We start from the raw sequence: 55287 nt of genomic DNA, 5'->3' as shown, positions 1-55287 counted from the left end.
GACCCGGCCCGCGGCGACGCCATCACCGTGGCCAGCATGGCCTTCGACACCACGGCCGCCGACCAGGCCGCCGCGGAGCTCGAGGCCGCGCAGGAGGCCGAGAAGCAGGCCCAGCTGTGGTCGATGGTCAAGACCGGCGGGATCGCGCTCGGCATCGCGCTGCTGGTGCTGGTGGTCTGGCTGCGCTCGCGTCGTCGCGGCGAGGACGAGGACGACGAGTACGAGGAGCTCGACCTCCCGGACGACGTCATGGCCGAGCTCGACCGGATCCGCATCGAGAGCACCCGGGAGGTGGCGGTCGACAACGCCGCCGCCGAGCTGGAGGCCGCCGAGCGGGCGCGGGTCCGCGGCGAGATCGCCGAGATGGTGAGCGAGAAGCCCGACGAGGTCGCGGCGATGCTGCGCGGCTGGCTGACCGAGGCGAAGTGACGGGCGTGGGAAGGGACGGGGGACGGTCATGACCATCGCCAGCGTCGAGCAGATGGTGGGGCTGCCGGCGGCGCCCGCCCCGGCGCCGACCGCGGTGCTGCCCGCGGTGCGGCGCCCGGAGATGCCGGGCCTCCGCAAGGCCGCGGTCTTCATCGCGCAGCTCTCCCGCGAGGAGGCCGGCGCGCTGCTGGCCAAGCTGCGGCCCCGCGAGGTGGAGCTGATCACCCGCGAGCTGATGAAGCTGGGCTCGGTGGAGCCGGAGGACGTCGACGGCGTCCTGGAGGAGTTCCACCACCTGATGACCGCGCAGCGGTTCGTCGGCCGCGGCGGCGTCGAGTTCGCGCGCGAGATCCTCGCGGCCGGCCTCGGGGAGGACAAGGCCGACGGCATCCTCTCCCGGCTCAACGTCGTCTTCACCGAGGTGCCGTTCGCCTCGCTGCGCAACGCCGACGTGCGGCAGCTGGTCACCTTCCTCAAGGACGAGCACCCGCAGGTCATCGCGCTGGTGCTGGCCCACCTGACGCCCGCGCAGTCGGCCGAGGTGCTCTCCGGCTTCAGCCCGGAGCAGCAGGCGCTCGTCGCCCACCGCATCGCCACGATGGACCGCACCACGCCGGAGATGGTCCGGCTGGTCGAGGAGGAGCTGGGCCGGCGGATGGGCTCGCTGCTGGCCCACCAGGACATGAGCACCGTCGGCGGCGTCGAGACGCTGGTGGAGATCATCAACCGCTCGCCGCGGCCCACCGAGCGGTCGATCCTCGAGTGGCTGGACACCTCCGACCCCGAGCTGGCCGAGCAGGTGCGCGCGCAGATGTTCGTCTTCGAGGACATCGTCACCATCGACGACCGTTCGCTGCAGCTCGTGCTGCGCGAGGTGGAGGCCAACGACCTGGCCACGGCGCTCAAGGGCGTCCGCCCGGACGTGCGGGACAAGGTGGTGCGGAACCTCTCCGAGCGCGCCGCGGAGAACCTCGCCGAGGAGATCGAGCTGCTCGGCCCGGTGCGCACCCGGACCGTCGAGGAGGCCCAGGCCAAGGTGGTCGGCGTCATCCGGACGCTCGAGGAGCAGGGTGTGCTGACGATCTCGCGGGGCGGCGACGATGACTTCGTCGCCTGACGTGACCTCGTCGCCCGACGTGACCTCCGCACCCGACGCGGGGCCGAAGCGGGACTCCGCGCTGCTGCGGGGCGAGTCGGCCCGGCGGGCCACCCCGTGGGTCCGCGCCGTCCCGCCGCCCCGGGGGGCGCCGGCGGAGGCCACCGCGCCGCCCGCGACCGCACCGCCGGGGGCCGCACCGCCGGCGGCCGCGTCGGTGAGGACGGCGCCGCCGGCCACCGCGCCGGTGAGCGCGCCGCCGGGCCGCGGGGAGCGGCGGGCGGAGGACCGGCGCCAGCACGTGCGCCGGGCGGCCGACCAGCCGGTGCCGGTCAACCGCCCGTCCCTCCGCCTGGGCGACGTCTACGCCGAGGAGCTGGCCCGGCTGCGCGGGCACGCGCAGCGCGAGGGCTGGGCCGCCGGGCACGCGGAGGGCCTGACCGCCGCCGCCGAGTTGGTGGCCGAGACCGAGCGCGCGGCCGCCGAGCGGCTCGCGGAGGTGCAGGCCCGCTGGGAGCGCCGCCTGGTCTCGGCCACCGCGGCGCTCGGGGCGGCGGTCACCCAGCTGGAGCAGGCCGCGCTGCCGGTCGCCGAGGACGTCCGCGACTCGGTGATCGAGGTGGTGCTGACCCTGCTGGAGGACCTGCTCGGCCGGGAGCTCGCCCTCGCCGGCTCCCCGGGGCTCGACGCGGTGCGGCGGGCGCTGACTCTCCTGCCCGCCGACGCGCCGGCGGTCGTCCGGCTGCACCCCGACGACCTGGCCGAGGTGCCGGCCGAGGCGCTGGCGGGGCTGCCGAGCACGGTCGTCGTCCTCGGCGACCCGGCGGTCGAGCGGGCCGGTGCGGTGGCCCAGTCGGGGCCCTCGCGGGTCGACGCCCAGCTGTCCGCGGCGCTGCAGCGGGTGCGGGCGGTGCTGGCCCCGTGAGCGTCGGGCTGCTCGACCGCGCCCGGGCCGCCGCCCGGCCGGAGCTCACCGGCGCCGTCGTCGGCGCCATGGGCCTGACGCTCACCGTCGAGGGCATCCCCGCGGCCGTGGGCGACCTCGTCGAGGTCGACCCCGGCCCCCAGGGGCTGCTCGCCGAGGTCGTCGCCGTCTCCCGCGAGCGGCTGACCTGCATGCCCCTCGGCGAGCTCTCCGGCGTGCACTCCGGCGCGCGGGTCCGGGCGACCGGCCGACCGCTGCAGGTGCCGGTCGGCGACGCGCTGCTCGGCCGGGTGCTCGACGGCCTCGGCCGCCCCGTGGACGGCGGCACCCCGCTCGGCCCGGGGGTGGAGTTCGTCGACCTGGCCAGCGAGACACCGCACGTGCTCTCGCGCAGCCGGGTGCAGGAGCCGCTGACCACCGGCGTGCGCGCCCTGGACACGCTGGTCCCCTGCGGCAAGGGGCAGCGGCTGGGCATCTTCGCCGGCTCCGGGGTGGGCAAGTCGACGCTGCTGGCCCAGATCACCCGCGGGACGGACGCCGACGTGCGGGTGATCGGCCTGATCGGCGAGCGGGGCCGCGAGGTCCGCGAGTTCCTCGAGGAGAACCTCGGCCCCGAGGGCATGGCGCGCACCGTCGTCGTCGTGGCCACCTCCGACGAGCCGCCGCTGGTGCGGCTGCGGGCCGCCTTCGTGGCCACCCGCATCGCCGAGGGCTTCCGCGACCAGGGCCGCGACGTGCTGCTGATGATGGACTCGATCACCCGCACCGCCATGGCGCAGCGGGAGGTGGGGCTCTCGGCCGGGGAGCCGCCGGCCACCCGCGGCTACCCGCCGAGCGTCTTCGCGATGCTGCCCCGGCTGCTGGAGAAGGCCGGCACCGCCGCCACCGGGTCGATCACCGGCCTCTACACCGTGCTGGTGGACGGCGACGACCACAACGAGCCGATCGCCGACACCGCGCGCTCGATCCTCGACGGCCACGTCGTCCTCACCCGCCGGCTGGCCACCGCGGGGCACTTCCCGGCGATCGACGTCCTGGAGTCGATCTCCCGGGTGGCCTCGGCCGTGGTGCCGCCGGCGCAGATGGCCGACGCCCGCGAGCTGCGCCGGCTGATGGGCGCCCTGCGGGACGTGCGCGAGCTGGTCGAGATCGGCGCCTACCAGGCCGGCAGCGACCCCCTCGTCGACCGCGCCCGCCAGCTCGCCCCGGCCGTCGAGGCGTTCCTGCAGCAGCCGACCGGCGACCTCACCACGCCCGACGAGGCGTGGGCGTGGCTCGGCCGGGTCGTCCGGTCGACGTGACCCGCCGCCCCGCCTTCCGCCTCCAGCCGGTGCTCGAGCTGCGCCGCCGCGAGGAGCGGACGGCCGCCCTCGCCGCGGCCGAGGCCGCCCGCACCGCCGCCGAGGCCGGCCGGCGGGCCGCGGCGGCCGAGGCGGCGGCCGCCGGGGCGCTACCCACCGGTCCCCTGCCGGCCGGTGCGTTCCAGGCCGCCCTGCTGCGCGCCCGGCTGGCCACGGAGGACGCCGCGGCCGCCCGCGCCCTGGCGACCGCCTCGGCCGAGCAGGCCGAGCTGGTGGCCGCGGCCTGGACGGCGGCCGCCCAGCGCACCAAGGGGCTGGAACGGCTGCGGGAACGGCACGTGCAGGCGGTTCGGGTGGCCGAGCAGGCTGCCGAGGAGAGAGCCGTGGACGACCTCGTCACCGGCCGCGCCGGCCGCCCCGCGACCGCCGGGGAGGTGCCGTGGACGGGGTGACCGCGGTGCAGACCCGCATCAGCGAGATCCAGAGCCGGTTCACCGCGCTGCGCCCGACCACCTCGGCGGCCTGGGCCTCGGCCGCGGCCACCGCCGGGCTCGGCGCCGCCGCCCCGGCCCCCTCGACCGCCGCGGCCGCCGGCGCGGCCTCGGAAGCCGCCGTGGTGACCGAGGCACGCCGGTACCTCGGCGTCCCCTACCGGTGGGGCGGCACCGACCCGGCCACCGGCCTGGACTGCTCGGGCTTCACCCAGCTGGTCTACGGCAACCTGGGCATCTCGCTGCCCCGCACCTCCTCCCAGCAGGCCACCGCCGGGACCGCGGTCGCCTCGCTGGACCGGGCCCGCCCCGGTGACCTGGTCTTCTTCGACAACTCGAGGTCCCGGCCGGGGGTCGACCACGTCGGCATCTACCTCGGCGACGGGAAGATGATCGCCGCGCCGCAGGCGGGCGAGGCGGTCAAGGTCCAGTCGGTCGGCAACCCCACGGTGATCCGCCGGGTGCTGCCGGTGGAGGCGCCGACCGCCGCGGCGTCAGGCGGGTCCGGCGCGCTGGCCGGCGTCCCCTACGCCGACCTGTTCACCCGCGCCGGCGCCCGGCACGGCGTCGACCCCGCCCTGCTGGCCGCGGTCGCCGCGCAGGAGTCCGGGTTCGACCCGACCGCGGTCTCCCCCGCCGGGGCCCGCGGCCTCATGCAGTTCATGCCCGCCACCGCCCGCTCGATGGGCGTGGACCCCGCCGACCCGGCGTCCTCGGTGGACGGCGCGGCCCGCTACCTCGCCCAGCTCACCGACCGGTTCGGCTCCACCGAGCTCGCCCTGGCCGCCTACAACGCCGGACCGGGCACGGTCAGCCGGCACGGAGGCATCCCCCCGTACCCCGAGACGCAGGCCTACGTCCGCGCCGTGACCAGCAAGGCGGCCAGCTACCGATGAGCGCCCCCCTGACCGTCGTCCCCGCCCCCCGGGCGGGGGGCTCCGCGGCCGCACCCCGCTCCTCCGGAGCGTCGGGGCGCGACGACTTCGCCGCGGCTCTCGACGACGCCGTCGCCGGCCGGGGACGGCGGCCCGAGCGGCCCGACCGCCCCGACCGGCCCGACCGACCCGACCGACCGGAGCGGCCCGACCGCGCGGACCGGCCCGAGCGTCCCGACGGCGCCGACCGCCCGCCCGCCCGGCGCACGGCCACCGGGGACGCGACCCGGGACACCGCGACCGGTGGTGCCACGCCCGGGGACGCCACGCCCGGGGACGCCACGCCCGGGGACGCCACGCCCGGGGACGCCACGCCCGGGGACGCCACGCCCGGGGACGCCCCGCCCGGTCCCGGCGCAGCCGCGGGCGTCGCGACCGACGTCCCTCCGGGGACCGCGCCGGCCGGCCCGCCGCACGGCGTGCCGCCGGCGCTGTGGGCGCTGGTCACCGGTGCTGCCCTGCCCGGTCACGCGGCCGGGGACCGGCCCGCCGGCGACCCCGCCGCCGGCGCCGGGCCCGCGGGCCCCGCCGTGCCGGTCCCGCCCGCCACCGACCCGGCCGGCGGTGCGCCGGGCGGCCCGCCCGCGACCGGTGCGGCACCGCCGCCCGGGACCGCGCCCGGTGCCACCGCCGTCCCCCCGGCGCCCGGTGCGGCGCCGGCCGGCGCTCCGGCCGCCGCGGGCGCCGGGCCGGTGCCCGCCACCGGCGGTGCCCTGCCCCCCGGGGTCGAGCTGGCGGTCGTCGACGGCAGCGCCCCGCAGGCCACGGCCGCCGGCACCGCCGCGGCACCCGACGGATCGGCCCCGGCCCCGGTGCCGGTCGCCGGGGCGGTGACGGCCGGGGCCGCGCCCGCGACCGCCCCCGTGGGCGGCCCGGCGAACCCCGGCCCCTCCGCCCCGGTGGCCGGCCAGGTGGCCACGCACGTCGCCGTGCTGCGGCACGGGCCCGACGGCACCCACACGATGACCGTCGTCCTCACGCCCGAGCACCTGGGCCCCGTCGAGGTCCGCGTGACCCTGACCGACGGCGTGGTCGACCTGGCGATGCGCAGCGCGACCGAGGCCGGGCGCCAGGCCCTCCAGGACGCCCTCCCCGAGCTCCGCCGCGACCTGCAGACCGCCGGCCTGACCTGTTCGGGCGCCAGCGTCGACCGCGACGCCGGCGGCGGCTGGGGCGCCGCCGGCCAGCATGCGCCCGGCCAGCAGGCGCCCGACCAGCAGGCGCCCGGTCACCAGGGCGGTGGCCGGCACCGCCCCGACGCGGGAGAGCCGCCGTGGTCCGCCGGTCCCCGTCCCCAGCCCCTGCCCCGCGGGGCCGCCGGCCCCGCCGCGACCCGCCTCGACGTCCTGGCCTGAGAGGAGCCCGCGATGACCAGCCCCGTGAGCAGCGCCGGCCACGCCTACACCCCGGCGACCACCGAGGTGGACCGGCCCGACCAGATGGGCAAGGACACCTTCCTCAAGCTCCTGGTCGCCCAGCTGCGCTACCAGGACCCCACCAAGCCGGCCGACAGCAGCCAGATGATGAGCCAGACCGCGGTCTTCAGCCAGGTCGAGAAGCTCGAGCAGCTGGCGACGCAGAACGCCGCACTGCTGGCGCTGCAGCGCACCACCAGCGCCGGCGCGATGGTCGGCCGCACGGTCACCTGGACCGACAGCACCGGCGCCGCCGTGACCGGCACGGTCAGCTCCGTCCGCCTCGGCAGCACCGCCGCGGAGGCCACGGCCGTGGTCGACGGGAGGACCGTCGAGCTCAGCCGGATAACCGAGATCACCTCTTGAACCCCCTGACTACTTAGCGAGGAGTCCTCCCATGCTCCGTTCCATGTTCTCGGCCATCTCCGGTCTGCGCGCCCACCAGACGAAGATGGACGTCACCGGCAACAACATCGCCAACGTCAACACGGTCGGCTACAAGTCGCAGTCGACGGTCTTCGAGGACACGCTCTCGCAGATGATGCGGGCCGGTGGCGCCCCGACCGAGGCGCGCGGCGGCACGAACCCGGCCCAGGTCGGGCTCGGCGTCAAGCTCGGTGGCATCTCCACCAACTGGACGCAGGGCGCCACCCAGACGACCGGGCGCTCCACCGACTTCATGGTCGAGGGCGACGGCTTCTTCGTCGTCCAGGCCGGCACCCAGCAGCTGTTCACCCGCGCCGGCTCGTTCAGCTTCGACTCGGCCGGCAACCTGGTGACCGCCAGCGGCGCCGTCCTGCAGGGCTGGTCCGCCGACGCGAACGGCGTGGTCAACCCCAACGGCCCGATCGGCGACCTCGCCATCCCCTACGGCCAGGGCACCGCGCCGCGGCGCACCGGCAACGGCACGGTGGAGGGCAACCTGTCGGCCTCGGCACCGGTCGGGACCGCGGTCGAGACCGCCATCACGATGTTCGACGACCTCGGCCGCGAGGTCCCGGTGACCTACGCCTACAGCAAGACCGCGGACAACACCTGGGGCCTGACGGTGACCGCCCGCGGGGCCACCGTGCACTCGTCGTCGGTGACCTTCGACGCGGTCACCGGCGCCCTGTCCTCCGCCAGCCCGGTCACGCTGGCGGGCATCCCCGGGCTGACCGGCGCGGTCAGCGTGGACCTCTCCACCATCACGCAGTACGGCAGCCCGACCAACGTCAGCGCCGACAGCCAGGACGGCTACAGCGCCGGGTCGCTCGAGTCCTTCAGCCTCGGCAGCGACGGCACCGTCACCGGCATGTTCTCCAACGGCGAGCGCAAGGTCCTCGGCCAGCTGGCCCTCGCCGCCTTCGACAACCCCAGCGGCCTCGAGAAGGCCGGCAGCAGCATGTTCCGCGCCGCCAACAACTCCGGCCTGCCCGACATCGGCCAGGCCGGCGCCGGCGGCCGGGGCACCCTCAACGCCGGCGCGCTGGAGATGAGCAACGTCGACCTGGCCGAGGAGTTCACCGGCCTGATCGTGGCCCAGCGCGGCTTCCAGGCCAACAGCCGGGTGATCACCAGCTCCGACGAGATCCTCCAGGACCTGGTCAACCTCAAGCGCTAGGAGGACCTCCCTCCTCCCCGCCACTCGTAGAAGGACCCCGTCCCTCTCACCCCTCGCGAGCTCGGGGCGAGCCTCCGGACGGGGCCGGACCCTGCAGGGGGCCGCCCCGGCAGCTCACGGCGGCGGCCCGGTCACCCGGTGGTGGCCGGGCCGCCGCCGTCCAGCGCGTGCCCGAACCCCTCACCCGCCGGGGTGAGGGACGGCGTTCGGCTCAAGCGGCACCGCCGCGGGGCCGATGAGAACTGCAGCAGAGGTGGCGCGCCGACCGCGCACCGCCGGACCCCTCCCCCCGCAAGCCAGAGGACCCCTCGTGATCCGTGTGACGCGCCTGAACGGAGAGCGGTTCGCGCTCAACCCCGACCTCGTCGAGCGGGTGGAGGGTCACCCCGACACCGTGGTCTTCCTCGTCGACGGCACCAAGTACGTCGTCCGCGAGACCGTCGAGGAGGTCCTCCTCGAGATCCGCGAGTACCGGGCCTCCATCCTCGCCACCGCCTACGAGATGGACCGCGGGACCTACCGCTCCCCGGTGCCGCCGGCGGACGCCGACGGGGCCTCCGTCGTGCCCTTCCCGGCCCGCGAGGAGCGCTGACCCGTGGACCCGGCCACCCTCATCGGCTTCGTCGTCTCGATGGTCGCCCTCCTGGCCTTCATGGTCCTCGAGGGCGCCGACCCGACCTCGCTGATCTTCATCCCGGCGATCGTCCTCGTCCTGGTCGCCACCTTCGGAGCCGCGATGGCCCACCAGACGATGGACGACCTCAAGAAGATGCCCGCCTGGTTCAAGATGGCCCTGATGCCGGCCAAGGTGCCGCCGGCCACCGACCAGATCCAGATCCTGGTGCGACTCGCCGAGAAGGCCCGCAAGGAGGGCCTGCTGGCCCTCGAGGCGCAGGTGAAGACCATCGAGGACCCGTTCCTCAAGCGCGGGCTGCAGATGGGCATCGACGGCACCGACCCCGAGGAGCTGCGCGCCGTCCTGGAGAGCGAGATCTCGGCCAAGAAGGCCGAGGACAAGGTCGCCGCCAAGTTCATGACCGCGATGGGCGGCTACGCCCCGACCATCGGCATCGTCGGCTGCATCGTCGGGCTCATGAACGTGATGGCCAACCTCAGCAACCCGGAGTCGCTGGGGCCCATGATCGCCGCCGCGTTCATCGCCACCCTGTGGGGCGTCATGGCCGCCAACTTCTGGTTCCTGCCGATGGGCGCCAAGATCCTGCGGGTCAGCGAGCTGCAGGCCGCGCAGATGGAGCTGCTCGTCGAGGGCATCACCGAGATCCAGGCCGGCACCAGCCCGCGCGCCGTCCGCCTCAAGCTCACCTCCCTCATCCCGCCCAGTGAGGTCGCCAAGGAGGCCGCATGAGCTCCGGCGGCCAGGGCGGCCGTCGCCGTGGCAGGAAGCACGAGGAGGAGGAGCACGAGAACCACGAGCGGTGGCTGGTGTCCTACGCCGACATGGTCACGCTGCTGCTGGTGACCTTCGTGGTGCTCTACGCGATGAGCCAGGTGGACAAGGAGAAGTTCGCCGCCCTGGCCAGCGGCCTGTCCGAGACCTTCGGCGCCCCGGTCAGCGCGCTGGTGAGCAGCAGCAGCCGGGAGGAGCCCGCCGTCCTCGACGGGCTGCCGGCGCCGGCCGACATCGCCCTCGGGATCGCCCCGGACTCCCGGCCCACCCAGGAGCAGGTCGACGCGGCCGCGGCCGAGGCGGCCCTCGCCGAGGCCCGCCAGGTCGCCGCCGAGGCCCGCGACGAGTACGCCGCCCTGGTCGCCGCACGGGACCGCATCGAGGCCGCGCTGGCCGCGGCCGGCTACGCGGGCACCGCCCGCTACGAGATCGACGAGCGCGGCCTGGTGGTGCACATCGTCTCCGACCCGGTGCTCTTCGACGCCGAGCGCGCCGACCTCAAGGCCGACGGGCGGGCGATCCTCAGCGCGGTCGCCCCCACCCTGGCCGCGCTGCCCAACCAGCTCGCGGTGGAGGGCCACGCCAACCACCTGACGGTCACGCCGGGCGGGCCCTACCCGTCGAACTGGGAGCTCTCCGGCGCCCGGGCCTCGACCGTCGTGCGGTACCTGGCCGGCGACGGCCTGGCCGAGGACCGCATGTCGGCCGTCGGCCACTCGTCCACCCGCCCGCTCGTGCCCGAGACCGACCCGGGCGCGATCACCGTCAACCGGCGCGTCGACGTCGTCGTGCTCTCCACCGCCTCCGCGGAGGCCAACGACCTGCTCCCGGGCCTCGCCGCCGGGCAGCCCGCCGCCGAGAACCCCTGAGGAGGGACCCATGGCCGAGAAGACCAAGGACAAGGACAAGAAGGCCGCGCCCGAGGAGGGCGAGGAGAGCGGGGGTGGCAGGAAGAAGCTGCTGGTCATCGCGCTGGTCGTCGTCCTGGCGCTGGGCGGGGCCGGGTACTTCCTCCTCTTCGCCGGCAGCGGGGAGGCCGCGGCCGAGGAACCGGTGGCCGGCGAGGTGCTCCCCCTCGACCCGGTGGCGGTGAACCTGGCCGGCGGCGGCTACCTGAAGGTCGGCATCGCGCTGCAGCTGACCGAGGCCGCGGCCGGCGGGGGCCACGGCGGCAGCAGCGTGGACGGGTCCGAGGCGCTGGACCTGGTGATCGCCACCTTCTCCCAGGCCCAGCCGGCCGACGTCATCGGCTCGCGCGAGGCGCTCAAGGAGGCCCTCGAGCAGCGCATCGTGGAGGCCTACACCGAGGACGGCCACGCGATGGTCATGGGCATCTACCTCACGGAGTACGTGACCCAGTGACGCCGGCCGGGTCCTCGGCCCGCCGGCGCCCGCGTCGGGCGAGCGAGGCGGGCCGGACGACGTCCGCACCCGGGAGTCCCAGCGGTCCCACGCTCCCCACCCACCCCGGCTGACCGGCGGCGCCCCGCGCCGCCGGTCAGCCCGTGCCGGGACCGTGCCGATGAGGGGTGCGTGACCCGCCCCGATCCCGGACCCGCCCCCGCCGGGCCGGACCCGTCGCCGCAGGTCCCGGCACCTCCTCCGAGCGCGACCGGCCCCGGCACCCCCTCCCCCACCGCTCCGGGCCGCCGGCGCCGCGGTGAGCCGCGCGTCTACGACTTCCGCCGCCCGACCAAGCTCTCCCGCGAGCACGTCCGCGTCCTGCAGATCGCCCTGGAGGGGTTCGCCCGCCAGGCCACCACCGTGCTCACGACCCTCCTGCGCACCGGCGCCCGCATGGAGCTCGTCGGCATCGAGCAGCACTCCTACGACGACCACCTGGCCACGCTGCCCGAGACCTGCTTCCTCGCCACCTTCTCGATGGAGCCGCTGGGCGGCAAGGGGCTGCTGGTCTACTCGCTGGACACGGCGATGGCGATGGTCGACCACATGCTCGGCGGGTCCGGTGGCGCCGAGCAGCCCGAGCGGCCGATGACGGTCATGGAGACCGCCATCACCCGGCACATGCTCGACCGGCTGCTGCACGACCTCGGGACGGCGTTCTCGCACGTCACCGAGCTCCAGCCGGCGCTCGAGGACATCGAGTACGACCCGCAGCTCGCCCAGGCCGCGGGCGGCTCGGACACCGTCGTGGTCACGACGCTGGCGCTCTCGGTCGGCAGCCGCACCAGCGAGGCCACCCTCGTGCTGCCGTTCTCGTCCTTCGCCACCGCGCTGACGAACGCGGCCTCGCCCCAGCTGTCGGAATCCGCCCAGGCCGTCCGCCGGCGCGCCCAGCAGGCCCTGGCCGAGCGGCTCGGGATGGTCCCGGTGGACGTCGGCGTCCGGTTCACCCCGCTCGAGGTCTCCTCCGAGGACCTGCTGTCCCTCGACGTGGGTGACGTGCTGCTCCTGCGGCACCCGCAGGACGCACCGCTCGAGGTCACCACCAACGACGTGACGTTCGCCCACGCCATCGCCAGCAACCACCGGCGCCGGCTCGCCGCCGCCATCGTCCCGACCCCGTCCAGCGCCCAGCACCCAGCCGAGAAGGACACCGCATGACCGCCAGCCTGGAGCACACGCAGGCCTCCGAGACCGTCATCGCGGTCGTGGCCGCCGCCGCCCGCGCCGCGGCCGACCTGGTGCCCGCCTCGGTCGCGCTGACCCCCGGCGCCCCGGTGCGCGACCCGGACGCCGTCCCCTCGCCCGCCGGTGCTTCCGCCGCGGTGACCGCCCGGCTGTCGGGCGAGGTGACCGGGGACGTCGTCCTCGTCGTTTCCCCGCAGCTGGTCGAGGCGCTGGCCAACTCCCCGGTCGGGCCGATGGAGCTCGCCCCGGCGCTGCGCCCCGCCCTCGAGGCGGCCGCCGCCACGCTGGGCCGGGTGCGCATCGACTCCGAGCGCACCGAGGACCCGGTCGCGGCCCTGGACGGTCTCCGCGACAAGGGCATGCTCGTCGCCGTCCCGCTGCTGGCCCGTGACCAGGTCGAGGCGACCCTCGCCCTGCAGGTCACCCTGCCGGCCCCGCGCGCCCCGCGCGGCAGCCTGGACCTCCTGCGGCACGTCGCCATGGAGGTCACCGTGGAGATCGGCCGCACCCGGATGACCGTCGGGGAGCTGCTCTCCCTGCACCCCGGCGAGGTCGTCGAGCTGGACCGGGCCGCCAGCGCCCCCGCGGACCTCCTGGTCAACGGCACCCTCATCGCCCGCGGCGAGGTGGTCGTCGTCGACGAGGACTTCGGGCTGCGGATCAGCGAGATCGTCACCGACGCCGCCGGCGAGCGCGGGACGGCGCCGGCATGACCTGGATGGTGATCCGGCTCGTCCTGTCCCTGGCCCTCATCGGCGCGGTGCTCTGGTTCGCCGCCCGGCTGGCCCGCCAGCGCGGGCTCGGGCAGGGCAACGGGCTCATCGAGGTCGTCGCCCGCCAGCGCATGGGCCGGACGAGCTCGCTGTCGGTGGTCCGCGTCGCCGGTCGGGTGCTGGTCGTCGGCTCCACCGAGGAGCAGGTCAGCCTGCTGGCCGAGGTGGACGGCGACCTGGTCGAGGAGGAGCTGGCCGAGCGGCGGGCCGCGCTCGCCCGGCCGGCGTCGGCCGGCCCCGGCGTGCTGGCCGGGTCCGTGCTGGACCGCGGCAGCTGGACGGCGGTCGTCCAGCAGCTGCGCGACCGGACGGTGCGCCGCTGATGACCTCCTCCCCCGCCGCCGCGCGCGGCGCACCCGTCGCCCGGCGGCTGGGGGTGCTCCTGCTGCTGCTGGCCGCGGTCGGCGCGCTGCTGCTCCTGCTCGCCGGCCCGGCCTCGGCGGCCCCGACCGCGCCGACGGCCCCCACCGAACCGACCGCACCCGTGGCACCGGCGGTCGAGGGCGGGGTGGACATCTCCGTCGGCGGCGGCAGCGCCAGCACCTCGATCACGCTGATCCTCGCGATCACCGTGCTGTCGGTGGCGCCGGCGGTGCTGCTGCTGTGCACCTCGTTCACCAAGATCATCGTCGTGCTGTCGCTCACGCGGAACGCGCTGGGCATGATGCAGTCGCCGCCGAACTCGGTGCTGACCGGCATCGCCCTGTTCCTCACGCTGTTCGTGATGGGCCCGGTGCTCGCCGACGTCAACGAGGTCGCGGTCCAGCCCTACCTCGACGGCCGGGCCACCGTCACCCAGGCGTACGACGCCGGCGTGGTGCCCCTGAAGGCGTTCCTGCTCGGCAACACCCGGGACGACGAGCTGCGGCTCATGGTGGGGCTCTCCGGCGAGGAGGCCCCGGCCGACCGGGAGGCGGTCAGCATGACCACGCTGGTGCCCGCGTTCGTGCTCTCCGAGCTCAAGAGCGCCTTCATCATCGGGCTGGTCGTCTTCATCCCCTTCCTGGTGCTCGACATGCTGGTCAGCGCCGCGCTCATGTCGATGGGCATGATGATGGTCCCGCCGACCATCGTGTCGCTGCCGTTCAAGCTGCTGCTCTTCGTGGTGGTCGACGGCTGGTCGCTGATCACGACCGCGCTGGTGGGGTCGTACGGGTGAGCGACGCCGACGTCACCGAGATCGCGCTGCGCACCATGCTGGTGGCCGCCAAGGTCTCCGCGCCGATCCTGGTCACCGCGCTGCTCGTGGGCTTCCTCATCTCCCTCTTCCAGGCGGCGACGCAGATCCAGGAGCCGACGCTGTCGTTCGTGCCGAAGGTGATCGCGGTGTCGATCGCCCTGCTGGTGACCGGGAACTGGGTGCTGTCCGAGATGGTGTCGTTCACCCAGGGGCTCTTCGACGCGCTGCCCCGGCTGCTCGACCGGACCTGAGCCCATGGACCTCGAGGTCCCGGCGTCCACCCTGCTGGCCCTGCTGCTCGGCACCGCCCGGGCGGCCGGGTTCCTGCTCGTGGCCCCGCCCTTCAACTCCCGGGTGATCCCGGCGCCGGTCAAGGGCGCGTTCGCGCTGGCCCTGGCGGTCGCGCTGCTCGACCGCGTCGCGGCGTCGGTCGGGGAACCGACGGCCGGCGTGCTCGTGGTCGGCGCGGTCACCGAGGTCGCCATCGGCGCCGCGCTGGGCTTCGTGGTGCACGTGCTGTTCGCCGCCGTCCAGTACGCCGGCGACCTCATCGACCTGACCGGCGGCTTCTCGCTGCAGCCGGCCTACGACCCGCTGGCCATGACCACCAGCTCGTCGATCGGCCGGCTGCACCACCTGCTCGCGCTGACCCTGCTGTTCACCAGCGGCGGGCACCTGCTCATCGTGCGCGGGTTCGCCACCTCCTACGAGGGGCTGCCCGTCGGCGGCGGGGTCCCCACCGAGCAGCTGGCCCAGGCGCTGGTCACCGCCTTCTCGATGATGTTCCTGGCGGCCCTGCAGATCGCCGGCCCGATGGTCGCCGTCCTGCTGCTCGCCGACATCGCCCTCGGCCTGCTCAGCAAGGCCGCGCCGGCGCTCAACGTCTTCGCCCTCGGTTTCCCGCTGAAGATCATGCTGACCCTCGCGCTGCTCGGCCTGACCTTCCCGCTGCTGCCCGCCGCGCTCGACGCCCTCGTCGAGGACGCGGTGCGCGCGATGGTGTCCTTCCGGAGCGGCTGATGGCCAAGGACGGTCCGGGCGGTGAGAAGACCGAGAAGCCGACCCCCAAGCGCCTCAAGGAGGCGCGGCGGGACGGCCAGGTCCCGCGGACCCAGGAGCTCGGCACCTGGGCGGGGGTGGCGGCGGCCAGCCTGCTGCTGCCGATGACGGTCCGCGACGCCTACGACGGGGTCGGCCGGCTGTTCGTGCAGATCGGCGGCGTGGCCGCGCACCCCGAGGTCGCCGGGCTCTCGGCGCTGTTCGGCCAGGCGCTGGCCACCTTCGTCTCGGTCGCGCTCCCCCTCGCGCTGGGCATGATGCTGGTCGGGACGCTCGCGGCGGCCGCGCAGGGCGGGGTCACCGTCAGCGGCAAGCCGATGAAGCCCACGCTGAAGAAGCTCAACCCCTTCCCCGGCTTCAAGCGGATGTTCGGCACCCAGGGGCTGTGGGAGGCGACCAAGGCAATCATCAAGACCGCGGCCCTGGGCACCGTCGTGGTGCTGACCAGCAGCCGGGCCCAGGCCCTGGTCAGCTCGGCCGGCGCGCTGCCGCTGTCGACGGTGGCGGCCACCTTCGCCGACTGCGCCGTGCTGATGTTCCGCGTCGTCGCGGTCACCGGGCTGGTCATCGCGCTGGCCGACTACGTCGTCGTCCGCGTGCGCATGATGAAGGGCCTCAGGATGAGCCGGTACGAGGTACAGCAGGAGCACAAGCAGGCCGAGGGCGACCCGCACGTGAAGGCGCAGCGCCGGTCGCGCGCCCTGGCGATGTCCCGCAACCGGATGATGGCCGAGGTGGCCCAGGCCGACGTCCTGCTGGTCAACCCCACCCACGTCGCCGTGGCGCTGCGGTACGACCCGGAGCGGGGCGCCCCCCGGGTGGTCGCCAAGGGGGCGGACGAGATCGCCGCGAAGCTGCGCGAGCGGGCGGCCGAGGCGCGGGTGCCGATGGTCCAGGACGTCCCCCTGGCCCGGGCGCTGCACGTCTCGTGCGACCTCGGCCAGGAGGTGCCGCCGCAGCTGTTCACCGCGGTCGCCCGGGTGCTCGCCTTCGTCATGCAGCTGTCCGCGCGGGGCGTGCGCGGGGGGCTGCACCGGCCCGGGTTCGAGGCGCCGGACGTCGACGACCTGCCGCGGGCGGGGGCGCCCCGCCGGTGACGGGGCGCGCGGGACGCCCGTGACGGGTGGGGCGGGCGGCACCGGCCGCGGTGCCCGGGTTGAGCCGAACTGCCGATGAGTTCGTCCGTGCAGAAGCTGACGAAGGCCGCCGTCCCGGTCGGCGTGGTGGCCATCGTCCTCATGCTGGTCGTGCCGATGCCGGCCGCCGTGATGGACCTGCTGCTCGGCCTGAACATCACCGCGTCGCTGCTGATCCTGCTGGTCGCGATGCAGATCAAGCGGCCGCTGGACTTCGCCGTCTTCCCGTCGCTGCTGCTCGTCGCGACCCTGTTCCGGCTGGCCCTCAACGTCTCGTCGACCCGGCTGGTGCTCACCGACGGCTTCGCCGGCAAGGTCATCGAGGCCTTCGGCCACTTCGTGATCAGCGGCTCGCTGGTCGTCGGTCTGGTGATCTTCGTGATCCTGACCATCGTGCAGTTCGTGGTCATCACCAACGGCGCCGGTCGCGTCGCCGAGGTCGGCGCCCGCTTCACCCTCGACGCCATGCCGGGCAAGCAGATGGCGATCGACGCCGACCTCAACGCCGGGCTGATCAACGAGACCCAGGCGCGCCGGCGGCGCCAGGAGGTGACCGCCGAGGCCGACTTCTACGGGTCGATGGACGGCGCCTCGAAGTTCGTCAAGGGCGACGCCATCGCCGGCATCATCATCACGCTGGTCAACCTGATCGGCGGGTTCGCGATCGGGATCATGCAGCGCGGCATGGCCCCCGCCGACGCGGTGCAGACGTACTCGCTGCTCACCGTGGGCGACGGCCTGGTGTCCATGATCCCGGCCCTGCTGCTGTCGACGGCGACCGGCATCATCGTGACCCGGTCGGCCACCGAGGGTGACATGGGCAGCGACCTGATCGCCCAGCTGGGCCGGTTCAAGCAGCCGCTGCGGATCGCCGGCGGCGGGGCGCTGATGCTGTGCCTCATCCCGGGCCTGCCGGTGCTGCCGTTCCTCCTCGTCGGGGGGCTCTTCTTCCTCCTCGCGGCCCGCATCACCGAGGCGCCCACCGCCGACGAGGACGCCGAGGCGGCCGCGGCCGCGGCCGAGCTGGAGCCCACGCCGGACTCGCCGGAGGAGATCGCCGAGCGGATGCGGGTCGACCCGCTGGAGCTGGAGGTGGCCTTCGACCTGGTGGACCTGGTCGACGCCGCCCGGGGCGGCGACCTGCTCGACCGCGTCAAGGCGCTGCGCCGGAAGGTCGCGATGGACACCGGCCTGGTGATCCCGCTGGTGCGCACCCGCGACAACCTGGACCTGCCGGCGTCCCAGTACGTCATCTGGCTCAACGGCGTCCCCGCCGCCAAGGGCACCTCGCCCGCGGGCACCGTGCTGGCCATCGGTGACTCGCTCGACGCGCTGCCGGGCAAGGCCACCCGGGAGCCGGTGTTCGGGCTGCCCGCCAAGTGGGTGCCGGTGGAGCTGCAGCGGCAGGCGGAGATGTCCGGCGCGACCGTCGTCGACCGCTCCTCGGTCATCACCACCCACCTGGCCGAGGTGGTCCGCCAGAACGCCGCGCAGCTGCTCGGCCGCGAGGACGTCCGCCTGCTGGTCGAGATGGTCAAGCGCAGCCACCCCGTGGTGGTCGAGGAGCTCACCCCGACGCTGCTCACCCTCGGCGAGGTGCAGCGCGTGCTGCACGGGCTGCTGGAGGAGAACGTCTCCATCCGCGACCTGGTGCGCATCTTCGAGGCGCTCTCGGTGCGGGCGAAGGTCTCCACCGACGTCGACGGCCTGGTCGAGGCGGCCCGCGCGGCGCTCGGGTCGGCGATCAGCCACCCGTACGTCACCGCCGACGAGCGGCTGCACGTGCTGACCCTGGAGCCGGCCTTCGAGCAGCGGCTGCTCGAGTCGGTCCGGAACAGCGATGCGGGGCTGGTCCTGGCCCTGGACGCCGGCACCGTCGACGCGCTGGTCACCTCGTGCACCGGGCTGCTGGCCGACGCCGACCGCCTCGGGCTCTCCCCCGTGCTGGTCTGCTCGCCCCAGGTGCGGGCGGCCCTGTCCCGCCTGGTCCGCCAGGTCGTCCCCCGCCTGCCGGTCATCTCCTACGCGGAGGTGTCCCGGACGGCGCAGATCGAGTCCCTGGGAGTGGTGAACGGTGCCTTTGCCATCCGTTGAGGCAGCGACCCGCGACGCCGCCGTCGCCGCCGCGCGCGAGCGGTACGGCTCCTCGGTGCGCATCGTCGGCGTGCGCAAGGTGCGCACCGGCGGGGTGATGGGCTTCTTCACCACCGAGCGGTACGTGGCCGAGGTCGAGGAGCTCCCGGCCACCGCCGTGCCGCGCCGGCCGGCGTCGCGCGCGGAGTCGGCCGCGCGCATCGAGGCCGCGCTGCGGCGGGCACCGGTCCTGCCCGACCCGGTGGACGAGGTCGCCGACCTGCTCGGGGGCGGCACCCCGGGCGGGGCCGAGCCCGACGTCGCGCTGTACTCGCGCCCGGCCCGGCCGCGCGCCGGCCGACCGGCGGCGCCGGCGGCCGGGGAGCGCTCCCCGTGGAGCGCGGCGCCGTCCACCCCCGAGGCACCGGCACGCCCCGCCGCCCCGGCCGCGGCCCGCCCCGCCCCCGAGCCGGCGTCCCCGCGCGCGGCCGCCCGGCGCGGGGACACCCCCGGGGCGCCGTCGCCGTTCACCGCCGCCCTGGCGCAGATGGTGGCCGCCGACCGCGAGGTCCGCGCCGCCGTCGAGGAGGCGGTCGCGACCGCGCACGGCGCCCCGGCGGACGACGCACCCCAGTGGTCGGCGGAGGAGCCGTCCCCCGCGGGGAGCCCGGTCGACCGGCCGGTCCCGGGGGCACCCGAGCGGGACGCGTGCGACGAGCCCGACGCGTGCGACGAGCCCGACGCGTTCGGCGAGCTCGTCCCGGACGAGCAGCCGGCCGGCGCCGGGACGGCGGCCTCCGCCGCGCCGTGGGGCACCCCGGGCGCCCCGGCGACCGACCCGGTGGCCGAGCCGGTGGCCGAGCAGGCCCTCGCCGCCGAGGTCACCGCCGGGCCGGCACTCCCCGAGCCGGCCGGCGGGGCCGCCGGCGCCGACGGCCCCGCCGCCCCGCCGCCGGCCCGGTGGCTGCCGCCGGTCCCCCCGCCGGTCGTGCGCACCCCCCGCACGGTGCCCCCGCCGGCACCCGTGGGGCCGGACCGGGCCGCCGCGTCCGAGGTCACCGGCCCGGTCACCGCCCGCGAGGAGATCGTCGCGGAGGTGCTGCGCGCCGCGCTGGCCCACGACACCTCCGACGCCGCCCTCACCGACCTGCTGCGCGGCGTGCTCACGGGCGCGGCCACGCAGGAGGAGCTGCGGGCCGCCGACCCCGCCGCCGGCGAGGACGGCGTGCCGGCCGTCTGGGTGGACGCCGCGACCGAGTCCGACGAGTGGGAGGTCGACCCGGGGCTCGCGCTCGAGGCGGAGGTCGTGGCCGAGCCGGCCGTCGCGGTGGGGGTGCTCGCCGCGACCGCCAGCGACCCCGCACCCCTGCCGGTGCCCGCGGACGCGACGACGGTCCTGCCGCCCCTGTCGCTGCTGCCGCCGCCCACGCCGGGTGCCGAGCTCGCCGTCCCGCCGCTGCTGTCGCGGCGCCCCCCGGTGCCGCCGGCGGTCCGCCGCCCCGGCCAGCAGGTGGCCCGCCGCACCGAGGCGCGCACCGGCCTGGCCACCGTGACCCGGCTGCCGGTCGACCAGCGCGCGGCCGGGCGGCGCCCCGCCGGCCCGGCCGGTGCCCCGGTGGTGGTGCCCTCGGTGCGGGCCGTCGCGACCCCCGGGGCCGCCCGGGCGGCCGGCCCGGAGGACGCCGTCGTCGGCCGGCTGCTGGCCCTCGGCGTCCCCGAGCGGCTGCTGGGCGCGGACTTCGCCGCCGAGGTCGCCCGCTCGGGCACCTACGCGGCACTGGTGCGGGCCCTCGCCGCCGGCCTGCCGCCGGCGCCCGAGCTGCCCGCCGGCCCCGGCGAGGTGCTGCTGGTCGTGGGCCCCGGCGTCGAGACGCTCGCCGCGGCCCGCTCGCTGGCCGCCGCCCTGCGGCTCGACGGGGACCGGCTGCAGTGGGCCTCGCGGGGGGACCTCGCCGCGCTGGCCCCGCGCAGCAGCCGGATCACCGGCATCGACGCCGCGCTCGAGCGCAAGATCGACGCCGACCGGGCCGGGACCCTCACCGTCGTCGCGGTCGACGCGCCGCTGCGCGGGGGCAGCACCTGGCTGGAGCAGATGCTGGCGGTCTTCTCACCGGCCGGGGTCTGGGCGGTCGTCGAGGCCACCCGCAAGCCCGAGGACGTCGGCCCGTGGCTGGACGGCCTGCCCCGCGTGGACGCGCTGGTCGTGCAGGACACCGACCTGACCGCCGACCCGGCGGCGGTGCTCGGCCGCACCAGCGCGCCCGTGGCCCTCCTCGACGGCACCCGCGCGACGGCGCACCGCTGGGCGTCCCTCCTCTGCGAGCGGCTGGAGGCCGGGCCGGCATGAGCCCGCTGCGGTGGGAGGTGCTGGCCGCCGCCCTCGTGCTGGCGGCCCCGGTCCTGCTGCTCGGGCTGCGCGGCGACCTCACCGCCGACGAGGTCGTCACCCGGTTGCCGTGGTGCCTGGGCGCCGGCTGGCTCGCGGTCACCCTGCTGCGGTGGGCGGCGACCCCGCCCCGGCCGCGCCCGGCCGAGCGCGTCCCCGCCGCCGGCGCGGAGGAGCCGCCCGCCCCGCCGGTGTGACGGCGGGGTGGGCGGCTCCTCCACGGCACCGCGGCTCCGCGGGTCCCGGCAACCGCGGCCCTCAGGTGCCGGCCGGGACCGGCTCCGGCCGGCCCGCCGCCCCGCCGCGGCGGAAGTCGGCGAGGGGGTGCCCCTCGGGCTGCAGCAGCCCGATCAGGTTGCCGAAGGGATCGATCACCGAGGCGGTGACCACCGGGCCGTGCGGCGTGAGCGGCTGGTACTCCCGCGTGCCCATCGACGTCAGGCGCGCCAGGGTGGCGTCGAGGTCGTCGACCCGCCAGTGCATCACGGCCCCGCCCGGCCCGCTGACCGTGCCCGCCGGGGCGACCGCCCGGTCGGCGAGCGCCAGCTCGGCCTGGTCGCCGACGCGGAACTTGGCGTAGGACGTGCGGCCGCCCGGGCCGGGCCGGGTGAAGTACGGCCCCGCCCCCAGCAGCTCGGTGTACCAGTCCGCGGCCGCGGGCACGTCGTCGGCCCAGTAGATGAGCGTGGCGAACCCCCGGAGGCTCACGACGAGCTGCCCGCGTGCGCCGGGGCGCCGTCGGCGGCCGGGGCGGGGGCCGGGACCTGGGCGGCCTCGTCCTCGGGCGACCAGTCCGGGGCCTGCCAGCGGTGGAACACGCGGGCCACCGAGTCCTTGGGGCTCTGCCAGGTCTCCGGCCGGTACGGGCCGAGGTACGGGCTGAGCGCCTGCATGACCTTGGCGAAGGCCGGCGCCGGCCGGTTGCCCTCGTGCTCGGCGCGGACCGCCGCGGCCTTCTCCCTGTCCTGCTCCAGCAGGTGCACGAACACGTCCTCCATGGAGAACAGCCAGCGGCCGGTGACCCCGGTCTCGACGGGCAGGTCCCCGGCGTCGGACTCGGCGAAGACGCGGGCGATGTCCTCCTCGGAGCCGGGCTTCATGCGCTGCACGATCACCGTCAGCTCGCGGTCCTCGGGCACGTCGCCCTCGGGCACCCACTGGTAGAACGGCTTGGCCACCGAGTGCGAGGGGTTCTCCCAGTAGCTCGGGTACGGCGTCACGTACGGGGCGATCTGCTCGGCGATGGCCTGGAACGCCGGCAGCCCGCGGCGCTGCCCGGAGACCGCCGGGTCCTCCTTGCGCTCGATCACGTGGATGTAGAGGTCCTCGAGCGAGCACAGGTACCGGCCGATGACGCCGAGGTCCTGCGGGCGGGTGGTCTCGTCGTAGTAGGCGAAGACGGGACCGACCTTGTCCTCGCTGCCGGGGACCATGTGGCAGACGATCACGTTGCGGAACGGGCGGAAGGTCATGGCAGGGCCTCTTCTCTCCTCATCGGGGGGTGGGGGTGAAGCGCAGCGGTAGCTCGAGCAGGCCGCGGAAGGCCGACGCGGCCGGCAGCCACTGCAGGTCCTCGACCGGGACGTCGAGGCGCAGGTCGGGCAGTCGCACGAGGATCCGGCGCAGCGCCGTCGTCGCCTCGAGCCGGGCGAGGGCGGTGCCCAGGCACTTGTGGATGCCGTGCCCGAAGGACATGTGGTGCGTGGGCCCCCGGGACAGGTCGAGGGCGTCGGCGTCCGGGACGAACTCCGGGTCGTGGTTGGCCGCGCTGAGCACGATCGTGACGATCGAGCCGGCGGGGACGGTCACGCCGCCGATCTCGAGGTCCTCGGTGGCGAACCGGAAGCTCGACACCGGCACCGAGCCGTCGAAGCGCAGCAGCTCCTCCACGGCGTCGGGCAGCAGGCCGGGGTCGTCGAGCAGCCGCTGCAGCTCCTCCGGGTGGGTCAGCAGCGCCACCACGGCGTTGCCGAGGAAGTCCGAGGTCGTCTGGTAGCCGGCGAACAGCAGCAGGAAGCAGGTGGAGACGAGCTCGGCCTCCGAGAGCCGGCCGTCCCCGTCGCGCGCGGCGATCAGCGCGCTCACCAGGTCCTCCCCCGGCTCGCGGCGCTTGCTCGCCACCAGGCCGGAGAAGTAGGCGTGCAGCCGCTCCTGGGCCTGCCCGATCGCCGCCCGGTCCTCCTGGGGGCTGCGCCCGCCGGTGCCGACGGTCCGGATGACCTGGGTGCCGGCGAGGATCTCCTCGTGGTCCTCCGCGGGGATGCCGAGCAGGTCCCCGATGACCGCCAGCGGCAGGCGCAGGGCGAACTCGTCGACGAACTCGGTGCGCCCGTGCGGCGCCATCCGGTCCAGCAGCTCCTCGACGATCTCCTCGATCCGGGGGCGCATGGCCTCGATCCGCCGCGGGGTGAACGCCTGCGTCACCAGCCGCCGCAGCCGGGTGTGCTCCGGCGGGTCGGAGTTGAGCATGTTCGTGTTGATCTGCCGGGCCTTCTCCCCGAACACCGCGAGGTAGGTGTCCCCGGCGCGCCAGAGGTCCTTGGACAGCCGCGGGTCCGACAGCGCCTGCCGCGCGTCGTCGTAGCGGGTCACCAGGAACGAGTCGAACCGCGGCGTCCGCACCCGGACGACCGGCCGCTCGGCGCGCAGCCGCGCGTAGACCGGGTAGGGGTCGGCGCGGAACGCGGGGGTGTAGATCTCCTGCCCGGGGACGATGTCCTCCGGCGGCTCGGCGGCCACCGGCGGCTGGGCGGTCTGGGTCATCGGTCTCTCCTGGGGGTGGGGCGGCGGGGGGTCACAGGGCGAACACGCGTGCCAGGTGGTCGCGCAGGGCGGTCTCGGCAACCGGTCGCGCGCGGAACCCGACGTGCCCGTCGGGCCGGACGAGGTAGGCCGCCGTCCGGGCACCGGCCAGGCCGTAGGCCGCCTCGAACGTCCGCCGGGCGTCGCGCACCACGGGCAGGTCGACCAGCGCGAGCACGCCGGTCCCGGGGGCCGCGACGAGGTAGGCGTCCACCTCCCCGCGGGTCTGCTGCCGGATCCCGACCGCGAGCTTCTCCAGGTCCAGCAGCTCCTCCTCGCCGGCGTCCGGGCCGGCGTGCAGGAGCAGGGTGGAGCGCGGGCCGCGGGTGAGGTCGAACAGCCGCAGGTCGTGCGCCACGCCGAAGCGCCGCAGCCCGTGCACGTCCGGCGCCCGGTGCCCGGGCTCCGGCCCGGCCGGGAAGGCCTCGCCACCGGGTGCCTCGCCGACCAGCGGGCTGCCGGCGTAGTTCATGGTCATCTGCATCTCGAGCAGGAACTGGGCCTTCTCGTCCTCCATGTCCATCTCGTCGGTGAACGCGATGGCCACGGCCCGGTCGACGATCATCTTCCCGGCGGGACGCCGCTCGGCCTCGTAGCTGTCCAGCAGCCCGGGGGCGGCCAGCCCGCGGACGGTCAGGGCGAGCTTCCAGCCGAGGTTCCAGGCGTCCTGGATCCCGGTGTTCATGCCCTGCCCGCCGGCGGGCGGGTGCAGGTGCGCGGCGTCCCCGGCGACGAAGACCCGGCCCTCCCGGTACCGGTCGACGATGCCGTGCTTGATGCGGAAGATCGACGACCAGCGCAGGTTGCTGGCCGTCGTCCCGGGCGGCCCGAGGTCGTCGATCGCCGCCTGCATGTCGGCCAGCGTCGGCGGCTCGTACTCCTGCCAGAAGCCGGGCGGGACGACGCCGGAGCCGACCGCGTCCTGCCACCGCTGCGGGGCCAGGGTCGCGATCCGGTAGCGGTTGCGGCCCTTGAGCGGCACGCAGACGAGCATCCCGGTGAAGTCGTCGCCCTCGATCCGCACGAACCGCACCAGGTGGCCGGCCGGGAGGTCCCAGTCGACGTCGACGTCCCCGAGCATGAACAGCTGCGGGAACATCGACAGCCCGCCCTCGAAGGCCAGCCCCAGCCCGGACCGGACGGCGCTGTGCGCGCCGTCGCAGCCGACCAGGTACTGCACCCGCGTGGTCTCCACCTCGCCCGAGGCGTGCTGCAGCCGCGCGGTGACGCCCTCGTCGTCCTGGGCGAAGGCCACCAGCTCGACCCCGCGCTCGACGACCACGCCGAGGGAGGTCAGGCGGGCCCCGAGGATGCGCTCGGTGTCGTACTGGGGCAGGCCGAGGTGGGCGTAGGGCAGCTCGTCGAGGCCGGCCCAGTCGACCTGGTGGGTCTGCTCGCCGTTGACGAACACCGTCTGGCCGTGCAGCCAGATCCCGGCGTCCATCGCCTCGGTGACGATGCCCTGCTCCTCCCAGATCTCCATCGTCCGGCAGTGGATGCCGATCGCCTTGTCCGCCTGCGTCGAGGCCTGGGGGCGCTTGTCGACGACCCGGACGGCGACGCCGCGACGGGCCAGCTCGATGGCGTGGGTGAGCCCGGCCGGGCCGGCGCCGACGACGAGCACCTCGACCGCCCGCCCGGCGGTGCGGGAGGGCTCGGCCGGGCCCGAGGGGGCCGGCAGCGGTGCGGCCGCGGCGGCGTGCGCGTCGTCCGGCTTCTCCACGAACTCCTGCACCGTCGCGCTGGGCACCGTGCTGACGGGCACCGTGCTGACGGGCACCGTGCTGACGGGCACCGTGCTGACGGGCACCGTGCTGACGGGCACCGTGCTGACGGGCACCGGTTCCGGCGCCGCCCCGGGCCGGGCGGCGGCGGGCGCGGGGACGGCGGCCGGCGGCGGCGTGCCCGGTCGCACGCGCAGCGCGAAGACCCTGCGGTCCGCACCGCGCGCCAGCCAGCGGCCCAGCGGCCCGGCCGACCAGTTCGCCGGCTCCGCCGCCCAGTCGGTGAAGCACTGCTCGGACTCCCACTCGGCGACGACGTGGTAGCGCCGCCCGTCGGGCTCGCGCAGCAGCTCCTCGCGGGCGTGGCCGGGGGCGCTGCGGGCCAGCTGCGCGGCGGCGAGGTAGGCGAGCTCGAAGGCCTCGGCCTCCCAGGGCTCGACGGCGACGGCGGTGTCGATGCGCACGCGGGCCACCTCGACGTCCCCGCCGGGCGGCGGCAGCGGCGGGAAGCCCGCGTCGCCGTCGGGCCGCCGGCGGATCTCGAGCACCTCGCGCCGGAACTCCACCGAGTGCCACCGGGCCAGCGGGGCGCCGGCCGCGATGTGGGAGGGGTCCTCGACCCACCGCTCGAAGTCCGCCTCGGACTCCCACTCGGCGAAGATGTGGTACCGCAGGCCGCCGGCGTCGCGCAGCAGCTCCTCGCGGACGTACCCGGGCGAGTCCCCGATCCGCTGGGTGACCGTCGTGTAGGCGCGCTCGAAGGCCTCCTGCTCGCCGGGCTTGACGCCGGTGGAGAAGTCGATGCGCACCGGCCGGGGCCGCTCGGCCTCCACCGTCGCCAGGACGGTGAAGGTCGAGCGGGCGGCGTCGTCCTGCAGGTCGCGCAGCACCTCGGGGACCTCCGGGGCGACACCGCCCCCGGGCGCGTCCACCGCCGCCCGGTCGGCCCAGTCACCGACGAGGGCGAACCAGCGCGGGTCCTCCTCGTCGCGCATCAGCTGCTGGCGCAGGCTGCCGGGCCGGCGGGCGAGCTCCGCGGCGGCCCGGTGCCAGGCCGCCTCGAACTCGACCTCGCACCCCTCCCGCGCGCGCACCCGCAGCACGGTCCGCGCCCCCGCCGCACCGTCCCGGCCGCTGCCCGGCCCGGTCATGCGCGCCCCTCTCCCGCGCCCTGCCCGCCGGGGACGGTGGCCAGCACCTCGTAGGTGTTGCGGGCCGCGTCCTCGCGCAGGTCCCGCAGCGCGGCGGTCAACGTCTCGCGGGCGCTGCTGCGCCCGAACCCGTCGACCGCCGCCCGGTCGGTCCAGTCCGCCGTGATGAGGAAGGTCCGCGGGTCGTCCACGTCGCGGCCCAGCTCCTGCCGCAGGTTGCCCGGGACCGCGGCGATCTCGGCGGCCGCCGCGCGCCAGGCCGCCTCGAACTGCGCCTCGCAGCCCTCCCGGGCCCGCATCCGCAGGACCGTCCGCACCCCGGTCCCGCCGCCGGTCGCGGTCATGCCGCCTCCTGCTCGCGGTACCGGCGCAGCACGAGGCTGCTGTTGAACCCGCCGAAGCCGCGGGCGAGGACGACGACCACGTCGAGGTCGGCCGTCCGCGTCTCGCGCACCAGGTCCAGGCGGTGCTCGGGGACCGGCTCCTCGACGTTGCCGGTCGGGGGCACCAGGCCGTCGCGCAGCGCCAGCAGCGCGGTGGCCACGTCCAGCGCCGAGCCGCCGGCCATGAGCCGCCCGGTCCACGACGACGGCGCGGTGACCGGGACGCCGTGCGGCCCGAACACCGCCCCGATCGCCGCGGCCTCGAGCGCGTCGAGCTCCGGCGTCCCGGCCGCGTCGGCGACGACCAGGTCCACGTCGTCCGGGGTGAGGCCCGCGTCGGCCAGCGACACCCGGATCGCCCGGGCGTACTGGGTGGCGTCCGGTGCCGGCGCCTCGTGGTGGAAGGCGTCGTGGGTGGCCCCGTAACCGACCACCTCGCCCCACACCCGCTCGACCCCGCGGGCCCGCGCCGCGCCCTCCTCCTCCAGCAGCAGGATGGCCCCGCCCTCGCCGACGACGTGCCCGTTGGCCCGCCGGTCGAACGGCTTGTACGCGTCGTCGGGGTGCCGGGCCGTCGACAGCCGGCCGCTGGTGGTCTGGCACAGCAGCGCGTACGGGCACAGCCCGGCCTCCGTGCCGCCCACCAGGACGGCGGGGGTGCCGCGGCGGACGACCCGGCGGGCCCACCCGATGCTGTCCAGGCCGCCGGCCCCCTCGCTGACCACGACCCCGGAGGGGCCCTTGTAGCCGTCCCGGATCGACACCTGGCCGGTGCTGGCCGCGTAGAACCAGGCGATCGACTGGTAGGCGCCGACGGCCTTCGGCCCGCGCGCCCACAGCCCCTGGATCTCGTGCTGGCTGAACTCGTTGCCCCCGGACCCGGAGGCCAGGAACACCGAGGTGGCGTAGGCGTCCTCCGGGGAGGTGTACCCGGCGTCCGCCGCGGCGAGGGTGGCCGCGGCCAGGGACATCCAGGTCCAGCGGTCGGTCTGCACCATGAGCCGGCCGTCGACGTGCTCCTCCGGCACGAAGTCCAGCACCTGGCCGCCGAGGGTGACGCCGTACAGGTCGGCGTCGAACCCCTCGATCGGCCGGATCCGGGACTCGCCGCGCAGGATCGTGCGCCAGTGCTCCTCGGCGCCGATGCCGGAGGGCGCGATGACGCCCATCCCGGTGACCAGCAGGCGGCTCACGGGGTCCTCCGGGTGGGTCGGGCCAGCACGATGGCGGACTGGAAGCCGCCGAAGCCGCTGCCGACCGAGACGGCGACGTCGACCTTGTGCTCGCGGGCGATCTTGGGCACGTAGTCCAGGTCGCACTCGGGGTCGGGCACCTCGTAGTTGGCGGTGGGCGGCACCACCTGGCGCTGCACCGCCAGCGCCGTGGCGGCGATCTCGATGGAGCCGATCGCGCCGAGCGAGTGCCCGACCATCGACTTGATCGAGCTCATCGCCACCGACTGCGCGGCCGGGCCGAGGCTGCGCTTGACCGCCGCGGTCTCGTGCCGGTCGTTCTGCTTGGTGCCCGAGCCGTGCGCGTTGACGTAGCCCACCTCGTCGGCGTCGGTGCGGCCCTGGTCGAGGGCCTGGCGGATCGCCTCGGCCATCTCCACGCCGTCGGGCCGCAGCCCGGTCATGTGGTAGGCGTTGCAGCGGTTGGCGTAGCCGGTGACCTCGCAGTACACCTCGGCCCCGCGCTCCAGCGCGTGCCCGAGCTCCTCGAGCACCAGCACCGCGGCCCCCTCCCCCATGACGAACCCGTCGCGGCGGGCGTCGAAGGGCTTGGAGGCGTGCTCGGGGTCGGCGTTGTTGCCCGTGGTCGCGCGGATGGTGTCGAAGCAGGCCATCGAGATCGGGGAGATCGGGGCGTCGCTCGCCCCGGCGATCACGACGTCGGCGTCGCCGTCCTCGACCAGCTGGCTGCCGTACCCCACCGCGTCGATGCCCGAGGTGCACCCGGTCGAGACGACGGTGGCCGGGCCGTGGGCGCCGAAGCGCACCGCGAGCTCGGTGGCCCCGCAGCTGGGCACCAGCGCCTGGTGCAGGAAGCGGGAGGCGTAGCGGGGGTCGACCAGCCAGTGCCGGCCGGCGTCGCTGACCGCCACGTACTCGTCCTCCAGCCGCATGGTCGCCCCGACGGCGCTGCCGAGGGTGATGCCGACCCGCTCCGGCTCGGGGGCGTCGGGTGCGCCGCCGACCCCGAACCGCAGCCCGCTGTCGGCGACCGCCTCGTCCGCGGCGACCATCGCCATCTGCACGAACCGGTCGTTGCGGTGGACCTCCTGGGCGGTGAGCCCCAGCTTCCGGCCGTCGAAGTCCACCTCGGCGGCGACCTGGGAGCGGAAGCGGCTCGGGTCGAAGAACGTGATCCGCCGGGTGGCCGTGCGGCCCGCGGTGATCATGTCCCAGAAGCCCTCGCGGCCCATGGAGCCCGGGGCCACCACCCCGATGCCGGTGATGACGACCCGGCGTGCGCCGGCGGTCATCGCACCGCGCCGAGGGACCCCGGCGAGGGCTCGGTGTCGACGTGCCCGAGCTCGGGCCGCGGCGCCAGCGGGCCGAGGCAGAAGACGAAGAAGGCCGTCGTGTCGGTGTCGTTGACGATGCGGTGCCGGACCCCGATGGGCACGTGCACGGCCGACTCGCCGACCAGGCGGCGGCACTCGCCGTCGAGGGTGAGCTTCACGTCGCCGCTCACGCAGTAGAGGAACTCCTCCGAGTACGGGTGCCAGTGCTCGGTGACGATCTCGCCCGGTTCGAGGGTGAGGGTGCCCATGAAGCCGGCGGTGGCGCCCACGCTGGCCGGGGACAGCAGCGTGCGGATGTCACCGCCGCGCCGGCGGTTGGGCGGGGTGTCGCCGCGGTGGACGGTGTGCGTGCACCGGATGACGGACGTCGGGTGCTGGATGGTGGTCATCTCTCTCCTCGGGCAGGGGTGGGGCCGGCGAGGGCGAACGCCGGGCCGGGCAGGGGCAGCGGGGTGTCGGGGCCGGTGGCCAGGTGGACGGGGAGGTCCGGGCGCACCTGCCGGGCGAGCGGGCCGAGGGTGGCCACGGAGCCGACCTCGACGAGGGAGTCGGCGGTCCCGGCCAGGACCTCGACCACCTCCGACCACCGCACGGGTGCGACCAGGTGGCCGCGGAGGGCGGTGGCCAGGCGGGTGGTGTCCCGGGTGGGCACCGGGTCGGTGTCCGGCACGACCGGGACCGCCGGTACCGACCAGGTGAGACCGGCGAGCACCGGGTCGAGCCGGGCCGCCGCGACGGTCACCAGCGGCGAGTGGGCCACCCCGGTCATGGGGACCGGGACCCACTCGAGCCCGGCATCACGCGCCTGGGCGCAGGCGCCGTCGAGCTCCTCTCGGAAGCCGGCCAGCACCACCCGCTCCGGGCCGTCGATCGCCGAGACGACCAGCCGGCCCCCGGGGCCGGCCGCCGCGACCGCGGCCGCGGCGACGTCGGTGGCCCCCGGTCCCACGACCGCGGCGCGGGCCGCGCACGAGGGCCGCGGGGTGAGGGCCACCAGCTCGGCCCGCCAGTGCACGGCCGGCAGGACCTCGGCCAGCCGCAGCGCACCGGCGGCGACGAGGGCGGTGTAGGCGCCCACGCCGTAGCCGGCGACGGCGGCGGGGACCAGGCCCCGTGCGGCCAGGGATCGGGCCGCGGCCACCCCGGTCACGACGACGGCCAGGTGCGCGCGGACGGGGTCGGCGCCCGGGGCGGGGTCGAGCCACCAGTCCGCCACGTCGCGGCCGACCAGGTCGGAGGCCTCGTCGAAGACCTCGCGCGCCGCCGCGTCGTCCAGCCAGGGCAGGACCATGCCGGCCCGTGCCGCGGCCTGGCCCGGGAAGACGAGCGCGGGCCCCGCCCCGGCCGCGGTCACCGCGCCGGTCCCGGTCCCGGGTCGCCGGCCTCACGGGCCGCGGCCTCGACCTTGTCCCGGATGATCCCCATCTGGACCTTCGAGTTGGCGTCGATCCGGCGGGTCATGCCCTCGGTGTCGATCGGCGCCTGGGGCCGCATCCGGAAGTCCTGCACCCAGCGCATCCGGGTGCCGCCGTCCGCCTCGGTGTACTCCCAGCGGATGTCCATGAACTCGAACGGCCCGGGCTCGACCCGGCGGGCCACGACGGTGTGCGTGGCCTCGTCGAGGGTGCGCTCGGAGACCCAGCTCCAGACCGTGCCGTTCTCGTCCGGGTGCATGGCCAGCCGGAAGCGGTAGGTGTCCCCGGTGTGCTCGAGGATCTCGACCGAGGCGTACTCGGTGAACAGCTCCGGCCAGCGCTCGAGGTCGTTGGTCATCCGCCAGACGTGGTCGATGCCGGCGGCGATCAGGATCGAGTTGTCGGTGTGGCCGACGGTGGTGGGTTCGGTGGTGGTCACGTCGCCGTCCCCCGGTCAGGCCATGCCGGCGGTCGGCGCGCCGGCGCCGGCCCGGACGGCGGACACGATCTCGCCGAACGTGCAGGCGTCCGGGTTGTCGTCGGGCACCTCGACGCCGTAGCGGTCCTGCAGCTCGGTCTGCACGGAGAGGAAGGCCAGCGAGTCCAGGCCGACGTCGGCGAACGTGGCGTCGGGGTCGGTGGTGTGCGACTCGGGCGGCAGCCCGGCCTTCTCGGACAGCAGGGCCATGAGGTCGGCGAGGTCGAACGTGGTGGCGGACATGGTGGGATCCCTCTCCTCGGTGGTGGTGTCGGTGCTGGTGGACGTGGGTGCCGGCTGCGGCAGCGGGAGCAGGCCGAGCAGCGTCGACGGCGTGCCGTGCTCGACGGCGGGCAGGGCGGGGGGCGGGTCCTCGGCCAGCGCCGCGGCCCGGGTGAGCAGGTCGGGCAGCCGGCGGTCGAGGAACTGCACGTCGTGGCGGTCGGCGCGCACGTCGCGGTCGCGCAGCAGCGCCCGGTGCAGGGCGACGGTGGTGTGCAGGCCCGGGCCCTCGACGCGCAGCTCGGCCAGCGCCCGGTCCATCCGCCGCACGGCCTGCTCGCGGTCCGGGGCCCAGACGACGAGCTTGCCGAGCAGCGAGTCGTAGTGCGGGCTGACGTCGTCGCCCTGCCGGTAGCCGGTGTCGAACCGGGTCCACGGCCCGTCGGGCACCCGGAGCACCTCGAGCCGGCCGGGCGCCGGGGCGAACCCGCGCTGCGGGTCCTCGGCGTTGATCCGGCACTCGATCGCCGCCCCGCGGACGACGACGTCCTCCTGCCGGAACCGCAGCGGGCGGCCGGCGGCGACCAGCAGCTGCTCGCGCACCAGGTCGATCCCGGTGAGCAGCTCGGTGACCGGGTGCTCGACCTGGATCCGGGCGTTCATCTCCATGAAGTAGGCGCGCCCGGCGTCGTCGACGAGGAACTCCATCGTCCCGGCGCCCTCGTAGCCGACGGCCAGCGCGCCCTGCACCGCCAGCGCGCCGAGCTCGGCCCGCCGCCGGGGGGTGAGGTGCCCGGCCGGGCCCTCCTCCAGCAGCTTCTGGTGGCGGCGCTGCAGCGAGCAGTCCCGCTCGCCCAGGGAGACGCCGTTGCCGTGCCCGTCGCAGAGCACCTGCACCTCGACGTGCCGGGCGCGCGGGAGGAAGCGCTCGACGTAGACGGTGGGGTCCCGGAAGACCGCCCGGGCGACGGCGCGGGTCTCGGCGAACGAGCCGGCGAGGTCCTCGGCGCGGTGCACGACGGTCATCCCGCGCCCGCCCCCGCCCGCGGCGGCCTTGATGATGACCGGGTAGCCGATCGAAGCGGCGATCCCCGCGGCCTCCTCGGCGGTGCGGACCGGCTCGACGACACCGGGCAGCAGCGGCAGGCCGGCCTCGGCCATGAGCCTGCGGGCGGTCGCCTTGTTGCCCATCTGCTGCATGACCGCCGGCGGCGGGCCGACGAAGGTCAGCCCCTCCGCGGCGCAGATCTCGGCGAAGTCGGGGTCCTCGGAGAGGAACCCGTAGCCGGGGTGGACGGCGTCGGCGCCGGTGCGCAGCGCCGCCTCGACGATGTTGGGCACGTGCAGGTAGCTGTGCCGCGGCGCCGAGGGGCCGATGTGCACCGCCTCGTCGGCCATCTGCACGACCGCCGAGGACCGGTCGGAGGTCGAGTGCACGGCGACCACCTCGATGCCCAGCTCCCGGCAGGCACGGGCCACCCGCACCGCGATCTCCCCGCGGTTGGCGATGAGCAGCCGGCTGATCACGCGAGCCGCCCGGGCGGGGTGAGCCGCACGAGCGGCTGGTCGTACTCGACCGACTCGCCGTTGCCGACGCAGACCTCGGCGACCACGCCGGGCGCGTCGCAGACGATCGGGTTCATCAGCTTCATCGCCTCGACGATCCCGAGGGTCTGCCCGGCCTCGACCTCGTCGCCGACGCGGACGAAGGGGTCGGCCCCCGGGGAGGGCGACTCGTAGAAGGTCCCCACGAGCGGGGCCCGCACGGTCACGGTGCCGGGTGCGGCCTCGGCCGCCTCCGGCTCCTCCGCGGCGGGCGCGGCGGCCGCCGGGGCGGCGGTCGCCGTCGCCGCGGGGGCGGCGACCGCCCCGGCCCACTCGACCTCCACCTCGCAGGCGCCGTTGCGGACGGTGAGCCGGCGCAGGTCACCGGGCAGGGTGCGGGCCAGCTCCACCACCTCCCGGCCCAGCGAGCGGGTGGTGTCCTCCTGCTCCGTGGCCACGAGCGGCGCTCCGTTGCGCGCCGCGCGCGGCAGGTCCACCGATGCCACGGTCAGCTCCTCACCAGGGGGATGGGGGCGGCCCACGAACCGGGGCCGCCGGGGTGCACCGGCCGCTCCTGGCCGCCGCCCACGAGGGAGAGCCGGCGGGACCGGGCGGTCAGCAGGGTGTCCGGGTCGAGCCCGTCGAGCTCGGCCAGCTCGCGCAGCAGGGCGGCGCGCAGGGCGTCCGCGGCCGCCACCGGGTCGGCCTGGGCCCCGCCGGCGGGCTCGCGCACCACGCCGGTGGCGATGCCGGACTCGACGAGGTGCGCGGCGCCCAGGCGCATGGCGCGGGCGGCGAGCGGTGCGGCCGCGGCGGTGCGCCACAGGATGGCGGCGCAGCCCTCCGGGCTGATGACCGAGAGGAAGGCGTTCTCCATGACCAGCAGCCGGTCGCTGGTGCAGAGGGCCAGCGCGCCACCGCTGCCGCCCTCGCCGGTCACGACCGAGACGACCGGCACCCGCAGCCGGCTGCTGCGCATGATGATGTCGGCGATGGCGTGCGCCTGGCCGCGCTCCTCGGCCTCGGGGCCGGGGTGCGCGCCGGGGGTGTCGACGAGGGTGACCACCGGCAGCCCGAACGCCTCGGCGTGGTCGAGCAGGCGCATCGCCTTCCGGTAGCCCTCGGGGTGCGGCATGCCGAAGTTGCGGGCCACCCGCTCGCGGACGGTGTGCCCCTTCTGGTGGCCGACCACCACCACCGTCCGCCCGCCGATGGAGGCGACCCCGCCCACCACCGCCGGGTCGTCGGCGAAGGCCCGGTCGCCGTGCAGCTCGACGAAGTCGTCGAAGGCGGTGTGCAGGTAGTCGAGGGTGGTCGGGCGGTCGGTGGCCCGGGCGCCCTGGACGACGTCCCACGGGTCGGTCCCGGTGGGGACGTCGTCCGCCGCGCCGGCCGCCCCGCCGGCCGCCGCGGGTGACCCGCCGGCGGTGTGCAGGGCCAGCAGCCGGACGAGGAGGGGCCGCAGCTCCGCGCGGCTCTCGACGCGGTCGACGAGGCCGTGGCCGAGCAGGAAGTCCGCCGTCTGGAAGCCCGGCGGCAGCTCCGCCCGGATGGTCTCCTGGACGACGCGCGGGCCGGCGAAGCCGACGTGCGCGCCCTGCTCGGCCACGACGACCGAGCCGAGCGTGGCGAAGGACGCCGACACCCCGCCGTAGGTGGGGTCGGTGAGGACGCACACCGACAGCAGCCCGGCCTCGCGCAACCGGGCGAAGGCCTGCGCGGTGCGGGCCATCTGGAACAGCGACAGGACGCCCTCCTGCATCCGCGCCCCGCCGCTGGCGCAGACGGTGACCAGGGGCAGCCCGCGCTCGAGGGCCAGGCCGGCGGCGCCGCTGACCCGCCGGCCCACCTCGACGCCCATGCTGCCGCCGAGGAAGCCGAAGTCCATGACGGCGAGGACGGCCTCGGTGCCGCCGATCGCCGCGGTGCCGACCACCACCGCCTCCTCCTCGGCGGAGCGCGTGGCGGCGTCCCGGAGCCGGCCGCGGTAGTCGCGCAGGTCGGTGAAGGACAGCGGGTCGGCCGGGTGCGGCGCGAAGGACGCCTCGGCGAAGCTGTCCGGGTCGGCGAGCAGGTCGATGCGGGCGCGGGCGGGCAGTCGCAGGTGGTGGTCGCACTCGGGGCAGACCTGCAGGTTGCGGTCCAGGCGCTTGCGGTAGACCAGCCAGCCGCACTGGGGGCAGGCGGTCCACCCGGCGGTCGCCGGGGCCGCGGGCGCCGTCCGCGGGGGCGCGGTCGTGTGGGTCATGGCTCTCCGGTCCTCCTGCCGTCGGCGCGCCGGCTCACCGGGCCTCGGGCGTCCAGTGGTAGAAGCGGCGGGCCATCGCGTCCGCCGGCGAGCGCCAGTTCGGGTCGTAGGCCTCGATGAAGGGCTTGAGCTCGTCGCTCATCTGCCGGAACTCCGGCAGCTTCTGGGCCACCTGCATCGCCTCCGACGACGGCCGGGAGAAGTCGATGAGGTGCACGTAGAGGCCGTGGAACTGGTACAGCGACCGGCGCTGCACACCGATCTCGTGGGGCATCGACGTGGCGTCGTAGCGGGCGAAGACCTCGGCCACGTCCTCGGCCGAGGTGGGCGCCATCTTCGCGATGATCATGGTCTGCTGCACCGGGTCGCTCCTCGTGGGTCCGGGCCGGGGAGCCTCGCCGGCGCCGCGGGGCCCGTGTGGCTCGTGTGACGCCGGAAACGCTAGGGCGGCACGGCGGGCCCCCGAATCGGCCGCGGGACCGGAATCCGGCCGCGCCCCGGGGTGGAGACGCGTGCCCCTCCCCCCCACCTCCGGGATGGGCCACCGGCCCCCACCGGGCGCACCAGGGACCGACGACCCTGCACCCGCGGGACGGGGAGCACGGCACCGCACGGCGGGGGTCGGCCCCCTACCCCGGTATGAAGTCCGGGCGTGGAGGGGAGGCGCCGTGTCCAGGTCGGTGGCCCACGACCGATCCGTCACCTAGCGTCAGCCGTGGGGAGCCGACGGACGCGGACGACCACCAGGGCCGCCCGCGGCAGGCCTGACTCCCACGGGGGTGGACCAGCGGTGCCTGCCGGCGCCGCTGCGGGGGAGCGGAGCTGGCGACATGGGAGGACGGTCGCCCGGTGACGGCCGGGTGGAGGACGCGGACGAGCGGGTCCGCGTGGTGCTCGCCGACGAGGGCGAGGTGTTCCGGTTCGGGCTGCGCACGGTGCTGCGCTCCGGGGGCGACCTGGTCGTGGTGGCGGAGGCGGCCGAGGCGGAGGCCGCCCTGGCCGCCTGCGCGGAGACCGCGCCCGACGTCGTGCTGGTCAGCCACGACCTGCCCGGCGCCGAGGTCGGCGCCGTGGTCGGCGACCTGGCCGCCCTGGGGGTCGCCGTCCTGGTGCTGGGCTCGGTCGGCCCCGGGGGCGACCTGGTGGAGACCCTGCGGCGCGGGGCGAGCGGCTACGTGCTCAAGGACGTCCGGCCGGAGCGCCTCGTCGAGGCGGTGCGCGCCGTCGCCCGGGGCGAGACCGTCCTGGACGCCGCGGCGACCGGGTCGCTGCTGCACCAGCTCGACGATCCGGAGCCCCGCCAGGAGGCGCAGGACGCGTTGACCCCGCGGCAGCAGGCGGTGGCCGCCCTCGTCGCCGAGGGGCTGACCAACTCCGAGATCGCCGACCAGCTCCGGGTCAGCCGCGCCACGGTCAAGGGGCACATCACCGTGGCGCTGCGCCGGCTGGGCCTGCGCGACCGCACCCAGCTGGCCATCCACGTCAACCGCTCCCGCCGCGACGGCGAGCCACCCCGACTGGGATCGGTGACCGGATGACCGGCGGCGGTCCTGTGAACATCCCGGAAATGAGCTGGGAACCTGCTGCGCGTCGAGCGGTCCCGGCCCTAGTCTGCGCCGATCACACTCCCTGCCGGTGCGTCGGACGTGGCAGCACGCCCGGCGCCGCCGCACCGCACCGCCCGTGAACCAGGCGGAGAAGTGGGTGAGCCCGTGAGCCGTGACGACCTCGTCGCCCCGCCCCGAGGGGCGCCGCCGCACCGGGGGACCCCACCGCGGACCGTGGTCCCACCCCGACCCCGCGACGGCAGCCGCCCCGGCGGGCCGCACCCGCCCAACGGCCGGCCGCTGCACGGGCCGGCCGCGTCGCCGCACCCGCCGGGGGTCCGGCCCCCGACCGCGCTGGTCCGGGTGCTGCTCTGCGAGGACCAGGAGGTCTACCGGGTCGGCCTCCAGGTCATCCTCGACGCCCAGCCCGACCTGGCCGTGGTCGCCGAGGCGCCCGATCTGACCGCTGCCCTGGAGGCCGCGACGCAGACCCGCGCGCAGGTGCTCGTCGCCCGGCAGGGGCTCGTCGACCGGGAGTTCCGGCTGCTCCCGCACTTCTGCCGCCAGGACGTCGCCATCCTCGTGCTCGGCGAGGGCGACGCCCCGGACCCCGAGCTGGTCGACGTGCTGCGGGCCGGGGTGCGCGGGTACCTGCCCCGTCGCCTGACCGCGCGGCGGCTGGTCGACGGGGTGCGGGCGCTGGCCCGCCACGAGGCGGCCCTGGACACGGCCGCCGCCGACCGGCTGGTCCGCTACCTGGCCGACGGGTCGGGGTCGCCGCGCCGGCCGGTCCGCGCGCTGGACCAGCTCACCGGCCGGCAGCGCGACGTCGCCGTGCTGGTCGCCGAGGGGCTGAGCAACGAGGAGATCGCGGCACAGCTGTTCGTCAGCCTCCCGACGGTCAAGAGCCACCTGACCGGCGCGCTGCGCCGGCTGGAGATCCGCACCCGCACGCAGCTGGCCATCCTGGTCAACAGGGAGGGGCTCGGCCCCGTGTGAGCCCCCTCCCGGCGCGGCCGTGGCCGCGCCGGGAGGGGACGGGCCTACAGCGGGAGGTCCCCGAGCATCTCGGTGACCAGCGCCGCGATCGGCGAGCGCTCCGAGCGGGTGAGCGTCACGTGGGCGAACAGCGGGTGCCCCTTGAGCTGCTCGACCACCGCGGCGATGCCGTCGTGCCGGCCGACCCGGAGGTTGTCCCGCTGGGCCACGTCGTGGGTGAGGACCACGCGCGACCCCGAGCCGAGCCGCGACAGCACGGTGAGCAGCACGCCGCGCTCGAGCGACTGCGCCTCGTCGACGACCACGAACGAGTCGTGCAGGGAGCGGCCGCGGATGTGGGTCAGCGGCAGCACCTCGATGAGGTCGCGGGAGGCGATCTCCTCCAGCACCTCCGTGGAGACCAGGGCGCCGAGCGTGTCGTAGACCGCCTGGGCCCACGGCGACATCTTCTCCCCCTCGCTGCCGGGCAGGTAGCCGAGCTCCTGGCCCCCGACGGCGTACAGCGGCCGGAAGATGACCACCTTCTTGTGCGCCCGGCGCTCCATCACCGACTCCAGCCCGGCGCACAGCGCCAGCGCCGACTTGCCGGTGCCCGCGCGGCCGCCCAGGGAGATGATGCCGACGTCCGGGTCGAGGAGCAGGTCGAGGGCGACCCGCTGCTCGGCGGAGCGGCCGTGCAGGCCGAACGCCTCCCGGTCCCCGCGGACCAGCCGCACCTGCTTGTCCGGGGTCACCCGGCCCAGCGCCGACCCCCGCGAGGACAGCAGCACCAGGCCGGTGTGCGTCGGCAGCTCGGCCGCGGCCGGGACGAACACCTCGCCGGCGTCGTAGAGCGCGGCGAGCCCGGCGTCCTCCAGGGGCAGCTCGGCCATGCCCGTCCAGCCGGCGTCCACGGCGTCCAGTGCCCGGTACTCGTCGGTCTCCAGGCCCACCGCCGCGGCCTTGACCCGCAGCGGCACGTCCTTGGTGATGAGGCAGACGTCGCGGCCCTCGGCGCGCAGGTTGAGGGCGACCACCATGATCCGGCTGTCGTTGCTGTCGTTGCGGAAACCGGCCGGCAGCACGGAGGGGTCGCTGTGGTTGAGCTCGACGTGCAGGGTGCCGCCCTCCTCCCCCACGGGCACCGGGGCGTCGAGCCGCCCGTGCCGGACCCGCAGGTCGTCGAGCAGCCGCAGCGCCTGCCGGGCGAACCAGCCCAGCTCCGGGTGGTTGCGCTTGTCCTCGAGCTCCCCGATGACGACCAGGGGGAGCACCACGTCGGCGTCCCCGAGTCGCAGCAGCGCGCCCGGGTCGGAGAGCAGGACGGAGGTGTCGAGGACGAACGTGCGGCGAGTGATCACGAATCGGCTCCCGTGGGACGCGCCGGGCGCGCCCCGGCTCGAAGGTGGCCGGGCCCCGGCACAGGGGCCGGGCACCGGCCCCCTGGTCGACGTCGCGCGTCAGCACCCACCGGGCCTCCCGTGGAGGACGACGTGCGGTCGCCCTCCACGCCGGACGGTAGGCCGGGGAGGTGACAGGAGCGTGTCCACGGGGAGGCGTGTCCCCCATCCGGGTCCCCCAGACGCACCAGCCGCCCCACGCCCGGAGGACACCGGGCCCCCGGACCGCCGTCGCGGCGCGGCTCAGCGGTCCCGGCGCGGCCGGGCGGCCACCAGCGCCCACAGCAGCGGGACCAGCAGCACCGGCCACTGCAGGCCGAGGTCGCCGACCCACCACAGCCCGCCGACCAGCAGCACCGCCAGCCAGCCGGCCGTCCACAGGCCCAGGTCGCGGGCCTCCTCCGGGTCCCGGCGCGCCATCCCCGGTCAGGCCGCCCGCAGCTCGGCGGTCACCGCCGCCGGAGTCAGCGGCTCGTCGAGCAGCCGCAGGAAGCGGTCGGCCACCGGCTGCCCCTCGGGGCGGGCGTCCAGCCACGACGAGAGCAGGTCGAAGCCCTCGACGTAGGTGCTCGTGTAGGCCCGCCACAGGGGGTGGGTCAGGAAGCGCAGCTGCTGGCGGGCGCGGTCGGGGCTGACCAGCGACCAGCGCTGGATGTGGGCGGCCACCTCGTCGACGTCGACGCCGCGGTCGTGCAGGAGGACCGCGGCGTCCTGGCGGACCCGGTTCAGCGGCGCGGCCGCGGCCGCCACCCGCTCGGCGAGGTGCCCGTCGAAGCGCAGCCCGAGGTCACCGAGCACCTCGGCGGCCCACGGCCCCCAGCCCCCGCCGATCGCCGCCCGCACCCCCAGGTCCGCCAGGCCCTCGGCCATGAGGCACTCGGGGGTGTTGACCAGGAAGACCGTGTGCTCGACCCGGGCCGCCCGCTCGACCAGCCCGAGCTCCTTGCGGCAGTGCTCGGTGTGGTGCCCCGGGTAGGCCTCGTGCGCGACCAGGTGCGGCAGCTGGGAGAGCCGGTGCGGCAGGTCGGCGTTGATGGCCACCCGGGAGCGGAAGTCGCCCTCGTAGTAGTTGAAGCCCGACCAGGGCTTGTCGGTGACCACCTCGTAGCGCACGACCTCGGCCTCGGGCAGCCCGTAGGCGGCGCGCACCCGGTCGCGCAGCGCGCTGGAGAGGGCGTGCACCGCCTCCGCCAGCCGGGCCGGCGGGCACTCCTCGCGGCGCCGGTGCGCGGCGTAGCGCTCGGCCAGCGGCCCGTCGCCGGGCAGCAGGGCGTCGAGCTCGGCGTGCGCCGCCGCGTACGCGGCCGGGTCCCCGAGGGTGACGTCGACCTGGAAGTAGCTGGACACCTCCTCCAGGAAGCCCACCGGCTCGCCGCTCATCTTCCGGGCGCTGCACTCCAGGCCCGCGAGCTGGCCGCGGAGGAAGCCGGCGCGGTCCTCGGGCAGGGCGGCGGCGTCCAGCTCGCGCAGCAGGGCCCGCGCCCGGTCGCGCAGCCGCTGCGGGGTCGGCACCGGCTCGTCCAGGACCTGCGCGCGCACCCGCGGGTCGCCGGTGTAGGCGTCGACGAAGCCGGGCTCCAGCCGGTCGAAGCGCAGCCCCAGCCGTACGTACTCCAGGGGGACGTCGAGCGCTCCGGCTGCCATGGGCGGTGAGTTTTCCAGCCGCCGGAGCGGCGGCGACGGGGGGCTCAGCCGCCGAAGCGCCGGTGCCGCGCCGCGTAGGCGCGCAGCGCGCGGAGGAAGTCGACCCGCCGGAAGTCCGGCCAGTACACGTCGGTGAAGTGGAACTCCGAGTGCGCGGTCTGCCACAGCAGGAAGCCCGACAGCCGTTGCTCCCCGCTGGTGCGGATCACCAGGTCGGGGTCCGGCTGGCCGCGGGTGTAGAGGTGCTCGGCGATGTGCTCGACGTCCAGGACGCCGACGAGCTCGTCGAGGGTGGTGCCCCGCTCGGCGTGCTCGGCCAGCAGGGAGCGGACGGCGTCGGCGATCTCGCGCCGCCCCCCGTAGCCGACGGCCAGGTTGACGTGCGCCCCCGGCCGCCCGCGGGTGTCCTCCTCCGCCTGCTTGAGGACCGCGACCGTCTCGGCCGGCAGCAGCTCCAGCGCGCCGACCGGTCGCAGCTGCCAGCGCCGGCCCGGCCCGGCCAGGTCCTCGGCGACCCCCTCGATGATGCGCAGCAGCGGGGTCAGCTCGGGCTCGGGGCGGGACAGGTTGTCGGTGGAGAGCAGGAAGAGCGTGACCACCTCGACGCCGGCCTCGTCGCACCAGCCGAGGAAGCCGGCGATCTTGTCGGCCCCGCGGCGGTGCCCGGCGTTGGGGTCCTCCAGGCCGATCGCCCGCGCCCAGCGGCGGTTGCCGTCGACGATGACGCCCACGTGCCGCGGCGTCTCCGCCCCCACCAGCGCCCGGGCCAGGCGGCGCTCGTAGACGGCGGTGAGCGCGTCACGGACCCACCGTCGCACCCCCACGGAGGGTCACCCTAAGACCGCCGCGGACCCGCCGCGCACCGGCTCGCTGACCGGTCCCGATGCCGGGGAGGTCACGGGCCGGCCGGCGGGCGACCCCACCTACCGGTGCGTAACCTCCTGTCATGCGCCCCCTGCCCGAGGACCGCGAGCCCGTCCGGGTCGAGGCGGACAGCGCCGAGCTCGAGGCCCCCCGGCAGCAGGCGGTCACCGCCGTCCTCGCCGAGGGCGAGCGGGTCGAGCGCGCCTGGACCGCCGAGGACTTCGGCGACCGCGACTGGGACCACCCCGACACCCGGCCCCGGATGCGCGGCTGGCTGCACCTGTTCTCGTTCTTCGGGGCGATCGCGGCCGGTGCCGTGCTCGTCCCGCTGGGCTCGGTGCTCGGCGCGCGGGCCGGCATGTCCGTGGCGGTCTACTGCGCGACCATCTGCGGGCTGTTCGGCATCAGCGCGCTCTACCACCGCCGCCGCTGGTCACCCCGCGGGTGGCGGGTCATGAAGCGGCTCGACCACTCGATGATCTTCCTGTTCATCGCGGGCACGTACACCCCGTTCGCGCTGCTGGCCGTCGACCGGCCCACCGGCTACTGGGTGCTCGCCGGGGTGTGGGCCGGCGCGCTGGCCGGCGTGTTCCTCAAGCTGACCTGGCCCACGGCGCCGCGCTGGGTCGGCGTCCCGCTCTACATCGGCCTGGGGTGGGTGGCGGTGTTCATCCTCACCGACATCCTGCACATCGCCGGGGTGACCTCCCTGGTGCTGCTGGCCGTCGGCGGGGTGCTCTACACCCTCGGCGGCGTGGCCTACGCGGTGAAGCGGCCCAACCCCTGGCCGGGCACCTTCGGCTACCACGAGGTCTTCCACGCGATGACCGTCGTCGCGGCGATCTGCCACTACATCGCGGTCTACTTCGCGATGTACAACTCGCCCTTCGTCTGAGGAAGGACCCTCCTGCCCCCCACCGCTCGCACGCTCGCGGCGGGCCCCTGCAGGGGGGCCAGGGCGCTCCTGCACCGGCCACTCCCCCGCCGGGGATGTCCGGGAGGGGGACGACGTGGGGCCGGAGCCGGGGCGTGCACGGCGGCGCACCCGGCCGGTCAGCCGAAGGGCGGCCGCTCGTCGACGCGCAGCGAGGCCCGGCCGGCGGCGCGCCAGAGGCGGGCGACGACGTCGCGGTCCCCGTCGGTGACCAGGTTGCCCATGACCCGCAGCGCGACGGTCATGAGCGCCCGCGAGCGCATGCCCACGGGGCCGGCGGCGGGCAGGAAGCGCGGCACGGTGAGCAGGCCGGCCAGCCGCCGGGCGATGGAGAACGCCTCGCCGTAGTGCCGGCGCAGGGTGGCCGGCCAGGCCGCCGACCAGTCCGCCTCGTCGAACAGGCCGACGACGGTGCGCCCGGTCTCCAGGCCGTAGTCGATGCCCTCGCCGTTGAGCGGGTTGACGCACCCGGCGGCGTCCCCCACCAGCGCCCAGTTGCGCCCGGCGACGCCGGAGACCGCCCCGCCCATCGGCAGCAGCGCGGACGCCGGCGCCTCCACCGGGCCCTCGAGCCGCCAGTCCTCGCGGCGGGCGTCGGCGTAGACCTCCAGCAACGCCTTGAGCGCCACGCCGGCGGGCCGCCGCGCCGTTGCCAGGGTGCCGACGCCGATGTTGACCTGCCCCGACGCCGCCCCGAGCGGGAACACCCAGCCGTAGCCCGACAGCAGCTCCCCCTCGGCGCCGCGCAGCTCGAGGTGCGAGGAGATCCACTCGTCGTCCGCGCGCCCGGAGCGCACGTAGCCGCGGGCCGCGACGCCGTAGGCGGTGCCCCGGTGCCACTCCCGGCCGAGCACCCGGCCCAGCGGGGAGCGGGCGCCGTCGGCCACGACCAGGCGCCGGCAGCCCACGGTCACCGTGTCGTCACCGACCTCGAGCACGACCCCGGTGACCCGGTCGCCGTCCCGCTCGACGTCGACGGCCCGGGCACCGGAGAGCGGGGTGGCCCCGTCGGCCAGGGCCACCTCCCGGATGCGGGCGTCGAGCTCGGTGCGCGGCACGGCGCTGCCGTGGTCGGGGAACGCCCGGCCGCCCGGCCACGGCAGCTCCCACACCCGGCCGAACCCGGCCGCCCGGAGCCCGCGGTTGCGCGCCTGGCCCAGCGCCCAGCCGCCCAGGCCGAGCCGGTCGAGCTCGGCGACCGCGCGAGGGGTCAGCCCGTCGCCGCAGGCCTTGTCCCGGGGGAAGGAGGCGGCGTCGGCCAGGAGGACGTCGTGGCCCGCGCGGGCGGCCCAGGCGGCCGCCGCGGCTCCGGCCGGGCCGGCCCCCACGACCAGGACGTCGGTGGCGGCGGGCACGGCGGCGGTCGGCACGGTCCCGAGTGTCCCAGCGCGCGGACCTCCCCGCCCCCACCGGGGCGGACCCGCGGGGGCCGCCGTCAGCCGAACAGCGGGAAGCGCTCCGCGGCCGGGCCGAGGGCCACCCCGTCGGCGCCGGTCAACGGCTCCCGGCCGGTGCCGCGCCGGGCAGCGGTGACGTCGTCCCACCCGGCCGGGAGGGGGCTGCCCAGGAGGCCCGCCAGCACCCGGCGCACCTCGGCGAGCGGCGCGGCCGACGGCCCGGGCCGCTCGCCGAGGTGCACGACGAGGTCCAGGTGGTGGACGGCGGCCTCGACCACCAGCGTCGACAGGAGGTCGGCCACGGTGAGCACCCGGCCCTGGGTGCGCACGCGGTCCGCGGCGCCCACCCGACCGGCGGCCACCAGCACCGCGGCGGTGGTCTCGGCGTACCGGCCGGCGATGCCGGGCAGCCCGCCGTGGACGCTGGCCGCGATCCGCGTGGACCACAGCTCCTCCTCGTCGCCGGGGGCCGGCGGACGCCACGCCGTCCAGTAGTCGACGGCGTCGGTGTCCACCGGCTCCTCGACCGGGGTGTTCAGCGCCACCAGGGCGCGCCGGGCGTCGCCGAGCAGGTGGAAGCCCAGGTCCACCGGCGTCCACCCCGCGCAACCCGTCGGCCGCCAGCCCTCGTCGGGGGTCAGGGCGGAGAACACCCGTGACAGGTCGCCGTAGGCGGTGCGGAGCAGGTCGAGCACCCGCCCAGCCTGGCAGCCGGTCAGTCGATGCGGGGTCCGCGGGCGCGCACCTCCTCGACCGAGGCCATGGCGTCCCGCAGCTCGGTGAGCCACGAGTCGGCGTGCTGCCCGACCAGCCGCACCGCCCAGCCCAGCGCCTCCGAGCGGGACCGGGCGACCCCGGCGTCCACCAGGGTGTCGAGGACCAGCCGCTCGGCCTGGCGCAGCCGGGTCATGACCGGCACGGAGAGGTTGGTGAAGACCTCGCGGGTGTCCCCGCAGGCCGCGCCCCAGGCGACCGAGCGCCCGTAGCGCTCCTGCGCGGCGTCGGCGATGGCCATGCGCTGCTCGCGGGTGTCCTCGCGGAAGCGGGAGATGCGCCCCGCCCGGGCCGCCGCCGGGTCGCCCTCACCCGCCTCGGGCTCGGCGAGCGTGCCGATCACGGTGATCTCGTCCCGGTCGACGGTCAGCTCCACCGGCCCGGTGAACCAGTCGTCGGGCAGCCGGCCGGCGAACCAGCCGGCGACCTCGCCGCGCTCGACCGGGGGCGCCTCGGGCCCGCGGCCGCGGCCGCCGGGCCCGCGGCCGCGCGCGCCGGCCTGCGCGCGGAAGGCCTCGCGCATGCCGGCCCAGGGGTTGTCGGAGAAACGGTGGTGTCCGTGCACGACGGCCTCCTCGGTGCGGTGATTACACGATTGCAGCGTAATCCCGGGGGAGCGGCTCAGGAAGGGGCCATCGCTGCGCCGAGAGCGGACACGTCGGTCACGGGTGCGGAGCAGACGAAGCCGCGGCACACGTAGGCCGCCGGGGCGCCGCCCACCGGCGGGCGGTCGGCCAGCAGCGGCACCCCGGGCGCGTCCGGGTCCCCGGCGACGACCACGGCTCCCGGGCTCGTCGAGGCGCGGGCGGCGGCGGCCAGCACCTCCCGCGCCGGCCCGGCGGGGCCGCTGACCGCCACCTCCAGCGGGCCGGCGAGCAGCGCCTCCCCCACAGCCGCCGCCCAGCCGGCCGCCCGCGGCGCGCGCTCCACGAGCCGGGCCAGCGAGGCGACCGCCTGCTCGCCGAGCTCCCGGTGCCGCGGCGACCCGGCCAGCGCGGCGTAGCCGACCGCCGCACCCGCGACCGCGGCCACGCCGGCCGGGGTCGGCCCGTCGGCCGGGTCGAAGGGCCGGTGCACCAGGGCCTCGGCGTCCACCGCGGTGTCGTGCCAGCCCTCGTCGTCGAGGAACCGCGCGGCGGCGTCGTCCAGGAGCTCCCCGGCCCACTCCAGCCAGCGACCCTCGCCGGTCGCCTGGTGCAGGGCCAGCAGCCCCTCGGCCAGGTCGCCGGAGTCCTCCAGCACCCCGGCCGGGGCGCCGGCGACGCCGTCCCGCGAGGCGCGGCGCAGCCGGCCGTCCACGCGGTGCACCCGGCGCAGCAGCTCCGCGGCCCGGCGGGCGGCGGCGACCGAGCCCGGGTCGCCGGTGAGGGCGCCGTGCTCGGCCAGGGCGGCGATCGCCAGCCCGTTCCAGGCGGTGACCACCTTGTCGTCGCGGGCCGGCTGCGGCCGCCGTGCCCGCGCGGCGAGCAGCCGCTCGCGCACTCGCGCCAGCCGGTCGGCGTCGTCGGGGTCGCGCAGCAGCTGCAGCGTCGAGCTGCCGTGCTCGAAGGTGCCGGACGGCGTCACCTCGAACACGCCGGCCGCCCACCGGCCGTCGTCCTCCCCGAGCACCTCGACCAGCTGCGCGGGGGTCCAGACGTAGGTGAGCCCCTCGACCCCCTCGGTGTCGGCGTCCAGCGCCGAGGCGAACCCGCCCTCCGGGGTGCCGAGGTCGCGCACCAGGAAGCGGGCCGTGGCATCGGCGACCCGCAGCGCCCAGACCTCGCCGGTGGTCCGCCACAGGTGCAGGTACACCCGCAGCAGCAGGGCGTTGTCGTAGAGCATCTTCTCGAAGTGCGGCACCACCCACCGCGCGTCGACGCCGTAGCGGGCGAAGCCGCCGGCCAGCTGGTCGTGGATGCCGCCGCGGGCCATCGCCGCGAGCGTGTGCCGGGCGGTGCGCAGCGCCTCCGGGTCGCCGGTGCGGGCGTGCGCCCGGAGCAGGAACTCCAGGACCATGGACGGCGGGAACTTCGGGGCGCCGCCGAAGCCGCCGTGCTCGTCGTCGTGACCGGCCACCAGCGCGGCCACCGCGGCGTCGAGCGCCTCGGCGGTCAGCGGGACCGGCGGGCCGAGGTCGAGCCGGGCGGAGATGCCCTCCACGATCCGGCCGCTCGCCGTCTCGAGCTCCTCCCGGCGGCTGCGCCAGGCCTCGCCGACCGCCGCCAGCACCTGCCGGAACGCCGGCATGCCGTGCGCCGGCCGGGGCGGGAAGTACGTGCCGCAGTAGAACGGCCTGCCGTCGGGGGTGGTGAACACCGTCATCGGCCAGCCGCCGTGCCCGGTGAGCGCCTGGGTGGCGGTCATGTAGACGCTGTCGACGTCCGGGCGCTCCTCGCGGTCGACCTTGACGCACACGAACCCGGCGTTCATCTCGGCCGCGGTCGTCTCGTCCTCGAACGACTCGTGGGCCATGACGTGGCACCAGTGGCAGGCCGCGTAGCCGACCGAGACGAGCACGGGCACGTCGCGGGCGCGCGCCTCGGCGAAGGCCTCCTCCCCCCACTCCCGCCAGTCGACGGGGTTGTCCGCGTGCTGCAGCAGGTACGGGCTCGTCGCACCGGCGAGACGGTTCGGCATGCCCCTTCCCTTCCCCCACCGGGTCCCCGCAACCTGCGGCACCCCGGTGTCCTGCGGGCCCGGTCCGCCCCCTCGGCACCGCCGGGTGCATCCACCGCCGCTCCGGCCGTGGAACGCCACCGTGAGGGCACGTCCGCGTCGGGGAGGGATGGCATGGCCGAGACCCGGCAGCTGCGGCGCGGGTTCGCCGCGGTCGCGACGACGGAGGACCCGGGGGAGGTCTGGCGGCGCTGGACCGAGCCGGCGACGTGGGGGACCTGGGACCGCGGGCTGCGCCGTGCGGAGCTGGACGGTCCGTTCGTGCCCGGGGCGCGCGGGGTGATCACCGGCCTCGACGGGCGCCGATCGGTCTTCATGGTGCGGGAGGTGGTGCCGGGGCAGCGGGTCGTGGTCGACGTCCCGCTGCCCGGGGCGGCGATGACCCTGACCCGCACGCTCGGCACGGGGGCACCGACCCCCGTCGAGCACCGGGTCACGTTCAGCGGCCTCCTCGGCGGCCCGTGGGCGGCGGTGCTCGGCCGCCGGTTCCGCCCGCTGCTCGGCCCGACCGTGGACGCGGTGGCCGGGGCTCGGGACGGGGCGACGCCGACCTGACCGCCCGGTCGGCCGTAGCGGTGTCGCGGCAGGCCTGGCCGCCCGCACGGGGTGGTCGGCCATCATGGGCCCGACGCCCAGGTCAGTACCCGCACCCGGAGCCGGAGGCGCCCCCGTGACCACCACCCCCCGCGACACCACCCCCGGCGCGCCGGAGGCCCGGCAGCGGGTGATCGGCATGCTCGGCGGGATGAGCTGGGAGTCGACCGCCGAGTACTACCGGCTCGCCAACGAGCTGGTGCGCGACCGGCTCGGCGGTCTGCACTCCGCCCGGCTGGTGCTCAGCTCGGTGGACTTCGCCGAGGTCGAGCAGCTGCAGGTCGCCGGGGACTGGGACCGCGCCGGGCGGCTGCTGGCCGCGGAGGCCACCCGGCTGGAGACCGCGGGCGCCGAGCTGCTGGTGCTGTGCACCAACACCATGCACCGGGTGGCCGACCAGGTGCAGGCGGCGGTGGGCATCCCGCTGCTGCACCTGGCCGACGCCACCGCGGCCGCCGTGCAGGCCGCCTCGCTGTCCACGGTGGGGCTGCTCGGCACCGCCTTCACCATGGAGCAGGCGTTCTACCGCGACCGGCTGGCCGGGCAGGGGCTGCGGGTCCTGGTGCCCGGCGCCGACGACCGGGCCGCGGTGCACCGGGTCGTCTACGACGAGCTGTGCCGCGGGGTCGTGCGGGAGGGGTCCCGCCAGGTGTACCGGCAGGTCATCGACCGGCTCGTGGCGGCCGGGGCCGAGGGCGTGGTCCTCGGCTGCACCGAGATCGAGCTGCTCGTCGGTGCTGCGGACAGCCCCGTCCCGGTCTTCCCCACCACCCGGCTGCACGTCGAGGCCGCGGTCGCCGTCGCCCTCGACGGCGTGCCGGTGGGCTGAGCGGCGACCCCGGTGGCACCCGCCCGCCCCGATCCGCTGGGCAGCGCACTGCCCCTCGCCGCCGCGCCCATGGCGGGCGGCCCGACCACCCCCGGTCTGGCCGCCGCCGTCGCCGCGGCCGGCGCCTTCCCGTTCCTGGCCGGCGGCTACCGGACCCCCGAGGCCCTCGCCGCCGACGTCGCGGCGGTGCGCCGGACGGGCGCGGCGTTCGGCGTGAACCTGTTCGTCCCCACGCCCTGCCCGATCGGCGCGGCGGAGTACCGGCGGTACGCCCGGGAGCTGCAGCCCGAGGCCGACCGCCACGGCCTGGACCTGTCCGCGGTCCCGCTGACCGAGGACGACGACAGCTGGCGGGACAAGCTGGACCTGCTGCTCGCCGACCCGGTGCCGGTCGTGTCGGTGACCTTCGGGCTGCCCTGGCCGGCGGAGCTGGCGGCCCTGCGCCGGGCCGGGAGCCGGGTCCTGGTGACGGTGACGACGGTGGGCGAGGCCCGCGCGGCCACCGAGGCCGGCGCCGACGCCCTCGTCGTGCAGGGCAGCGACGCCGGCGGCCACAGCGGCACCCACGACCCCCTGCGGCCCGTCACGCCGGCCCCGACCGCGGAGCTCACCCGCGCCGTCCTCGCGGCGACCCGGCTGCCGGTCGTGGCCACCGGCGGCGTCGACGGCCCGCGGGCCGTGGCGGCGCTGCTGGCCGCGGGAGCGTCGGCGGTGGCCGTCGGCACGCTGCTGCTGCGCACCGACGAGAGCGGCGCCGCGCCGCCGCACAAGGACGCCCTCGCCGACCCGGCGTTCCCGGGCACCGTGGTCACCCGCGCCTTCACCGGCCGGCCGGCCCGCGCGCTGCGCAACCGGTTCACCGACCGCCACGACGCCTCCGCCCCGGCCGGCTACCCGGCGGTCCACCACCTGACCCGCGACCTGCGCCGGGCCGCCGCCGCGGCCGGCGACCCCCACGGCCTGCACCTGTGGGCGGGCACCGGCCACCGCAGCGCCCGCACCGGGCCGGCGCGCGCCGTGGTCGAGGGGCTGGCGGCCGGCCTCTGACTGTGAGCGCCGCCGGGACGGGAGCCGCCGTCCACCGGCCCGGCCTCGGGACCGGCCGGCCGGCTCCCGCTCGGCCCCGTGCCCGCCATCCACCGCGCGACCCCCGGCGGCGGCCGGTCCCACCCGTGGTGGTTCGCACCGCGTTCCGCCGTGTTCGGCGATGCCGCACGCGGTGGGTGGTGACCTGCGCCTCACCCGGCTTGACTGGGGCGCATCGCCCCCCCTGGACGGCGGGCGGCCGCACCGGACTCGTCGGGGCGTACCGCTGCGGCACCCGCCACGGAGCACGTACATGATCACACTGCTGCGACGCCGGCCGTTCGTCGGCGAGCTGCTCGCCGAGTTCGCCGGCACCTTCGTCCTCATCGTCATCGGTCTCGGGGTGGTCGCCCAGGTGGTGGCCTCCGGCACCGGCGACTACAACAGCATCGCCATCGCCTGGGGCTTCGCCGTCACCCTGGGCGTCTACACCGCCGCGCGGGTCAGCGGCGCCCACCTCAACCCGGCGGTGACCCTGGCCCTGGCCGTCTTCCGCGGCTTCTCGTGGGCCAAGGTGGCCCCCTACGTGGCGGTGCAGGTCGCCGCGGCCTTCCTCGCCGCGCTGGTGGTGCGCTGGAACTACCACGAGGCCATCGCCGCGGCCGACCCGGGCGCCACCGCCGCGACGCAGACCATCTTCTCCACGCTGCCCGCCGACGGGCTCGACGTGTGGGCCGGCTTCCGCGACCAGGTCATCGGCACGGCCATCCTGCTCTTCCTGGTGCTGGTGCTGATCGACGCGCGCAACAACCCACCGCTGTCCAACCTGGCCCCGCTGCTCATCGGCGGGGTGGTGCTGGCCATCGGCCTGGCCTACGGCGCCAACGCCGGCTACGCCATCAACCCGGCCCGGGACTTCGGCCCGCGGCTGGCCTCCTGGCTGACCGGCTACGAGACCGCGTGGGTGGACAGCACCGGGACGCCGTACTGGTGGGTGCCGATCGCGGCCCCCCTGGTCGGCGGGCTGCTCGGCGCCGCCCTGTACGAGTTCTTCGTCGGCCGGCCGCTGTCGGCCCACCCCGACTTCCAGGAGGTCGGGGAGGTCGTCGGCGACCCGGAGACCCGCCGCACCACCTTCGACCGCAACGTCGCCGTCCCGTCCGACGGCGCCGCCCGGGCCGACGGGCTCGGCTCCGCGGCGCCGGCCACCCGAGAGGAGAGCACCCGATGACCGACTTCATCGGCGCAGTCGACCAGGGCACCACCAGCACCCGGTTCATGGTCTTCGACCACGCCGGGCGCGAGGCCGGCCGGTACCAGCTCGAGCACGAGCAGATCCTGCCCCGGGCCGGCTGGGTGGAGCACAACCCCGTCGAGATCTGGGAGCGCACCGAGACGGTCATCCGCACCGTGATGAACCGGATGGGCATCGGCCCGGCCGACCTCGGCGCGGTGGGCATCACCAACCAGCGCGAGACGGCCGTGGTGTGGGACCGGCGCACCGGGCGGCCGCTGTACAACGCGATCGTCTGGCAGGACACCCGCACCGACCGGATCGCCTCGGCCCTGGACCGGGACGGCCGCGGCGAGGTCATCCGGCAGCGGGCCGGGCTGCCCCCGGCCACCTACTTCGCCGCCGGCAAGGTGCAGTGGATCCTGGAGAACGTCGACGGGGTCCGCGCCCTGGCCGAGAACGGCGACGCGCTGTTCGGCACCATCGAGACCTGGCTGCTGTGGAACCTCACCGGCGGCACCGACGGGGGCGTCCACGTCACCGACGTCACCAACGCCTCCCGCACGATGCTCATGGACCTCGAGACGCTGGACTGGGACGACGAGCTGCTGTCCTTCTTCGGCATCCCGCGGGCGATGCTGCCCGGGATCCGGCCGTCGTCCGACCCGCAGGGGTACGGGAGCTCCCGCACGACCGGGCCGCTGGGCGGCGAGGTCCTGCTGTGCGCCGCGCTCGGCGACCAGCAGGCGGCCACCGTCGGCCAGGTCTGCTTCGACGTCGGCGAGGCCAAGAACACCTACGGCACGGGCAACTTCCTGCTGCTCAACACCGGCACCGAGCTGGTCCGGTCGAAGGCCGGCCTGCTCACCACGGTCTGCTACCGCTTCGGCGACGAGCCCGTGCGGTACGCCCTGGAGGGCTCGATCGCCGTCACCGGCTCGGCGGTGCAGTGGCTGCGCGACCAGCTGGGCATCATCCGGGACGCCGCGCACAGCGAGGCGCTGGCCGGGGAGGTGCCCGACAACGGCGGGGTCTACTTCGTGCCGGCCTTCTCCGGGCTGTTCGCGCCGCACTGGCGCTCCGACGCCCGCGGCGCGATCGTCGGCCTGTCCCGGTTCAACAGCAACGCCCACCTCGCCCGGGCGACCCTGGAGGCCATCTGCTACCAGAGCCGCGACGTGGCCGAGGCCATGGAGGCCGACTCGGGGGTGCACCTCGACGTGCTCAAGGTGGACGGCGGGGTGACGGCGAACTCCCTGTGCATGCAGATGCAGGCCGACATCCTCGGCGTCCCGGTGAGCCGGCCGGTGGTCGCCGAGACGACCGCCCTCGGCGCCGCGTACGCCGCCGGTCTGGCCTGCGGCTTCTGGTCCAACACCGACCAGCTGCGGGCCAACTGGGCCGAGGACCGGCGCTGGGAGCCGCAGTGGGACGACGAGCAGCGCGCGGCCGGGCACGCCGGCTGGCGCAAGGCCGTGCAGCGCACCCTGGACTGGGTCGAGGTCGACTGACCGTGGGCCGCGGTGAGCACCGAGGAGGAGACCGACGTGGAGAAGAGGGACCCGTGAACGCAGCCGACCTGTCCGACGCCGCCCGCAGCGCGGCGCTGCGCCGCATGGCCGAGGAGGACGAGCTCGACCTCCTCGTGGTGGGTGGTGGGGTGGTCGGCGCCGGCTGCGCCCTGGACGCCGCCACCCGCGGCCTCCGGGTCGGCATCGTGGAGGCCCGTGACTGGGCCAGCGGCACGTCGAGCCGCTCCAGCAAGCTCGTGCACGGCGGCCTGCGCTACCTGGAGATGCTCGACTTCGGCCTGGTCTTCGAGGCGTTGCGGGAGCGCGGGCTGCTGCTCGAGCGGCTGGCGGCGCACCTGGTCCGGCCGGTGTCCTTCCTGTACCCGCTGCAGCACCGGGTGTGGGAGCGGCCCTACGTGGGTGCGGGCATCGCCCTCTACGACGGCCTCGCGCAGGCGTCGGGCCGGCGGGCGGGGCTGCCCCGCCACCGCCACCTGACCCGGCGGGGCGCCCGGAAGCTGGCCCCGGCGCTGAAGCCGGAGGCGCTGGTGGGGGCGATCCGCTACCACGACGCGCAGATCGACGACGCCCGCCACACGATGGAGATCGTGCGCACGGCGGCGGCCTACGGGGCGCTGGCCGCGAACCGGGCGCGGGTGGCCTCGTTCCTGAAGGAGGGCGAGCGGGTCGTCGGGGCCGTGGTCACCGACATGGACACCGGCCGGGAGCTGCGGGTCCGGGCCCGCCAGGTCATCAACGCGACCGGGGTGTGGACCGACGACACGCAGGGCATGGTCGGCGAGCGCGGGCAGATCCGCGTGCGGGCCAGCAAGGGCGTGCACCTGGTCGTCCCCCGCGACCGGATCCACTCCTCGACGGGGATGATCCTGCGGACCGAGAAGAGCGTGCTGTTCGTGATCCCGTGGGGCCGGCACTGGATCGTCGGCACCACCGACACCCCGTGGGACCTGGACAAGGCGCACCCGGCGGCGACCGCCGCCGACATCGAGTACGTGCTGTCCCACGTCAACCGCGTGCTCGCCGTCCCGCTGACGCGGGAGGACGTCGAGGGCGTCTACGCCGGGCTCCGCCCGTTGCTGACGGGCGAGTCCGACAGCACCTCCAAGCTCTCCCGCGAGCACACCGTCGCCCACCCGGCACCCGGCCTGGTGGTGGTGGCCGGCGGCAAGTACACGACCTACCGGGTCATGGCCGCCGACGCCGTCGACGAGGCTGTGCACGGGCTCGACCGCACCGTCGGGCCGTCGGTCACCGAGAACGTGCCGCTGCTCGGCGCGGTCGGCTGGCCGGCACCGTGGAACCAGCGGCACGTGCTCGCCCAGCGGTCGGGGCTGCACGTGGCCCGGGTCGAGCACCTGCTGCACCGCTACGGGGCGCTCACCCCGGAGGTCCTGGCCCTGGTGGAGGCAGACCAGGAGCTGGCCCGCCCGCTGCCCGAGGCCGACGACTACCTGCGCGCCGAGGCGGTGTACTCCGCCCGGGCCGAGGGCGCCCGCCACCTCGACGACTTCCTCACCCGGCGGACCCGGATCTCGATCGAGAGCTGGGACCGCGGGCTGGCCGCGGCCCCGGTGGTGGCCGACCTGATGGGGGCCGTGCTCGGGTGGCCGCCGGAGCGGCGCGCGCAGGAGGTGCAGCACTACCGGGAGCGGGTGGCCGCCGAGCGGGCCTCGCAGGAACTGCCCGACGACGAGTCCGCGGACGCGGCGCGGCTGGCCGCCCGCGACATCTCGCTCACCGCGTGAGGGCGGGAGGGGCGGTCAGCGCGGCCGCCCCTCCCGGACCCAGCCCAGGCTGCGCTCGACCGCGCGCTGCCAGTCCGCGTAACCCTCCTCGCGCCACTCCCGGCTGCGCGCGGGCAGCCACTCCCCCGCCCGGTGCCAGTGCCGGCGCAGCACCTCGGGGTCCGGCCACAATCCGGCGGCCAGGCCGGCCGCGTAGGCGGCGCCCAGCGACACGGTCTCGGCGACCATCGGGCGGGCCACCGGGACCCCCAGGACGTCGGCGACGGTCTGCATGAGCAGGTGGTCGGCGGTCATCCCGCCGTCGACCTTGAGCTCGGCGAGCGCCAGGCCCGAGTCGGCCAGCATCGCGTCCACCACCTCGCGGGTCTGCCAGGCGGTCGCCTCCAGGACGGCGCGGGCCAGGTGGCCCTTGGTGATGTACCCGGTGAGGCCGACCACCACCCCGCGCGCGTCGCTGCGCCAGTGCGGGGCGAACAGCCCGGCGAAGGCCGGCACGACGTAGCAGCCGCCGTTGTCCTCGACGGTGCGGGCCAGCGTCTCGATCTCCGGCGCGCTGCGGATCAGGCCCAGGTTGTCGCGGAACCACTGCACCAGCGCCCCGGCCACGGCGATCGACCCCTCCAGCGCGTACACCGGCGGGCGGCCGGCGAGCTGGTAGGCCGGCGTGGTGATCAGCCCGTGGGTGGAGGCGGCCGGCCGCTCACCCGTGGTGAGCAGCAGGAAGGCACCGGTGCCGAAGGTGCACTTGGCCTCGCCGGGCGCGAAGCAGGTCTGCCCGAACAGCGCCGCCTGCTGGTCGCCGAGGGCGGCGGTGATCGGCACCCCCGGCGCCAC

General features: G+C 76.1%; 55 protein-coding genes and 2 pseudogenes (2 of these 57 only partly in view). 33 read left to right on the top strand and 24 right to left on the bottom strand.

The features are described 5' to 3' along the window. The 23 genes from fliF to D0Z06_RS03020 form a co-directional block, all read left to right on the top strand. Positions 1-429 carry the final stretch of a flagellar basal-body MS-ring/collar protein FliF gene (gene fliF, locus D0Z06_RS03135; RefSeq protein WP_117375914.1) on the top strand. 1155 nt of this gene lie to the left of the window's left edge, so the window shows 429 of its 1584 coding nt (coding positions 1156-1584); its start codon lies beyond the left edge, outside the window; its stop codon occupies positions 427-429. Between the two features lie 28 nt (positions 430-457). Then, positions 458-1546 carry a flagellar motor switch protein FliG gene (gene fliG / locus D0Z06_RS03130; protein WP_117375913.1) on the top strand — a complete coding sequence of 363 codons (1089 nt, stop codon included), beginning with the start codon at positions 458-460 and terminating at the stop codon, positions 1544-1546. Positions 1547-1565: 19 nt separating this feature from the next. Next, positions 1566-2450, top strand: a complete 885-nt coding sequence (locus D0Z06_RS03125) for a FliH/SctL family protein (protein ID WP_233517413.1) — start codon at positions 1566-1568, stop codon at positions 2448-2450. Next, positions 2447-3751 (top strand): FliI/YscN family ATPase, encoded by a 1305-nt coding sequence (locus D0Z06_RS03120; protein WP_117375912.1) that lies wholly within the window; start codon positions 2447-2449, stop codon positions 3749-3751. Before D0Z06_RS03125 ends, D0Z06_RS03120 begins: the two co-directional genes overlap by 4 nt. Further along, positions 3748-4203 (top strand): flagellar export protein FliJ, encoded by a 456-nt coding sequence (locus D0Z06_RS03115; RefSeq protein ID WP_117376100.1) that lies wholly within the window; start codon positions 3748-3750, stop codon positions 4201-4203. The genes D0Z06_RS03120 and D0Z06_RS03115 overlap by 4 nt, the downstream gene beginning before the upstream one ends. After that, the gene (locus tag D0Z06_RS03110) at positions 4191-5138 is read left to right on the top strand and encodes a transglycosylase SLT domain-containing protein (RefSeq protein WP_117375911.1); all 948 of its coding nucleotides are present in this window, start codon (positions 4191-4193) and stop codon (positions 5136-5138) included. The genes D0Z06_RS03115 and D0Z06_RS03110 overlap by 13 nt, the downstream gene beginning before the upstream one ends. Beyond that, positions 5135-6532, top strand: coding sequence for a flagellar hook-length control protein FliK (locus D0Z06_RS26680; RefSeq protein WP_158579862.1), 1398 nt, complete (start codon positions 5135-5137; stop codon positions 6530-6532). Before D0Z06_RS03110 ends, D0Z06_RS26680 begins: the two co-directional genes overlap by 4 nt. 12 nt (positions 6533-6544) lie before the next feature. Next, positions 6545-6958 (top strand): flagellar hook assembly protein FlgD, encoded by a 414-nt coding sequence (locus tag D0Z06_RS03095; protein ID WP_117375908.1) that lies wholly within the window; start codon positions 6545-6547, stop codon positions 6956-6958. A 31-nt stretch (positions 6959-6989) separates the two neighbouring features. Further along, positions 6990-8195 carry a flagellar hook protein FlgE gene (locus tag D0Z06_RS03090; protein WP_117375907.1) on the top strand — a complete coding sequence of 402 codons (1206 nt, stop codon included), beginning with the start codon at positions 6990-6992 and terminating at the stop codon, positions 8193-8195. Between the two features lie 310 nt (positions 8196-8505). Then, positions 8506-8787, top strand: coding sequence for a flagellar FlbD family protein (locus tag D0Z06_RS03085; protein ID WP_117375906.1), 282 nt, complete (start codon positions 8506-8508; stop codon positions 8785-8787). 3 nt (positions 8788-8790) lie between these two features. Next, on the top strand, positions 8791-9561 hold the full coding sequence (locus D0Z06_RS03080; protein WP_117375905.1) for a motility protein A: 771 nt from the start codon (positions 8791-8793) through the stop codon (positions 9559-9561). Continuing rightward, positions 9558-10472: a flagellar motor protein MotB gene (locus D0Z06_RS03075; RefSeq protein ID WP_117375904.1), complete on the top strand. Its 915-nt coding sequence runs from the start codon at positions 9558-9560 to the stop codon at positions 10470-10472. Before D0Z06_RS03080 ends, D0Z06_RS03075 begins: the two co-directional genes overlap by 4 nt. A gap of 10 nt (positions 10473-10482) precedes the next feature. Beyond that, on the top strand, positions 10483-10965 hold the full coding sequence (locus tag D0Z06_RS03070; RefSeq protein ID WP_117375903.1) for a flagellar basal body-associated FliL family protein: 483 nt from the start codon (positions 10483-10485) through the stop codon (positions 10963-10965). A 171-nt stretch (positions 10966-11136) separates the two neighbouring features. Next, a complete protein-coding gene (locus D0Z06_RS03065; RefSeq protein WP_117375902.1) occupies positions 11137-12168 on the top strand; it encodes a flagellar motor switch protein FliM in 1032 nt (343 codons plus the stop codon). After that, positions 12165-12908 (top strand): flagellar motor switch protein FliN, encoded by a 744-nt coding sequence (gene fliN, locus D0Z06_RS03060; protein WP_117375901.1) that lies wholly within the window; start codon positions 12165-12167, stop codon positions 12906-12908. Before D0Z06_RS03065 ends, fliN begins: the two co-directional genes overlap by 4 nt. Continuing rightward, positions 12905-13291: a FliO/MopB family protein gene (locus D0Z06_RS03055; protein WP_117375900.1), complete on the top strand. Its 387-nt coding sequence runs from the start codon at positions 12905-12907 to the stop codon at positions 13289-13291. Before fliN ends, D0Z06_RS03055 begins: the two co-directional genes overlap by 4 nt. Continuing rightward, positions 13291-14127, top strand: coding sequence for a flagellar type III secretion system pore protein FliP (gene fliP, locus D0Z06_RS03050; RefSeq protein ID WP_117375899.1), 837 nt, complete (start codon positions 13291-13293; stop codon positions 14125-14127). Before D0Z06_RS03055 ends, fliP begins: the two co-directional genes overlap by 1 nt. Next, positions 14124-14399, top strand: a complete 276-nt coding sequence (gene fliQ / locus D0Z06_RS03045; protein ID WP_117375898.1) for a flagellar biosynthesis protein FliQ — start codon at positions 14124-14126, stop codon at positions 14397-14399. The genes fliP and fliQ overlap by 4 nt, the downstream gene beginning before the upstream one ends. Positions 14400-14403: 4 nt before the next feature. Further along, a complete protein-coding gene (fliR, locus tag D0Z06_RS03040) occupies positions 14404-15168 on the top strand; it encodes a flagellar biosynthetic protein FliR (protein ID WP_117375897.1) in 765 nt (254 codons plus the stop codon). Next, a complete protein-coding gene (locus D0Z06_RS03035) occupies positions 15168-16304 on the top strand; it encodes an EscU/YscU/HrcU family type III secretion system export apparatus switch protein (RefSeq protein ID WP_117375896.1) in 1137 nt (378 codons plus the stop codon). Before fliR ends, D0Z06_RS03035 begins: the two co-directional genes overlap by 1 nt. Positions 16305-16391: 87 nt before the next feature. Then, on the top strand, positions 16392-18437 hold the full coding sequence (gene flhA, locus D0Z06_RS03030; RefSeq protein ID WP_199522097.1) for a flagellar biosynthesis protein FlhA: 2046 nt from the start codon (positions 16392-16394) through the stop codon (positions 18435-18437). Further along, on the top strand, positions 18424-20763 hold the full coding sequence (locus tag D0Z06_RS03025) for a hypothetical protein (protein WP_147331970.1): 2340 nt from the start codon (positions 18424-18426) through the stop codon (positions 20761-20763). Before flhA ends, D0Z06_RS03025 begins: the two co-directional genes overlap by 14 nt. After that, positions 20760-20999, top strand: a complete 240-nt coding sequence (locus tag D0Z06_RS03020) for a hypothetical protein (RefSeq protein ID WP_117375893.1) — start codon at positions 20760-20762, stop codon at positions 20997-20999. Before D0Z06_RS03025 ends, D0Z06_RS03020 begins: the two co-directional genes overlap by 4 nt. Positions 21000-21060: 61 nt before the next feature. Here D0Z06_RS03020 and D0Z06_RS03015 read toward each other — a convergent pair whose 3' ends face one another. From D0Z06_RS03015 to D0Z06_RS27055, 4 genes and pseudogenes are all read right to left on the bottom strand, one after another. After that, positions 21061-21510 carry a VOC family protein gene (locus D0Z06_RS03015; RefSeq protein ID WP_117375892.1) on the bottom strand — a complete coding sequence of 150 codons (450 nt, stop codon included), beginning with the start codon at positions 21508-21510 and terminating at the stop codon, positions 21061-21063. Then, positions 21507-22274, bottom strand: a complete 768-nt coding sequence (locus D0Z06_RS03010; RefSeq protein ID WP_117375891.1) for a TcmI family type II polyketide cyclase — start codon at positions 22272-22274, stop codon at positions 21507-21509. The genes D0Z06_RS03015 and D0Z06_RS03010 overlap by 4 nt, the downstream gene beginning before the upstream one ends. Before the next feature lie 19 nt (positions 22275-22293). Further along, complete coding sequence (locus D0Z06_RS03005) at positions 22294-23565, bottom strand: cytochrome P450 family protein (protein ID WP_117375890.1); 1272 nt, start codon at positions 23563-23565, stop codon at positions 22294-22296. Positions 23566-23596: 31 nt separating this feature from the next. Then, positions 23597-25222, bottom strand: a pseudogene (locus D0Z06_RS27055) (FAD-dependent monooxygenase); the annotation flags it as partial. Between D0Z06_RS27055 and D0Z06_RS27050 the strand changes: the two are divergent. Further along, positions 25185-25652, top strand: coding sequence for a pentapeptide repeat-containing protein (locus tag D0Z06_RS27050; RefSeq protein ID WP_458339529.1), 468 nt, complete (start codon positions 25185-25187; stop codon positions 25650-25652). The pseudogene D0Z06_RS27055 and the gene D0Z06_RS27050 sit on opposite strands and share 38 nt — an antisense overlap. Here the strand turns inward: D0Z06_RS27050 and D0Z06_RS27045 are convergent. The 11 genes and pseudogenes from D0Z06_RS27045 to D0Z06_RS02950 form a co-directional block, all read right to left on the bottom strand. Then, positions 25604-26479, bottom strand: a pseudogene (locus D0Z06_RS27045) (antibiotic biosynthesis monooxygenase); the annotation flags it as partial. The gene D0Z06_RS27050 and the pseudogene D0Z06_RS27045 overlap by 49 nt on opposite strands. Further along, positions 26476-26823, bottom strand: a complete 348-nt coding sequence (locus D0Z06_RS02995) for a putative quinol monooxygenase (RefSeq protein ID WP_117375888.1) — start codon at positions 26821-26823, stop codon at positions 26476-26478. The pseudogene D0Z06_RS27045 and the gene D0Z06_RS02995, both read right to left, overlap by 4 nt. Beyond that, on the bottom strand, positions 26820-28055 hold the full coding sequence (locus D0Z06_RS02990; RefSeq protein WP_304999742.1) for a beta-ketoacyl synthase N-terminal-like domain-containing protein: 1236 nt from the start codon (positions 28053-28055) through the stop codon (positions 26820-26822). Before D0Z06_RS02990 ends, D0Z06_RS02995 begins: the two co-directional genes overlap by 4 nt. Further along, on the bottom strand, positions 28052-29347 hold the full coding sequence (locus D0Z06_RS02985) for a beta-ketoacyl-[acyl-carrier-protein] synthase family protein (RefSeq protein WP_117375887.1): 1296 nt from the start codon (positions 29345-29347) through the stop codon (positions 28052-28054). The genes D0Z06_RS02990 and D0Z06_RS02985 overlap by 4 nt, the downstream gene beginning before the upstream one ends. After that, on the bottom strand, positions 29344-29778 hold the full coding sequence (locus tag D0Z06_RS02980) for a cupin domain-containing protein (protein WP_117375886.1): 435 nt from the start codon (positions 29776-29778) through the stop codon (positions 29344-29346). Before D0Z06_RS02980 ends, D0Z06_RS02985 begins: the two co-directional genes overlap by 4 nt. After that, complete coding sequence (locus tag D0Z06_RS02975) at positions 29775-30743, bottom strand: ACP S-malonyltransferase (protein ID WP_117375885.1); 969 nt, start codon at positions 30741-30743, stop codon at positions 29775-29777. Before D0Z06_RS02975 ends, D0Z06_RS02980 begins: the two co-directional genes overlap by 4 nt. Next, on the bottom strand, positions 30740-31243 hold the full coding sequence (locus D0Z06_RS02970; RefSeq protein ID WP_117375884.1) for an SRPBCC family protein: 504 nt from the start codon (positions 31241-31243) through the stop codon (positions 30740-30742). Before D0Z06_RS02970 ends, D0Z06_RS02975 begins: the two co-directional genes overlap by 4 nt. Positions 31244-31258: 15 nt before the next feature. Next, on the bottom strand, positions 31259-33031 hold the full coding sequence (locus tag D0Z06_RS02965) for an acetyl-CoA carboxylase biotin carboxylase subunit (RefSeq protein ID WP_117375883.1): 1773 nt from the start codon (positions 33029-33031) through the stop codon (positions 31259-31261). Beyond that, positions 33028-33555, bottom strand: coding sequence for an acetyl-CoA carboxylase biotin carboxyl carrier protein (gene accB, locus D0Z06_RS02960; RefSeq protein ID WP_233517412.1), 528 nt, complete (start codon positions 33553-33555; stop codon positions 33028-33030). The genes D0Z06_RS02965 and accB overlap by 4 nt, the downstream gene beginning before the upstream one ends. A gap of 2 nt (positions 33556-33557) precedes the next feature. Further along, positions 33558-35297: an acetyl-CoA carboxylase carboxyltransferase subunit alpha gene (locus tag D0Z06_RS02955; RefSeq protein WP_117375882.1), complete on the bottom strand. Its 1740-nt coding sequence runs from the start codon at positions 35295-35297 to the stop codon at positions 33558-33560. A gap of 34 nt (positions 35298-35331) precedes the next feature. After that, on the bottom strand, positions 35332-35658 hold the full coding sequence (locus D0Z06_RS02950; RefSeq protein ID WP_117375881.1) for a TcmI family type II polyketide cyclase: 327 nt from the start codon (positions 35656-35658) through the stop codon (positions 35332-35334). Positions 35659-36127: 469 nt separating this feature from the next. Here D0Z06_RS02950 and D0Z06_RS02945 point away from each other — a divergent pair, with 469 nt between their 5' ends. Both D0Z06_RS02945 and D0Z06_RS02940 read left to right on the top strand, forming a co-directional pair. Next, positions 36128-36835, top strand: a complete 708-nt coding sequence (locus D0Z06_RS02945; protein WP_117375880.1) for a LuxR C-terminal-related transcriptional regulator — start codon at positions 36128-36130, stop codon at positions 36833-36835. Between the two features lie 243 nt (positions 36836-37078). Beyond that, positions 37079-37843 (top strand): response regulator transcription factor, encoded by a 765-nt coding sequence (locus tag D0Z06_RS02940; RefSeq protein ID WP_233517411.1) that lies wholly within the window; start codon positions 37079-37081, stop codon positions 37841-37843. A 44-nt stretch (positions 37844-37887) separates the two neighbouring features. On the opposite strand, the gene D0Z06_RS02935 is transcribed toward D0Z06_RS02940, so the two are convergent. From D0Z06_RS02935 to D0Z06_RS02925, 4 genes are all read right to left on the bottom strand, one after another. Beyond that, the gene (locus D0Z06_RS02935; RefSeq protein ID WP_117375879.1) at positions 37888-39183 is read right to left on the bottom strand and encodes a PhoH family protein; all 1296 of its coding nucleotides are present in this window, start codon (positions 39181-39183) and stop codon (positions 37888-37890) included. Between the two features lie 282 nt (positions 39184-39465). Next, positions 39466-39642, bottom strand: coding sequence for a hypothetical protein (locus D0Z06_RS25640; protein ID WP_199522096.1), 177 nt, complete (start codon positions 39640-39642; stop codon positions 39466-39468). 6 nt (positions 39643-39648) lie between these two features. Continuing rightward, the gene (locus tag D0Z06_RS02930) at positions 39649-40866 is read right to left on the bottom strand and encodes a DUF885 domain-containing protein (RefSeq protein ID WP_117375878.1); all 1218 of its coding nucleotides are present in this window, start codon (positions 40864-40866) and stop codon (positions 39649-39651) included. Between the two features lie 44 nt (positions 40867-40910). After that, entirely contained in the window at positions 40911-41690 is a 780-nt protein-coding gene (locus D0Z06_RS02925) for an isoprenyl transferase (protein WP_117375877.1), read from the bottom strand. Positions 41691-41812: 122 nt separating this feature from the next. Here D0Z06_RS02925 and trhA point away from each other — a divergent pair, with 122 nt between their 5' ends. Then, positions 41813-42625, top strand: coding sequence for a PAQR family membrane homeostasis protein TrhA (gene trhA, locus D0Z06_RS02920; RefSeq protein ID WP_199522095.1), 813 nt, complete (start codon positions 41813-41815; stop codon positions 42623-42625). Between the two features lie 158 nt (positions 42626-42783). On the opposite strand, the gene D0Z06_RS02915 is transcribed toward trhA, so the two are convergent. The 4 genes from D0Z06_RS02915 to D0Z06_RS02900 all read right to left on the bottom strand — a co-directional run bounded on the left by D0Z06_RS02915 (position 42784) and on the right by D0Z06_RS02900 (position 47454). Further along, positions 42784-44034, bottom strand: a complete 1251-nt coding sequence (locus D0Z06_RS02915) for a geranylgeranyl reductase family protein (protein ID WP_117375876.1) — start codon at positions 44032-44034, stop codon at positions 42784-42786. A gap of 65 nt (positions 44035-44099) precedes the next feature. Continuing rightward, on the bottom strand, positions 44100-44756 hold the full coding sequence (locus tag D0Z06_RS02910; protein WP_117375875.1) for a maleylpyruvate isomerase N-terminal domain-containing protein: 657 nt from the start codon (positions 44754-44756) through the stop codon (positions 44100-44102). A 20-nt stretch (positions 44757-44776) separates the two neighbouring features. Further along, a complete protein-coding gene (locus D0Z06_RS02905) occupies positions 44777-45400 on the bottom strand; it encodes a hypothetical protein (RefSeq protein WP_199522094.1) in 624 nt (207 codons plus the stop codon). A 56-nt stretch (positions 45401-45456) separates the two neighbouring features. Beyond that, positions 45457-47454: a thioredoxin domain-containing protein gene (locus D0Z06_RS02900; protein ID WP_117375874.1), complete on the bottom strand. Its 1998-nt coding sequence runs from the start codon at positions 47452-47454 to the stop codon at positions 45457-45459. A 153-nt stretch (positions 47455-47607) separates the two neighbouring features. On the opposite strand from D0Z06_RS02900, the gene D0Z06_RS02895 reads away from it, so the two are divergent. The 6 genes from D0Z06_RS02895 (at position 47608) to D0Z06_RS02870 (ending at position 54453) form a co-directional block, all read left to right on the top strand. Beyond that, positions 47608-48048 (top strand): SRPBCC family protein, encoded by a 441-nt coding sequence (locus tag D0Z06_RS02895; protein WP_117375873.1) that lies wholly within the window; start codon positions 47608-47610, stop codon positions 48046-48048. A gap of 115 nt (positions 48049-48163) precedes the next feature. Beyond that, positions 48164-48916, top strand: a complete 753-nt coding sequence (locus D0Z06_RS02890; RefSeq protein WP_233517410.1) for an aspartate/glutamate racemase family protein — start codon at positions 48164-48166, stop codon at positions 48914-48916. Between the two features lie 12 nt (positions 48917-48928). Then, positions 48929-49963 (top strand): nitronate monooxygenase, encoded by a 1035-nt coding sequence (locus D0Z06_RS02885; RefSeq protein WP_199522092.1) that lies wholly within the window; start codon positions 48929-48931, stop codon positions 49961-49963. 292 nt (positions 49964-50255) lie between these two features. Next, complete coding sequence (locus tag D0Z06_RS02880) at positions 50256-51173, top strand: MIP/aquaporin family protein (protein ID WP_117375872.1); 918 nt, start codon at positions 50256-50258, stop codon at positions 51171-51173. Further along, complete coding sequence (glpK, locus tag D0Z06_RS02875) at positions 51170-52687, top strand: glycerol kinase GlpK (protein ID WP_117375871.1); 1518 nt, start codon at positions 51170-51172, stop codon at positions 52685-52687. Before D0Z06_RS02880 ends, glpK (D0Z06_RS02875) begins: the two co-directional genes overlap by 4 nt. 53 nt (positions 52688-52740) lie before the next feature. Beyond that, entirely contained in the window at positions 52741-54453 is a 1713-nt protein-coding gene (locus D0Z06_RS02870) for a glycerol-3-phosphate dehydrogenase/oxidase (RefSeq protein ID WP_233517409.1), read from the top strand. A 15-nt stretch (positions 54454-54468) separates the two neighbouring features. Here the strand turns inward: D0Z06_RS02870 and glpK (D0Z06_RS02865) are convergent, their stop codons facing one another. Continuing rightward, positions 54469-55287 carry the 3' portion of a glycerol kinase GlpK gene (glpK, locus tag D0Z06_RS02865; RefSeq protein ID WP_117375870.1) on the bottom strand. Its footprint extends 696 nt past the window's final position, so only the last 819 of its 1515 coding nucleotides appear in the window; its start codon lies beyond the right edge, outside the window; the stop codon is at positions 54469-54471.

The sequence above is a fragment of the Geodermatophilus marinus genome (genome assembly GCF_003428645.1).
In the GTDB taxonomy this organism is placed as follows: domain Bacteria; phylum Actinomycetota; class Actinomycetes; order Mycobacteriales; family Geodermatophilaceae; genus Geodermatophilus.
The sequence above is the reverse complement of the archived record's forward strand: the minus strand, read 5'-3'. Positions and strand labels throughout refer to the sequence as shown.

What these genes read in the sequence shown, in the direction of transcription:
- D0Z06_RS27050 (WP_458339529.1), top strand. Translation starts at nt 25,185, where the DNA reads ATGGCGTGGGTGAGCCCGGCCGGGCCGGCGCCGACGACGAGCACCTCG.
- D0Z06_RS02985 (WP_117375887.1), bottom strand. Translation starts at nt 29,347, where the DNA reads ATGACCGCCGGCGCACGCCGGGTCGTCATCACCGGCATCGGGGTGGTG.
- glpK (WP_117375871.1), top strand. Translation starts at nt 51,170, where the DNA reads ATGACCGACTTCATCGGCGCAGTCGACCAGGGCACCACCAGCACCCGG.
- fliR (WP_117375897.1), top strand. Translation starts at nt 14,404, where the DNA reads ATGGACCTCGAGGTCCCGGCGTCCACCCTGCTGGCCCTGCTGCTCGGC.
- fliP (WP_117375899.1), top strand. Translation starts at nt 13,291, where the DNA reads ATGACCTCCTCCCCCGCCGCCGCGCGCGGCGCACCCGTCGCCCGGCGG.
- D0Z06_RS03090 (WP_117375907.1), top strand. Translation starts at nt 6,990, where the DNA reads ATGCTCCGTTCCATGTTCTCGGCCATCTCCGGTCTGCGCGCCCACCAG.
- D0Z06_RS03005 (WP_117375890.1), bottom strand. Translation starts at nt 23,565, where the DNA reads ATGACCCAGACCGCCCAGCCGCCGGTGGCCGCCGAGCCGCCGGAGGAC.
- D0Z06_RS03055 (WP_117375900.1), top strand. Translation starts at nt 12,905, where the DNA reads ATGACCTGGATGGTGATCCGGCTCGTCCTGTCCCTGGCCCTCATCGGC.
- D0Z06_RS02955 (WP_117375882.1), bottom strand. Translation starts at nt 35,297, where the DNA reads ATGACCCACACGACCGCGCCCCCGCGGACGGCGCCCGCGGCCCCGGCG.
- D0Z06_RS03095 (WP_117375908.1), top strand. Translation starts at nt 6,545, where the DNA reads ATGACCAGCCCCGTGAGCAGCGCCGGCCACGCCTACACCCCGGCGACC.
- D0Z06_RS02980 (WP_117375886.1), bottom strand. Translation starts at nt 29,778, where the DNA reads ATGACCACCATCCAGCACCCGACGTCCGTCATCCGGTGCACGCACACC.
- D0Z06_RS25640 (WP_199522096.1), bottom strand. Translation starts at nt 39,642, where the DNA reads ATGGCGCGCCGGGACCCGGAGGAGGCCCGCGACCTGGGCCTGTGGACG.
- D0Z06_RS03010 (WP_117375891.1), bottom strand. Translation starts at nt 22,274, where the DNA reads ATGACCTTCCGCCCGTTCCGCAACGTGATCGTCTGCCACATGGTCCCC.
- D0Z06_RS26680 (WP_158579862.1), top strand. Translation starts at nt 5,135, where the DNA reads ATGAGCGCCCCCCTGACCGTCGTCCCCGCCCCCCGGGCGGGGGGCTCC.
- fliN (WP_117375901.1), top strand. Translation starts at nt 12,165, where the DNA reads ATGACCGCCAGCCTGGAGCACACGCAGGCCTCCGAGACCGTCATCGCG.
- D0Z06_RS03070 (WP_117375903.1), top strand. Translation starts at nt 10,483, where the DNA reads ATGGCCGAGAAGACCAAGGACAAGGACAAGAAGGCCGCGCCCGAGGAG.
- D0Z06_RS03020 (WP_117375893.1), top strand. Translation starts at nt 20,760, where the DNA reads ATGAGCCCGCTGCGGTGGGAGGTGCTGGCCGCCGCCCTCGTGCTGGCG.
- trhA (WP_199522095.1), top strand. Translation starts at nt 41,813, where the DNA reads ATGCGCCCCCTGCCCGAGGACCGCGAGCCCGTCCGGGTCGAGGCGGAC.
- D0Z06_RS02880 (WP_117375872.1), top strand. Translation starts at nt 50,256, where the DNA reads ATGATCACACTGCTGCGACGCCGGCCGTTCGTCGGCGAGCTGCTCGCC.
- D0Z06_RS03075 (WP_117375904.1), top strand. Translation starts at nt 9,558, where the DNA reads ATGAGCTCCGGCGGCCAGGGCGGCCGTCGCCGTGGCAGGAAGCACGAG.
- D0Z06_RS02945 (WP_117375880.1), top strand. Translation starts at nt 36,128, where the DNA reads ATGGGAGGACGGTCGCCCGGTGACGGCCGGGTGGAGGACGCGGACGAG.
- D0Z06_RS02995 (WP_117375888.1), bottom strand. Translation starts at nt 26,823, where the DNA reads ATGACCGCGACCGGCGGCGGGACCGGGGTGCGGACGGTCCTGCGGATG.
- fliG (WP_117375913.1), top strand. Translation starts at nt 458, where the DNA reads ATGACCATCGCCAGCGTCGAGCAGATGGTGGGGCTGCCGGCGGCGCCC.
- D0Z06_RS02930 (WP_117375878.1), bottom strand. Translation starts at nt 40,866, where the DNA reads ATGGCAGCCGGAGCGCTCGACGTCCCCCTGGAGTACGTACGGCTGGGG.
- D0Z06_RS03035 (WP_117375896.1), top strand. Translation starts at nt 15,168, where the DNA reads ATGGCCAAGGACGGTCCGGGCGGTGAGAAGACCGAGAAGCCGACCCCC.
- D0Z06_RS02900 (WP_117375874.1), bottom strand. Translation starts at nt 47,454, where the DNA reads ATGCCGAACCGTCTCGCCGGTGCGACGAGCCCGTACCTGCTGCAGCAC.
- D0Z06_RS02895 (WP_117375873.1), top strand. Translation starts at nt 47,608, where the DNA reads ATGGCCGAGACCCGGCAGCTGCGGCGCGGGTTCGCCGCGGTCGCGACG.